Here is a 55,963-nt window from a genome sequence, read left to right as displayed (position 1 = left end):
CTGGCCGCTGCCCTCGCGCCGTGACGACGGAGTGCCCTGGAACGGCGGTTCCGGGGGCGGACGGGCAGCCCCCGTGGACGCCCACCGGTCGCGGCGCGTTCCGGGACGGCTCGGCTCAGCCCGGGTGGGTCATGCTGAGCACGTCGAGCGCCTTGTCGAGCTGCTCCTCGGTGACCTCGCCGCGTTCGACGAATCCGAGGTCGATGACGGCCTCGCGCACGGTCATCTTCGCGCTGACGGAGTGCTTGGCGATCTTCGCCGCCGCCTCGTAGCCGACGATGCGGTTGAGGGGCGTGACAATCGACGGAGAGGACTCGGCGAGGGCGCGGGCGTGCTCGACGTTGGCGATTAGCCCGTCGACAGCCTTGTCGGCGAGAGCGACGGTTGCGTTCGACAGCAGGCGGATCGATTCGAGCAGCGCGGTGCCCATGACGGGGATGGCGACGTTGAGCTCGAAGGCTCCTGAGGCGCCCGCCCAGGCGATGGTGGCGTCGTTGCCGATGACGCGGGCGCTCACCATGAGCACCGCCTCGGGGATGACGGGGTTGACCTTGCCGGGCATGATCGACGAGCCGGGCTGGAGGTCGGGGATGTGCAGCTCGCCGAGGCCGGTGTTGGGGCCGGAGCCCATCCAGCGGAGGTCGTTGTTGATCTTGGTCAGGCTGACGGCGAGCACGCGCAGGGCGCCGGACGCCTCGACGAGGCCGTCGCGGGCGCCCTGGGCCTCGAAGTGGTCGAGCGCCTCGGTGACGGGCAGGCCCGAGTCGGCCGCCAGGGCCGCGATGACGCGCTGCGGAAAGCCGATGGGCGTGTTGATGCCGGTGCCGGTGGCCGTGCCGCCGAGCGGCACCTCGGCGACGCGGGGGAGCGTCGCGGTGACGCGCTCGATGCCGAGGCGGATCTGGCGGGCGTAGCCGCCGAACTCCTGGCCGAGGGTGACAGGCGTGGCGTCCATCAGGTGGGTGCGACCCGACTTGACGACGCCCTTCCATTCGTCGGCCTTCTTCTCGAGGGCGAGGGCGAGGTGGTCGAGAGCGGGGACGAGGTCGTGCAGCAGGGCGCCCGTGACGGCCACGTGGACCGAGGTCGGGAAGACGTCGTTCGACGACTGCGACGCGTTGACGTGGTCGTTGGGATGAACCGGCGAGCCGAGGATTCCGGAGGCCAGCGTGGCGAGCACCTCGTTCATGTTCATGTTCGACGAGGTGCCGCTGCCGGTCTGATAGACGTCGACAGGGAACTGGTCGTGATGCGAGCCGCCGATGATGAGGTCGGCCGCCTCGGCGATCGCCGCTGAGATGGGGCCCTCGAGGATCCCCATCTCGCCGTTGACGATCGCGGCCGCGCGCTTGATGCGCGCGAGGGCGACGATCTGCGCCGGCTCGAGCCCCGCACCCGAGATCGGGAAGTTCTCGACGGCGCGCTGCGTCTGGGCACTGTAGAGGGCGCTGGCCGGGACCCTCACCTCGCCCATCGTGTCGTGCTCGATGCGGAACTCGCCGGCGGCGCCGCTCGAGGTCGAGTCGGGCGTTGCGGTGGTCTCGGTGGTGGTCACGTCGCTGTGGTCCTTCCGTCAGGGGGTGTGGTGTGCGGGCCGGGCCTCAGAGATCGCCGACGACCGTGTGGAAGTCGACTCGGCCGTTGGCAAGGTCGTAGTTGGCTCCGACGACTGCCAATCTACCGCTGGCGACTGCGTCCGAGATCACAATCGAGCGCTGGAGGAGAGCGCCCACGGACGCCTCGATGTGCAGTCGGCCGACCTCCCGCGGATCGAGAGCGCCCGCGGCATCCGCGAGCTCGCGGTGCGCCCGCTTGACCGAGGGCACGATCATGTCGACGAGGCGCTGCAGGTAGAACGACTGCGACTCGGAGTTGGCATCGATCGACGCGATGGCGGCGGCCACGGCACCGCAGCTGTCGTGCCCGAGCACGACGATCAGCGGCACCTTCAGAGCGGTCACAGCGAACTCGAGCGAGCCGATCTCGTTGTCGCCGACGACCTGACCGGCGTTCCTCACCACGAAGAGGTCGCCGAGACCGCTGTCGAAGATGATCTCGGCGCCGAGGCGGCTGTCAGCGCACCCGAACACGGCCGCGATCGGCTTCTGACCGGAGGCCACCAGGGAGCGACGGTCGGCGTCCTGGTGCGGGTGCTCGGGGCGGCCCTCGACGAACCGCACGTTGCCGGCGGACATGGCCTTCCAGGCGGTGCCGGGGGTCGGGGTGGCTGTGGTGTCGGTCACGAGGGCTCTCCAGGGGTCGGGATCGGGAGGGTCGGGGGGGGCTTGGCTCGTCGGCTGCTCAGTCGGCCAGCTGCGCGGCGACGCGGGTAGCGAGAAGGTCGAACTGGGTGTCGCTGGCGGTGCCGGCGAGGACGACGGTGGAGTCGCCCTCGGTCGCGACCATCGCGTACGCGTTGTTGCCGGTGTTGTTCTCGGCGCGCTGGTCGTACACGGTCCAGGTCACGCCGCCGACGGTCTTCTCGGAGGTCTTGCGTGCCTCGTCGAGTTTGTTGCTGACCCACGTCGCATTCGCTTTGAAGCCCTGCGTCAGGCCGATGAACTGCGTGTCGGGGGTGAGGAAGCCGACGTACCAGGTGGCTACGCCGTCGGCGCCCGCGGGCGCGATCTCGGCGCGGTTCGACGTCCACTTCGAGGGCATCGCGGGTGCGGCGAGCTTCTCGGTCTGCTGGGGCTGCGCCTCGGAGGCCACCTTCTGGTAGTCGACGACCTGCAGGTGCGAGCCGTCGTCACGAGGCACAGCCAGAACGAGCAGGACGACGATGGCCACCGAGACGATGATCGCGATGGCCAGGTTGAAGGCGGTCTGGTTCTCGCGATGCGCACGCGAGCTGGCGGCCTTGCGGGCTGCCGTCTCGCCGGGGGTCTCGGGGCGGCCGAGCTCGGCGACCACGCGGGGCGCGCGCTGCTTGCCGAGAGGAGGGGGCGGGATGTCGCTCATTCGGCGACCGCACTCGAGCGCGCCTTCTCGAGGCGCTCCTTGGCGCCCTGCAGCCACTCTTCGCACCGGGCGGCGAGGGCCTCGCCGCGCTCCCAGAGGGCGAGCGACCGCTCGAGCGTCGAAGCGCCCTGCTCGAGCTCGTTGACGACGGTCACGAGCTCGTCGCGAGCCTGCTCGTAGGTGTACGAGGAGACGGCGGGGAGATCGGCGACATCGGAGACAGGGGAGGTTGCCACGGTGAAATCCTATCGAGCGGGGGTGGGAGCGCCATCCGAGGCGCCGTCGGTGCGAGGCCCTCGGCTGACGGTGTCGAGCGAGCCGGAGGCGAGGGTCAGCAGCAGGGGAGTGTCGGGCGGCGCCTCGGACGAGTCGCGGAGCACCGCGCCCGAAGGGAGCTGGGCGATCGAGTAGCCGCGCCGGAGCGTGGACTCGGGCGAGAGGGCGCGGAGCTGGGCGGCGAGCTCCGAGACCCGGACGCCGGCGCGCTCGATGGCGCGTCGCAGGAGCTCTTCGCTCCGGGCGACGTACCGGAGCAGCTCGTCGGCGCGGATGTCGAGGAGAGTCTGCGGGCGGGCGAGCACGGGCCGGCTGCGGATCTGGCCGAGCCGGTCGATCTCTCCGTTGATCAGGTGCGTGAGGCGGCCGGCCATGCGCCCGCGGGCCTGCTGCACGCGCAGGAGCTCTTCTCCGACGTCCGGCACGACGCGCTTGGCCGCGTCGGTCGGCGTGGAGGCGCGGAGATCGGCGACCTCGTCGAGCAGCGGGCGGTCGGCCTCGTGGCCGATGGCGCTGACGATGGGCGTCGTCGCGGCGGCGGCCGCGCGAAGGAGCCCCTCGTCGCTGAAGCCGAGCAGGTTCTGGAAGTCGCCGCCGCCGCGGGCGACGATGATGACGTCGACCTCGGGGTCGGCGTCGAGCGCCTTCACCGCCGCGGTCACCTCGCTCGGCATGCGCTCGCCCTGGACGGCGGTGTGGATCGTCTTGAACCGCACCGAGGGCCAGCGCAGCTGGGCGTTGCGGAGCACGTCCTTCTCGGCGTCGCTGTCCTTGCCGGTGACGAGGCCGATGCACTGAGGGAGGAAGGGCAGTCGCCGCTTCCGAGCCGGATCGAACAGCCCCTCGGACGCGAGCTGCCGGCGCAGGCGCTCGAGCCGCTCGAGCAGGTCGCCGAGACCGACGTGCCGCATGTCGAACACCTGCATGGTGAGCGATCCGCCCTTGACCCAGTAGTTGGGCTTGATGGCGGCGATGACCCGGTCGCCCTGCTTGAGGTCGTCGGGGATCTTGCCCCGCACGCTCGACCAGATCGAGAACGAGACCGTGGCGTCCTGCTCGAGGTCTTTGAGCTTGCCGTAGACGTTGCCGCCGGAGCTGTTCCACTGCGTGATCTCGCCCTCGACCCAGGCCGTGCCGAGGCGGTCGATCCAGTCGCGGACCTTGGCCGCCAGCAGCCCGACGGGCCAGGGCGCGTCGGCTGTGGGAGGCGGGGTGACGATCGTCAAAGAAGCTCCTCCTGGGCGCCAGCGTCGAGAGACTCTCAGGCCGGTCGGACCAGGCCCGCCTAGAATCACTCCGTGAGCCGAATTACGAATGGCGCTCTCGCCATCGACCTTCCGACACCGCGTGTTCCCGCGGTGCGCAACAGGCTAAAGGATACCCCCGTCATCGGGCGCAAACGCGTGCTCCTGGCGGCCCCCCGCGGCTACTGCGCCGGTGTTGACCGCGCCGTGATCGCCGTCGAGAAGGCCCTCGAGCACTACGGCTCGCCGGTCTACGTCCGCAAGCAGATCGTGCACAACGTCCACGTCGTGGCCACGCTCGAGCAGCAGGGCGCCATCTTCGTCGACGAGGTCGACGAGGTACCCGAGGGCTCGCACATCGTCTTCAGCGCGCACGGCGTCTCGCCGGCCGTCGTGAAGGGCGCCGACGACCGCGGTCTGCTGTCCATCGACGCGACCTGCCCGCTGGTCACCAAGGTGCACCGCGAGGCCATCCGATTCGCGAAGCAAGACCAGCACATCATCCTCATCGGCCACGCCGGCCACGAGGAGGTCGAGGGCACCATGGGCCACGCTCCCGAGCGGACCACCCTCGTGCAGAACCCCGGCGAGGTCGACACGCTCGTCGTCGACGACCCCGACAACCTGGTCTGGCTGTCGCAGACGACCCTCAGCGTCGACGAGACGATGGAGACGGTCAACCGCCTCCGCCAGCGCTTCCCGAACATCCAGAACCCGCCGTCCGACGACATCTGCTATGCCACGCAGAACCGCCAGGTCGCGATCAAGAAGGTCGCGAAAGACGCCGATCTCGTGATCGTCGTCGGCAGCGCGAACAGCTCGAACAGCGTGCGCCTCGTCGAAGTCGCCCTCGAATACGGCGCCAAGGCCGCTTACCGCGTCGACTACTCCTCCGAGATCCAGCAGGAGTGGCTCGACGGCGTCGAGACCGTCGGCGTCACCTCCGGCGCCTCCGTGCCCGAGGTCCTGGTCGACGAGGTCCTGGCCGAGCTCTCCGACGCCGGCTATGCCGACGTGGGCGAGGTCAAGACCGCCGAAGAAGACCTGATGTTCTCGCTCCCGAAAGAGCTGCGCAAAGACTCCACCGGCGGGGTCGACTCCCGAGCCCTGGGCGGCCGCACCCGATGACCACGCCTCCCGAGCAGACCGCGCACGCCGAGACACCCCAGTCCGCGGCCGCCGAGCCCGTCCGGGTCGAGGGCCGTCCAGCCCCGGAATACGGCGAGTACGCCCCGCCGGGCTGGGTCAGCCCCGTCGCTCCGGCGCCTGAGCCGAGCACAGCCCAGACACCGGCGCAGCAAGTCAGGGCCTCCGCCGCACCGCAGCGTCCGGGTGCTCCGACCTTCGACGCGCCGCCGCCCACCGGCGCGCCCGTCCCCGGGGCTCCGCCCAAGGCACTTCGCAATGCGGCCTTCAACCGCTTCGCGACGCTCGGTCTCATCGTCTACGGGCTGTACGACGTGGTCCGCTCCGCCTTGGAGTCCGACACCTTCGTGACGACCTACGTCGCGGAGTTCCGCTCGCTCGGGTACCTCTCCGGCGCGTTCGAGAGCACGGCGGCGCTGCAGCTCGTCGGGGTCGTCAGCGCCGCCGCCTCGGTGCCGATCTTCCTGATCACGATGATCGTCGCGATCCGCCGGCTCCGGGCGGGCAAGCGCTCCTGGCTCGTGCTCCTGATCGTCGGACTCGCCGTCAACGTCGTGACCGTACTGGTCGTGGTGGGCGTCGTCATGGGCGACTCGTCGTTCGTCGGGGCCTGACGGCCCCCATCAGGACGCAGACGAGGCGGCCGCCGAGTGGCGACCGCCTCGAGATCCTGCGCAGGATCTGCTGACGAGCCCTGCGATCAGCTCTTGCTCTGGCCGTGCGAGCCCAGCTGCTTCGTCGCCTCCAGCACGCGGGCGGCCATGGCGGTCTCGGCGATCTTGCCCCAGGAGCGCGGGTCGTAGACCTTCTTGTTGCCGACCTCGCCGTCGACCTTGAGGAACCCGTCGTAGTTCTTGAGCACGGTGTCGGCGATCGAGCGCGAGAACGCGTACTGCGTGTCGGTGTCGATGTTCATCTTGACGACGCCGTTCGACACGGCCTCTGAGATCTCGGCGTCGGACGAACCCGATCCGCCGTGGAAGACCAGCTCGAGCGGCTTGGCCGCGGTGCCGAACCTCTCGGCGATGCCGGCCTGGATCTCGCCGAGGAGCTCGGGGCGCAGCTTGACGTTGCCGGGCTTGTAGACGCCGTGCACGTTGCCGAAGGTGAGAGCGGCGATGTAGCGGCCCTTGTCGCCCAGGCCGAGCGCCTCGACCACGCGGGTCACGTCGCCGACGGTCGTGTAGAGCGCGTCGTTCGTGCCCTCGTGCTCGACGCCGTCCTCCTCGCCGCCGACGACGCCGATCTCGACCTCGAGGATCGCGTTGATGGCCTTGGTGCGCTTGAGCATGTCTTCAGCGATCGAGATGTTCTCGTCGAGGGGCACCGCGCTGCCGTCCCACATGTGCGACTGGAAGAGGGGGTTGCGGCCCGCCTTGACCTCCTCCTCGGAGGCGGCGATGAGCGGCATGACGAAGCCGTCGAGGGCGTCCTTGGGGCAGTGGTCGGTGTGGAGGGCGACCGTGACGGGGTAGTTCTTGGCCACCTCGGTGGCGAACTTCGCGAATGCGATGGCGCCCGCGGCGCGGTTCTTGACCGTCTGGCCGGCGAAGTAGTCGGCGCCTCCGGTCGTGACCTGGATGATGCCATCCGACCCGGCCTCGGTGAGACCCTGCAGCACGGCGTTGATGGTCTGCGACGACGAGACGTTGATCGCGGGGTAGGCGAACCCCTGCGTCTTCGCTCGGTCGAGCATCTCGGCGTACTGCTCTGGGGTGGCGACGGGCATGACTTCTCCTTCGATGACGGGCGCGTTCTCGTTTCACTCTACCGAGGCGCGATGGGCGCTCGCCGGGTCGATCCGGCGCTGCACATGTGTGCACCTGCAATCGCGCGACGGCGTAATGGCTCGGACTTCCGACCCGGGTAAAGTTCGCCTCATGACCATCAGCGATCCTGGCACCCTGTTCACCCACCCCGACCGGAACCTCGGAATGGAGCTGGTGCGGGCGACGGAGGCCGCGGCCATCCGGGCGGCACCGTGGATCGGCCGCGGTGAGAAGAACCTCGCCGACGGCGCCGCTGTCGATGCGATGCGCAAGTTCCTCGGCACCGTCGACTTCGACGGCGTCGTGGTGATCGGCGAGGGCGAGAAGGACGACGCCCCGATGCTCTTTAACGGCGAGCACGTCGGCACCGGCAACGGCCCCTCGTTCGACATCGCGGTCGACCCGATCGACGGCACCTCGCTCACCGCGACCGGCCGCATGAACGCCGTCTCCGTGATCGCCGTCTCGGACCGCGGCACGATGTACGACCCCAGCGCCGTCTTCTACATGGACAAGATCGTGACAGGCCCCGAGGGCCTCGGCGTGATCGACCTCAGCCTCCCCATCGGCGACAACATCCGCGCCCTCGCCGCGGCCAAGGGCATGCCGGTCGAAGAGATGCAGATCGCGGTCCTCGACCGTCCGCGTCACAAGCAGCTCATCGCCGACATCCGAGCAGCGGGCGCAGGAACGCGGCTCCTCCTCGACGGCGACGTCGCGGGCGGAATCAACGCGGCCCGCCCCGAGTCCCGCATCGACATGTGCGTCGGCGTCGGCGGCACCCCCGAGGGCATCATCACCGCCTGCGCAGTCAAGGCGCTCGGCGGCGTCATCCAGGGCAAGCTGAAGCCGAAGGACGACGCGGAGCGCCAGCGCGCGATCGACGCCGGCCACGACCTCGACCGCATTCTCACGGGCGACGACCTGGTCACGGGCGACAACACCTACTTCGTCGCGACCGGCGTCACCGACGGCGCTCTCGTCGCCGGTGTCTCTCGCAAGAACGGCCTGATCCGCACCGAGTCGCTGGTGCTCCGCTCGCACTCGGGCACCCAGCGCCGCGTGATCGCCGATCACCTCGAGTCGAAGTGGCTCGGCGAGGCCTAGGTCTCTAGCTCTCGCGCACGCGGTCGAGCTCGGCAGTGAGCTCGACCGCCGCGAGGTCGCGCGGCAGGTCGTCGATCGGCGCGGCCGGTGCCAGCACAGTCGCCTCGTCGAGCATCGACAGCCGTCGGGCCGACGGAAGCACCTGCCTCTCCAGCGAGCCGACGAACCTGTTGTAGTCGGTCACCGTGCCGCGGATGGAGCGCCCGAGCTTGTCGACGTGCCCGGCCATCGTCGACAGGCGGCCGTACAGCTCGCGACTGAGGTCGAAGAGCTGCTTGGCCTCTTGCGTCACGACGTCCTGCTGCCAGCTGAACGCGATGGTCTTCAGCACCGACCACAGGGTGACCGGCGAGGCCAGGGCGACGCGCTTCTGGAACGCGTAGTCCATGATCGACGGGTCGGCCTCGAGCGCCGAAGACACGAGCGACTCGCTCGGGATGAACGCGATCGTGAGCTCGGGCGACGAGTCGAGACCCGACCAGTACGCCTTCGCGGCGAGGGCGTCGATGTGGGCCCGGACGGCCTTGACGTGCGCGCGGAGCAGGTCGTCGCGGCGTGCACGGTCGGCGCCGGTCGCCGTGGCCGGGATCGTCGATGCCTCGAGGTAGGCGGTGAACGGCACCTTGGCGTCGACGGCGATGTTCTTGCCGCCGGGCAGGTGGATGACCATGTCGGGGCGGCGTGCCCCGGAGTCGGCCGCGATCGACGACTGGACGTCGAAGTCGACGCGCTCGAGGAGCCCCGCGGCCTGCACGACGTTGCGGAGCTGCGTCTCGCCCCAGACGCCGCGCGTGCTGTTCGACTTGAGGGCCGCCGCCAGCGACTCGGCCGTCGAGCGCAGGCGCTCCTCCGACTCGGAGGCGGAGCGCAGCTGCTCGCTGAGCTCGCCGTGCTGCTGTTGGCGCTGCTGCTCGAGCTCGGCGACCTTGAGCTGCACGGCACGGAGGCTCTCGGCCACGGGGCTCAGGGCGGTGAGCACCCGGCCGTCGGCCGACGAACGCGCCGTCTCGGCCTCTGCCGAGGCGATCAGCCGGTCGTGCAGCTCGTCGACCCGTTGCTCCTGCAGTTCGAGCTGCCGGGCGTGCTGCGCCTCCTGCGCGTCGAGGCGCTCGCGCAGGGCGGCGGCCGTCGACGCGGAGCCGGCGACGCGGCCGCGCGCCAGCGCGAGGCCGATGAGGATGCCGAGCGCGGCGCCGGCGAGGAGCCCGAGGAAGAGAGCGGCGGTGGAGGACATGCTGGGAGTCTGGCAGTGCCCACCGACAAAGGTCTCGCAATCCGGAGGCTTAATGTCCTGACATTAAGGCAAGAGACGTGTACGCTCGACATCACAGCACGGTTCCGCCTTCACACAGGAAGTTGTACATCGGAGTATGACCCAGACAGCAGGTACCCCCTACGACGTCGTGACCATGGGCCGGGTCGGCGTCGACATCTATCCGCAGCAGGCCGGAGTGCCTCTCGAGGAGGTCGAGACGTTCTCCAAGTCGGTCGGCGGCAGTGCGACCAACGTCGCCATCGCGGCCACGCGCTACGGCAACCGGTCCGGCGTCATCACCCGCACCGGTGCCGACCCGTTCGGCCGCTACGTCGTGAAGGAGCTCGAGCGCCTCGGCGTCTCGACGGAGTTCATCTCGACCGTCGCCGGGCTCAACACCCCCGTCACGTTCTGCGAGATCTTCCCGCCCGACGACTTCCCGCTCTACTTCTACCGGGCGCCCAAGGCCCCCGACCTGATGATCACGGTGCAGTCGCTCGACCTCGCCGCCATCGAGCAGGCCCGGGTCTTCTGGACGACCGTCACAGGCCTCTCCGAGGAGCCCAGCCGACAGGCCCACCACGTCGCCTACCAGGCGCGCGGCCGACGCCCCCTGACGATCCTCGACCTCGACTACCGTCCGATGTTCTGGTCGTCGGCCGAGGTGGCCACCCGCGAGGTCGGGCGTGCCCTCGAGCACGTCACGGTCGCGGTGGGAAACAAGGAGGAGTGCGAGATCGCCGTCGGCGAGACGGAGCCCGAGCGCGCAGCCGACGCCCTCCTCGAGCGCGGCGTCGAGCTCGCGATCGTCAAGCAGGGCCCGCGCGGGGTCCTCGCCAAGACGCGCGACGAGTCGATCGAGGTACCCGCCCACCTGGTCAAGGTCATCAACGGCCTCGGCTCGGGCGACGGCTTCGGCGGCGCCCTCATCCACGGGCTCCTGCAGGGCTGGGAGCTCGAGCGCGTCCTGCGCTTCGCCAACGCCGCCGGCGGCATCGTCGCCACCCGCTTCGAATGCTCGACCGCGATGCCCACCGCGGCCGAGGTCGAGGCAGTCCTCGAGGAGGCCCTCCATGTCTGACGCATCCTCGTCGTTCGCCGACAGGGTCGCGCGTCTGCGCGACATCCGCGCCGCCGAGCCGGAGGCGATCGGCGCCGCTCTCGCGAGCCGCGTCCGGCGCCCGCTCCTGGAGGGCGACGGCCGCCTGTTCATCGTGGCCGCCGACCACACGGCCCGCGGCGCCCTTGGAGTCCGCGGAGACTCGCTGGCGATGTCCGACCGGGGCGAGCTGCTCCGCCGCCTCGTAGTCGCTCTCGAGCGACCAGGCGTCGACGGCGTGCTCGGCACCCCCGACATCCTCGAAGACCTGGCCCTGCTCGGCGCTCTCGACGGGAAGGTCGTCGTCGGCTCGATGAACCGCGGCGGCCTCCAGGGCGCCACGTTCGAGATGGACGACCGCTTCACCGCCTACTCGTCCCAGGGCATCGTCGACGCCGGGTTCGACTTCGCGAAGCTGCTCATGCGCATCAACCTCGAGGACGCCGGCACCGCGACGACCATCGAGGCGACCGCTCGGGCCGTCAGCGAGTCGGCCGCCCTCCACCTGCCGATCATGCTCGAGCCGTTCGTGTCGAACTGGGTCGACGGCCGCATCGTCAACGACCTCTCGACGCAGGCCGTCATCAAGTCGGTCGCCATCGCCTCGGGCCTCGGCGAGTCGACGGCCTACAGCTGGCTGAAGCTCCCGGTCGTCGACGACATGGAGCGCGTGATGGCCGCGACCACCCTGCCGACGCTCCTCCTGGGAGGCGACCCGGCCGAGAACCCCGACGAGACCTACGCGAAGTGGGGCGCCGCCCTGGCGCAGCCCGGCGTGCGCGGCCTCACCGTCGGCCGGACCCTGCTCTACCCGTCCGACGACGACGTCGTCGCAGCCGTCGACACGGCGGCCGGGCTCGTCCACTCCACTGTCCCGGCGCAGGCCCAGAACGCCTAGACCGAACGCTCCGCTCAGAAAGAAGAAGCAGATGACTACCACCGCTCCCACCGCCGGCGCGACCGCGACCGAGCTTCCCGAGATCACCCACTGGATCGACGGAGCGCGCGTCTCGGGCGCGTCGGGCCGCACGGCCCCGGTCTACGACCCCGCGCTCGGCGTCGCGACGAAGACCGTCGCCCTCGCCAGCCAGGAGGAGATCGACCGCGCCATCGCGAGCGCCAAGGCGGCGTTCCCGAAGTGGCGCGACCTGTCGATCACGAAGCGCCAGCAGATCATGTTCCGCTTCCGCGAGCTGGTCAACGAGCGCAAGGACGAGCTCGCCGAGATCCTCACCGCCGAGCACGGCAAGGTCATCTCCGACTCGCTGGGCGAGATCCAGCGCGGCCTCGAGGTCCTGGAGCTCGCGACCGGATTCCCGCACCTCATCAAGGGCGAGTTCAGCCAGCAGGTGTCCACCGGTGTCGACGTCTACTCGACCAAGTCGCCGCTCGGCGTCGTGGGCATCATCAGCCCGTTCAACTTCCCGGTCATGGTGCCGATGTGGTTCTTCCCGATCGCCATCGCGGTCGGCAACACGGTCGTCCTCAAGCCCAGCGAGAAGGACCCGTCGTCGAGCATCTTCCTGGCGGAGCTCTTCAAGGAGGCCGGTCTGCCCGACGGCGTCTTCACCGTCCTGCAGGGCGACAAGCTCGCCGTCGACGGCCTGCTGAACAGCCCCGACGTCGCCAGCATCTCGTTCGTCGGCTCGACGCCGATCGCGAAGTACATCTACGAGACCGCAGCCAAGAACGGCAAGCGCGTCCAGGCCCTCGGCGGCGCGAAGAACCACATGCTCGTGCTGCCCGACGCCGACCTCGACCTGGTGGCCGACTCGGCCATCAACGCGGGCTTCGGCTCGGCCGGCGAGCGCTGCATGGCGATCAGCGTTCTCGTCGCCGTCGGCGACGTAGCCGACAAGGTGGTGCCGATGATCAAGGAGCGCATGTCGAAGCTCGTGATCGGCGACGGTCGGCGATCCTGCGATATGGGCCCTCTGGTCACCGAGCAGCACCGTGACAAGGTCGCCTCGTACGTCGACATCGCGATCGCCGACGGAGCCGACGTCGTCGTCGACGGCCGCGGCATCGAGGTCGACGGCGACAAGGCCGGCTTCTGGTTCGGCCCCACCCTGATCGACAGGGTGCCGCTGACCAGCCGCGTGTACACGGAGGAGATCTTCGGACCGGTGCTCAGCGTGGTCCGCGTCGACACCTACGAGGAGGGCGTCGAGCTCATCAACTCGGGCGCCTTCGGCAACGGCACGGCGATCTTCACCAACGACGGGGGAGCTGCGCGTCGCTTCCAGAACGAGATCGAGGTCGGCATGATCGGCATCAACGTGCCGATCCCCGTCCCGGTCGCCTACTACTCGTTCGGCGGGTTCAAAGACTCGATCTTCGGCGACTCGAAGGCCTACGGCATGCAGGGGTTCCACTTCTTCACGCGCGAGAAGGCCATCACGTCGCGCTGGTCCGACCCGTCGCACGGCGGCATCAACCTCGGCTTCCCCCAGGCGTGACGCACCCATGACCACCTGGTTCCACCCCGCACAGAGCCTGGCCCGCGGTGGCTGGCAGTCGGTCGTCGACGACACCCTCGAAGGCTGGCAGCACACCGGCCTCCGGGTCGGCGAGCTGGCGGCCGGCGAGCTGACGCTGACCGCCGGCGATAGGGAGCGCATGATCGTGCCGCTGACCGGCGACGTCCGCATCGAGTGGGCGTCCGCCGGCGACCGCGGCACGATCGAACTCGAGGGCCGCGCCTCGGTCTTCGACGGTCCGCCCGATGTCGCCTACCTCGGCGTCGGCACCTCGGCGACCCTCTCCGGCTCCGGCCGGGTCGGCGTCGCCGAGGCGCCCGCGACCGAGGTGCTCTCGGTGCAGGTGCTCCGCAGGGCCGACATCCCGGTCGAGATCCGCGGGGCCGGCCGCTCGACCCGCCAGGTGCACAACTACGGCACGCCCGCGGGTCTGCACGCGCAGAAGCTCATCGTCTGCGAGGTCATCACACCCGCCGAGAACTGGTCGTCGTACCCGGCGCACAAGCACGACGAGGCCGTGCCCGGCGTCGAGTCGCGGCTGGAGGAGATCTACTACTTCGAGTCCGAGGTCACCCGCGGGGCAACCGCTCCGGCTGAGGCGCAGCCCTTCGGCATGTTCGCCACCTACTCGTCGCCCGCCGGTGCGATCGACATCAACGCCATGGTCCGCACCGGCGACATCGCGCTGGTGCCCTTCGGCTACCACGGCCCTGCCGTGGCCGCCCCGGGCTACGACCTGTACTACCTGAACGTGATGGCCGGGCCCGACCCGGAGCGCGTCTGGAACATCACCGACGATCCGGCGCACGGGTGGGTCCGCGCCGAATGGTCGGAGCAAGAGACCGACCCCCGCCTCCCGTACGCCGCCGCAGAGCCGCACACGCTCAACCAGAAAGCATCAGGTCGATGACGACTTCCCCAGCACAGACCATCCGGATGACCGTGGGCCAGGCCCTCGTCGAGTTCCTCGCCAACCAGTGGACGGTCGACGGCGATGTGCGCGAGCGCACGATCCCGGGCATCTTCGGCATCTTCGGCCACGGCAACGTGGCGGGCGTCGGCCAGGCGCTCAAGCAGCTGCACGAGACCAAGCCCGGTCTCATGCCGTACCTCCAGGCCCGCAACGAGCAGGCCATGGTGCACGAGGCCGTCGCGTACGCGCGCATGCACCGCCGCCGCGCGACCTATGCGTCGACCGCGTCGGTCGGCCCCGGCGCCGCCAACATGCTGACCGCCGCGGCCCTCGCGACGACGAACCGCCTGCCCGCGCTGCTCCTCGCCAGCGACACCTTCGCGACCCGGGTCTCCGACCCGGTGCTGCAGCAGATCGAGATGCCCCACGACACCTCGATCAGCGTGAACGACGCGTTCCGCCCGCTCTCGCGATTCTTCGACCGGGTGGTCCGCCCCGAGCAGCTGTTCTCGATAGCCCTGTCGGCCATGCGCGTTCTGACGGATCCGGTCGAGACGGGAGCGGTGACGATCGCGCTTCCCGAAGACGTGCAGGCCGAGGCGATCGACGTCCCCGTCGAGTTCCTGCGTCCCCGCGAATGGCACGTTCGCCGGCCCGTCCCCGAGAAGGGCCCGCTCGAGCGCGCGATCGCCGCGATCCGCGGCGCCGAGCGCCCGTTCATCGTCGCCGGCGGCGGAATTCTCTACTCGGGCGCCGAAGAGCAGCTCCGCGCCTTCGCGGCGGCGACCGGCATCCCGGTCGGCACGACGCAGGCCGGTGGCGGCGCCCTCGACTGGGACCACCCGCAGTACCTCGGCGGCGTAGGCGCCACCGGCTCACTCGCGGCGAACGACCTCGCGGCCGAGGCCGATGTCGTGATCGGCATCGGCACCCGCTACAGCGACTTCACGACGGCTTCGCGCACCGCGTTCCAGGACCCCGACGTGACCTTCGTCAACATCAACGTCGCGTCGTTCGACGCCTACAAGCACGGCTCGCAGCTGCCGATCATCGCCGACGCCCGCGAGAGCATCGACGCGCTGTCGCACGGCCTCTCGGAGTTCGCCGTCTCGAGCGACTACGCCGCGCGCATCGCGTCCGAGAAGGCCGCGTGGGACGACCTCGTCGACGAGGCCTTCCTCCCCAGCGGCCTCGCGCTGCCGGGCCAGCCCGAGATCATCGGAGCCGTCCAGGCGGCATCCGACCCGACCGACGTCGTGGTCCAGGCCGCGGGCTCGCTCCCGGGCGACCTGCACAAGCTCTGGCGCACCCGCGACGCCCTGGGCTACCACGTCGAGTACGCGTTCTCGTGCATGGGCTACGAGATCGCCGGCGGCATCGGCGTGAGGCGCGGCGCCCCCGACCGCGACGTCATCATCATGGTGGGCGACGGCTCGTACCTGATGCTGCACACCGAGCTGGTCACGGCGGTCGCCGAGGGCATCAAGGTGATCGTCGTCCTGATCCAGAACCACGGCTACGCGTCGATCGGCCACCTCTCCGAGACGGTCGGCTCGGAGCGCTTCGGCACCCTGTATCGCAAGCAGGACAAGGCGACGCTCGACTTCCAGGGCTCCGAGATCCTGCCGGTCGATCTCGCGATGAACGCGCGCAGCTACGGCGTCGACGTCATCGAGATCGAGCCGACGACGAACGCGATCGCCGACCTGTCGGCGGCGCTCGCCACGGCGAAGGCGTCCGAGACCTCGACCCTGATCCACATCAACAGCGACCCGCTCGTCTATGCGCCCGACGGCGCCGGCTGGTGGGACGTCCCGGTCGCTCAGGTCTCGACCCTCCCCTCGACGCAGAAGGCCTACGACGACTACCTCGTCGAGCAGGCGAAGCAGCGGCCCCTCCTCGGCTGAACCCCGACAACCTCCTACCACGAAAGAGACAGCGCAGTCATGACCGTCACCGACACCCAGGGCATCCGCATCGGCACCGCACCCGACTCGTGGGGCGTGTGGTTCCCGGAGCACCCCAGCCAGATCCCCTGGGACCGCTTCCTCGACGAGGTCCAGAAGGCCGGCTACGAGTGGATCGAGCTGGGGCCGTTCGGCTACCTGCCGACCGACCCGCACCAGCTGGAGGACGAGCTCGGCAAGCGCGACCTCAAGCTCTCGGCGGGCACCGTCTTCACGGGGTTCCACAAGGGCGACGAGCAGTGGAAGCGCGCGTGGGACCAAGCGCTCGACGTCGCCGGCCTCGCCTCCAAGCTCGGTGCCGAGCACCTCGTCGTCATCCCCGACCTCTGGCGGAGCGATGCCACCAACGAGGTGCTCGAGGCGCGCACCCTGACCGACGAGCAGTGGGCGAAGCTCGGCGCCGGCCACGACAAGCTCGGCAAGGCGCTGCTGGAGGAGTTCGGCATGCACCAGCAGTTCCACACGCACGCCGACAGCCACGTCGGCACCTACCAGGAGACCGAGCGCTTCCTGCAGGTCACCGATCAGCAGTTCACCAACCTGTGCCTCGACACCGGCCACTTCGCCTACTACGGCGGCGACAACGTGCGCCTCATCGAGCAGCACCCGGAGCGCATCGGCTACCTCCACCTCAAGCAGGTCGACTCCGACCTCCGCTTCACGGTGCTGAAGAACGACATCCCCTTCGGCGAGGCCGTCGGGATGGGCGTGATGGTGGAGCCCCCGAAGGGAGTTCCTGCGCTGGCCCCGATCATCGAGGCCGTGGCGAAGCTCGACTCGAACATCTTCGGGATCGTCGAGCAGGACATGTTCCCGGTGGCCTCGATCGACCTGCCGCTCGGCATCGCCACGCGCACCCGCGAGCACATCTTCGGGTGCACCCACCTCGCCCGAGTCAACTAGTCCCGCTGACATACAGAGCACCAGAGAGAGAAGAGAACCATGAGCACGCAGGAACTCCGCGTCGCCGTCGTCGGCGCCGGCATGATGGGCGCCGACCACGTCGCCCGCATCACCCAGCGCATCTCCGGCGCCCGCGTCACGGCCGTCGTCGACCCCGACGCCGCCCGCGCCACCGCCGCCGCGGCCCTCGCGCCCGGCGCCCAGACGTTCGCCGCCTTCGAGGACGCCCTCGCGGGCACCGAGATCGACGCCGTCATCATCGCGACCCCCGGGTTCCTGCACGAGCCGGTGATCCTGCCCGCGCTCGAGAAGGGCCTGGCGATCCTGAGTGAGAAGCCACTGAGCGACACAGTCGACTCGAGCCTCCGCATCATCGAGGCCGAGCAGAAGCTCGACCGACCGCACATCCAGGTGGGCTTCATGCGCCGCTTCGACGCCGGCTACCTCCAGCTCCGCGAGCTCGTGCGGTCGGGAGCCAACGGGTCGCTGCTCGCTCTCCATTGCGCTCACCGCAACGCGTCCACGCCTCCGAACTACTCGGAGTCGGCGCTCATCACCGACTCGGTGATCCACGAGATCGACATCGTGCCGTTCATCGCTGGCGAGCCGATCGTCTCGGTCGAGGTCAAGAAGCCGCGTCGCAACTCGCTCGCGCCCGACGGCCTGGTCGAGCCGCAGTTCGTCCTGCTCGAGACGCTGTCCGGCACCCTCGCGATCGTCGAGATCAGCGTCAACATCCAGTTCGGCTACCAGGTGACGACCGACGCGGTCTTCGAGTCGGGCGTGGCGTCGATCGGCCGCGCCGAGACCATCCAGATCGCCAGCGCGGGCCAGATCGGCCAGAGCGTCACCCCGTCGTTCAAGGAGCGCTTCGGCGCCGCCTACGACGTCGAGATCCAGCGCTGGGTCGACGCGGCGCACCGCGGCGAGATCGACGGACCGTCGGCCTGGGACGGCTACCTCGCCAGCGTCGTCGCCGACGCGGGTGTGCTCGCGCAGTCGTCGGGCGAGAAGGTCGTCGTCGAATACGCCCTCGAGAAGCCTGCCTTCTACGAGACGGGCGCCCGCGAGGCGGTCTCGGCCTGATGGTCAAGATCGCCCTCGATCCGACGCCGTTCCACCACGACTACTCGCTCCTCGAGCTGCCGCAGAAGGTCCGCGACCTCGGGTACGACCACCTCCAGCTGACACCGCACAGAGACTTCATCCCGTTCTTCCGGCACCCGAAGGCCGACGACGACCTCGTCGACGCCTTCGCCGCGGCCTGCCGCAATGCCGGGGTGACGGTGGCGTCCGTGCTGCCGGTGCTCCGCTGGTCGGGTCCGTCCGACGACGAGCGCCGTGCCGCCGTCAAGCAGTGGAAGCGCGTCATCGACATCACGGCCCGTCTCGGCGTCGACCTCATCAACACGGAGTTCTCCGGGCGGCCCGAGCTGCAGGAGGAGTCCGAGCGCCAGTTCTACTGGGCGATGGAGGAGCTCCTCCCGCTGTTCGAGCGCGAGGGCATCCGGGTGCTCATCGACCCGCACCCCGACGACTTCGTCGAGGACGGCTTGGAGGCCGTCCGTGTGATCCGCGGGCTGAACTCGAAGCAGGTGGGCATGGCGTTCGTCTCGTGCCACACCTTCCACTACGGCGACCAGACCCCGGCGATCTTCGAGGCGGCCGGCCAGTCCATCGGCCTCGTGCACATCGCCGACACGTTCGACCACCACCGGTCGCACGGGCTCCGCTACATCACCAACCCGCCCGGCAATGCCGTGCGAGTGCATCAGCACCTGCCGATCGGCCACGGCGACGTCGACTGGGCCGAGTTCTTCGGCGGTCTGGGCGGCCTCGGATTCTTCGACCGCGACGACACGGTGGCCGTGTCGAGCGTGTTCGCCGAAGACGAGAACGCCGACGAGGTCTCGAAGTTCCAGCGCAAGCAGATCGCAGCCCGGATCGCCGCCACCCGCACCCCGCAGTCCTCTCGCTCGACGCTGTCGTAACCGGCACGCGGTCGACTCACACGATCAAGGAGACATCTCATGACGACAGTTCTCGCCGATACCCGGCCGAGCACCCTCCGCGCCGCGCAGGACACCCCGACGAGCCTCTGGAACGACTCGGCCGACCCGCAGGAACTCGCGCGCTCCATCGCCGAGTTCGGCGCCGTCGGCGCCACCTGCAACCCCGTCATCGCCCTCACCTGCATCAAGAACGACCCCGGCACGTGGATCCCGCGCCTGCGCGAGCTCGCCGCCGAGAACCCGACGATGGGGGAGTCCGAGCTGGGCTGGAAGGCCGTCGAGGAGCTCTCGATCGGCGCGGCGAAGCTGCTCGAGCCGGCGTTCGAGGCGTCGGGCGGTCGCAACGGCCGTCTGTCGATGCAGACCGACCCGCGGTTCCACCGCGACAAGGACGCCCTCGTCGAGCAGGCCGTCTCCTTCTCGGGTCTCGCGAAGAACATCATCGTGAAGATCCCCGCCACGAAGCTCGGCATCGAGGCGATGGAGGAGGCCGTGTACCGCGGCGTCTCAATCAACGCGACCGTGTCGTTCACGGTGCCGCAGGCCGTCGCCGTCGGCGAGGCTCTCGAACGCGGCCTGGCCCGCCGGGCCGCCGACATGCTCCCCGCGGCCCTGCACCCGGAGAAGACGGAATTCGGCAACGTCGTCACCATCATGGGCGGTCGCCTCGACGACTGGCTGAAGGTCGTCGCCAAGCGCGACGGGATCCTCATCGATCCGGGCTACCTGGAGTGGGCCGGCGTCGCCGCTCTGAAGAAGGCGCACCACGTCTTCGTCGAGCGCGGCTTCTCGTCGCGCGTGCTCTCGGCCGGGTTCCGCAACTACATGCAGTGGTCGGAGCTCGTCGGAGGAGACCTCGTCGTGTCGCCGCCGTTCCAGTGGCAGGTCGACATCAACGCGAACGAGATCCCCGCCGAGAACCGCATCGACGTGCCGGTCGACCCGGAGATCATCGAGACGCTCCGTGCGAAGATCCCCGACTTCACCCGCGCCTACGACGTCGACGGCATGGAGCCGGCCGAGTTCGACCGGTTCGGCGCCACCGTCACGACGCTCCGTCAGTTCCTCGACGCCGACGCTCAGCTCGACGCGCTCGTGCGCGACGTGATCGTGCCGGGGGTCTGAGCGCGCATGCCCCTCGTCAGAATCGACGTCACCGCCGGCCGTCCCGACTCGGAGGTCACCGCGATCGCCGACGCCATCCACGAGGCGATCGTGGAGGTCTACGGCATCCCGGTGCGCGACCGCTTCCAGATCATCACCGAGCTCCCCGCCAGCCGCATCATCGCGCAGGACGCCGGGCTCGGCTTCGAGCGCACCGACGGCGTCGTCATGATCCAGATCGTCACCCAGCGCGGCCGCACCGACGAGACGAAGGCGGCGCTCTACGACCGCATCGCCACCGGCCTCGCCGGCGTCGGCGTCGCGGGCGAGGACGTCTTCATCGGCTACGTCGAGAACGGCCCGCAGGACTGGTCGTTCGGCCTCGGCGTCGCCCAGTACATGACCGGCGAGCTCTCCGTCCCGAAGGCGTAGCCGACTGCCATCAGCGGGAGTGCTCGGGTGCGTGAGATGCAAGGCGGAGCCCCGCCGGCAATAGCGAAGCTATGCCGGCGGGGCGACAACGCCGCAGATTGCGCGTCCGAGTGCTCCCCTACTTCTCGACGAGGGTGATCGAGAACGAGTACAGGTCGGGGCGGTAGCAGTGGTAGCCGACCTCGACGGCACGGCCCGACGCGTCGTAGGCCGTGCGGCTCATGGTCAGCACGGCCCCGTGCTCGTCGATCTCGAGCAGCGACGCCTCGTCGTCGACGGCGGCCCGAGCCCCGATGGTCTGCTTGGCGACGCGCATCGTCACGCCGCGGCCGCGCAGCACCTGGTAGAGGCCGAACTCCTCGAAGTCGATGGCCGACAGGTCGGCGACGACCGTCGGCAGGTAGTTCTCGAGAAGCGCGACCGGCACGTCGTCGGCCAGCCGGAGGCGTCGGATGTGCGTGACGGGATCGCCCACCGCGATGCCCAGGGCCTCGGCGATCTGCTCGTCGGCGGGGAGGACGCTGTGCGACAGCACGCGCGTCGTCGGGTGCTGGTCGCCCGAGCGGAGATCGTCGAACAGGCTCGTCAGCTCGACCTTGCGGCTCACGGGCCCGTGCACGACCTGCGTGCCGATGCCGCGCCGACGCACGAGCAGGCCCTTGTCGACGAGCTCCTGGATCGCACGGCGGATCGTGGGGCGCGACAGGCCGAGGCGCTCGCCGAGGGCGACCTCGTTCTCGAGGCGCGATCCTGCCGGAAGCACTCCCGTGGCGATCGCGTTCTCGATGCGGCTCGAGACCTGGAAGTAGAGCGGCATGGGCCCCGAGCGGTCGAGGTCCATGAAGAGGTCGGGCGGCAGCACGCCATCGTGTTCGGTCATCGAGTCTTCCCGGTACAGGCGGCGGCCCGAGGCCGTCGCGCGATTGTTCAGACATTATCATCGGCGATGCGCGGCTGGTGCGGTCCGCGCCTCTCAGACGCGCGGGGTTCTGTCGGTTCCCTCTTTGGGGGACTGACGGGGGAGGCGGCGGCACGTAGCGTGGTCGTCAACCGATCACTCTGGAGGCCCCATGCCCCGCCCTCTGCTTGCGCGTGCTATCGCGACGACCGCGGCCCTCGCACTCGGGACCGCCGCTCTCGTCGCCGCGCAGCCCGCCGCCGCTGCGACGACGGGCGTCCATGTCACCGGTACGACGGGCCACTGGTCGCTCACGGTCGACGGCCAGCCGTACGCGGTGAAGGGCGTCACCTACGATCCCAAGGTCAACGCCCCGGCGAAGTACCTGCCCGACGTGCACGCGATGGGCGCCAACACCGTGCGCGACTGGGGTACCGACATCTCGTCGACCACCCACGACCTCTTCACCGCCGCCGAAGACAACCACCTGCGCGTCATCGCCGGCTTCTGGATCGACTACGGCCAGGACTGGACCACGAACTCCGCCTACCAGTCGCAGATGATCAGCGAGATCACCAAGACCGTCACGTTCTACAAGAACAGCGACGCCGTGCTGATGTGGGACGTCGGCAACGAGGTCATGCAGAACCTCCCGTCGAGCGCCCAGCGGGCCGCCTACGCGAAGTTCATCGAGAAGGCCGCGAAGGCGATCCACAAGGCCGACCCCGACCACCCGGTCACGTCGACCGACTCGCAGACGTCGTTCTGGCCCGCGTACGAGAAGTACGCCCCGTCTCTCGACCTCTTCGCCCTGAACACGTACGGCGGCATCACGTCGGTGAAGAAGGCCTGGGGCGCAGGAACGTACACGAAGCCGTACATCCTCACCGAAGCGGGTACGGACGGCTACTGGGAGGTCCCCGCCGACCGCAACGGTCAGCCGACGCAGCCGAGCGATGCGGCCGCCGCCGCCGACTACACCGCCGCATGGAAGGCCATCGTCGGCGACCCGGGTGTCGCCCTGGGCGGCACCATGTTCCACTACTCGAACGAGACCGACCAGAACGCGATCTGGTTCGGCCTCCGCCCCGGTGATCTCAAGCGGGCGTCGTACTACGCGCTCGTCAAGGCGTGGGGTGGGAGCGTCGGGGCGAACCGGCCGCCGGTGGTGTCGCAGATGAAGTTCTCGACGTACGCGGTGAAGGCGGGCAAGACGTTCATCCTGGCGGCTCCCGCCACCGATCCCGACCGCGACGCCATCGCCTACGCGATCACGCGCACACCCCTGGCGATCGGCGCCAACGGGATCCCGCCGGCCGCGCATGCCACGAAGCTGACACCCGGGCGGTACACGGTCAAGGCGCCGGCGACACCTGGGGTGTACCGGTTCTACGCGCGCGTCAGCGACGGGCATGGGAACGCCGACTACGAGTCGAGGACGATCCGCGTCACGCGGTGACGACGGCGCTGCGAGCCCGAAGCGGTCTCGTTTGGACGTCGTCTCGTGTCGACGTCGTCTCGTCTCGACGCCGTCCTGTCTCGTCTACACGAAGCGGACGGTGCGCTTCGGCTCGAGCACGTTGACGCGGACGCCCGCGGCCGCGGCCAGCTCGTCGACGGTCGTCGCGCCGTGACGTTTCGCCGCGTGCACGATGATCGCCGCGCACGCCTCGGCGTCGGCCAGGGCGTCGTGGTGCGTGAACTCCTCGAAGCCCGCGGCCCTGGCGGCCACCGGCAGGCGGTACGACTCGAGGGCGTACGTCTTGCGCGCCACCTGGAGGCTGCAGAGGTAGCGGGACGCCGGCGGCTCCTGGCCGGTGGCCTCGCACGCGCCGCGGATCACGCCCATGTCGAAGCCCGCGTTGTGAGCCACGAGCACGTCGTCGCCGGCGAACTCGACGAGGTCGTTGAGCTGCTCGTGCCAGCCCAGCGCGTCGATGACGTCGGACTGCCGGATGCCGTGGATGCGGGTGTTCCACTCGCTGAACTCGTCGTGCCCGGGCGGCGGCTTGATCAGCCAGTACGCGCGATCGACGACCCGGCCGTCGCTGACCCGCACCATGCCCACCGAGCACGCGGAGGCACTGGACGAGTTAGCGGTCTCGAAGTCGATGGCAACGTAGTCGAGTGGCATGGCGACATCGTGTCACGGGGTGCCGACATTGCCGGAACCCACGCGGGCGGTCCCGCGGTCGGCCCTCCGTCTGTCCTGCGGGCCCTCCGTCCGTCCCGTCGGGCCCTCCGTCCGTCCCGTCGGGCCCTCCGTCCGTCCCGTCGGGCCGGCTCCGGTTAGGCTCTATGACCGTGGCTCTCACTATCGCGATCGTCGGACTCCCCAATGTGGGCAAGTCCACCCTCTTCAACGCCCTGACCAAGAACCAGGTGCTGGCGGCGAACTACCCGTTCGCGACCATCGAGCCGAACGTCGGCATCGTGAACCTGCCCGACCCGCGCCTGCAGGTGCTCGCCGACCTCTTCAGCAGCGAGAAGATCCTGCCCGCGCCGGTGTCGTTCGTCGACATCGCCGGCATCGTGAAGGGCGCGTCGGAGGGCGAGGGGCTCGGCAACAAGTTCCTGGCCAATATCCGCGAGGCCGACGCCATCGCCGAGGTGGTCCGCGGATTCGCCGACCCCGACGTGGTCCACGTCGACGGCGTCGTCGACCCGGCGGCCGACATGGGCACGATCAACACCGAGCTGATCCTCGCCGACCTCGAGACCGTCGAGAAGGCGCTCGTGCGGTACGAGAAGGAGCTCCGCCTCAAGCGCGTCGAGCCGATCGTGCACGACACTGCGGTCGCCGCCCGCGACGCGCTCCAGCGCGGCGAGGCCCTCTCATCTACCAAGCTCGACCTCGAGCCGATCCGCGAGCTCGGCCTGCTCACGGCCAAGCCCTTCATCTACGTGTTCAACGTCGACGAGGCCGTCATCGGCTCGCCCGAGCGCCAGGCTGAGCTCTCTGCCCTCGTGGCGCCGGCCGAGGCGATCTTCCTCGACGCGAAGATCGAGTCCGAGCTCATCGACCTCGATCCCGCGGACGCCGCCGAGCTGCTCGCGTCGACGGGTCAGGAGGAGTCGGGCCTCGACCAGCTCGCCCGCATCGGCTTCGACACGCTGGGCCTGCAGACCTACCTCACGGCCGGCCCGAAAGAGACCCGCGCCTGGACCATCGGCAAGGGCTGGAAGGCGCCGCAGGCCGCCGGCGTCATCCACACCGACTTCGAGAAGGGCTTCATCAAGGCCGAGGTCATCTCGTTCTCCGACCTCGTCGAGACCGGCTCCATCGCCGAGGCGCGCAGCCACGGCAAGGCCCGCATCGAGGGCAAGGAGTACGTCATGCAGGACGGCGACGTGGTGGAGTTCCGCTTCAACAACTAGGCGTTCTTCGCGGTGTGGACGAGCGCTCTCCGGGCACCTGTGAACTTGTTGTCCGCGGTGCTTCACTGGGTTATGGCCGTCTCACCGATGTTCCCGCTGGGATCAGTGCTGTTCCCATTCGTGCCCATCCAGCTGCGTATCTTCGAGCCTCGGTATCTCACGTTGGTCGGCCGCTTGCTCGACGAGGATGAACCCGAGTTCGGCGTCGTCCTCATCGAGCGCGGATCAGAAGCCGGGGGTGGCGACCAGCGCGCCTCGGTCGGGACGATGGCGCGTCTCGTGAGCGCCGCCGCGGGCGCCGACGACCTGTTCATCGTCGGCCTGGGGACCCGGCGGTTCACGGTCGAACGTTGGGTCGACGAGGATCCGTACCCGCGGGCCGAGCTCTCGATTCTGCCGGATCTCGAGTGGTCCGAGAAGCTCGCACCCCTGCGGGCCCAGGCCGAAGCAGCTGTCCGCCGCCTGATTGTTCGCGCCGCGGGGCCCCAGTCGGATGACGACATCGAGCTGTCGGACGATCCAGTCGCAGCCGTCTGGCAACTGGCGGCGATCGCCCCGCTGGGTGATTACGACAGCTACACCCTGTTGAGGTCGACGACCTTGGGGGGTCTCCTGCGTCAACTGATCGATCTGGTCCTCGAGGCCGAGGAGCTCTGGTCCGCCGAGTGAGGCTTCTCACCACCGTTCACTTCGGGCGTGAGGACTGTTTTGGAGAGAGACGCCCCTCGCCTCTGCAGCGAGACGACGTGCCAGGGTGGGGAAATGACGCAGGACGAGCCGACAACCGTGACCCTGTGGCGACCGACTGGTCCCGAGGAGCTCGAGCTGGTGCGCGAGTCAGGATGGTCAGCGTGGCCGCCGCGCCTCCCGGAGCAGCCGGACTTCTACCCGGTGCTGAACGAAGACTACGCGATCCGGATCGCGCCGGACTGGAACGTGCGGGCGTCGGGGGTGGGGCACGTGACGAAGTTCGAGGTCGACGGCGAGTTCCTGCGCCAGTTCGACGTGCAGCAGGTCGGCGGCGAGATCGTGGAGACCGTCGGCCAGCCCTAGGTGGTCCGGCGCGAAACGCGACGCGATTCGAGAACCGCGGCGACACGGAGGCGCGCTAGCGTTGCCCCACCGAGAACACCGAGGAGCCCCATGCCCTACACCGTCGACTTCGTGAACGTCTCCACGACCGGCCTCGAGACATCGCCGGTCGCCGACGCGCTCGCCGGCCTCCGCGCCAATGAGGCCCGCTACTTCAAGAACAAGTACGATCACGTCTTCGTCACATCGACGGTCGAGGAGGCTCCCGAGACGCTCGCCTGGATCACCGACATCCTGAAGACCGAGCGCGACATCGAGATCGCGTCGAAGCCGCTCGAGGTCACCGAGTTCGAGGTCGAGGGCATGCGCATGGCATACGTCTTCTTCGAGTCGGGGCTCTCGATCAACGTCATGTACACGGTGGCCGACGGCAGCAAGCGCGCCGTCGGCATCAAGCTCTCCGACGGCATGGAGGTGCCCGACGAGCTGGTCGAGCGCTTCAAGTTCGCGCGCCAGAAGTCAAAGCTCGCCGGAACGATCCGCGGCTCCTTCTTCGTCATCAAGGGCGAGCACTAGCGCGACTGCGACGACCGCCGGGTACATCCGGTGAGCCGCGCACATCTTCGGGGGAGTGTGCTGGGGTCAACTCCTTGCTCCATCTCAACCGAAAGGCTCCACCATGAACCCCGTCAAGTTCGTCCACGACCTCGGCTTCCGTAGCGAGCACATGTACCTCGGCGGCTTCGCCTCCATCATCATCGCCCTGCTCGCATGGCTGGTGTCGCGTGGCAAGAAGTCTGACGACAAGGCGCAGTCCGACCGCTGGGGCATCTTCGTCGGCCACTGGGCGCCGACGTTCTTCGCGCTCGGCCTCGCCCTGAAGAACGAGGAGTAGCCGCCTCCGGGTGGGCGCACCTCGTCGAGGCCGCCCACCCGTGCCACGGGCGCAGGAACTGCAGCTCCCCGGGCTCACCCGATCCGCCAGCGCACCCGATGCGCCCGCGCACCCGGTGCGCCAGTTCACCCGATGCGCCCGCTCACCCGATGCGATAGACCACGCCGTGGCCGGCCGCCGCGGTCCGCGCCGTGAACTCCTTCGCCTTCTCGAGGTAGTGCCCGACGTACGAGACGTCTTCGCGGAGCCGGTCGGCCGCCTCGTCGTCCATTCGCCCGCGCCAACGCTCGGAGGCGAGGAACATCGCGAGGACGTCGACCTTGTCGACGTGAGTGATCCAGAGCGCGATCTCGGCTATCTCGGAGGGCTCCAGCACGGCGTAGTGGCAGCGGTACCCCTCCGCATAGCCGTTGGGATACTGCACCTCGCCCTGCACGAGCTTCAGACACGGGTCGTCGGGGTAGCGGTGGGGCCAGACGAAGAGCCGCTGGAAGTACTGCCAGGACTTGTCGAGCTCCAGCACCAGACGGTCGTCGTCGGGATCGTCGTGATCGACGATCGGATTGTTGTTCATGTAGTCGAGTGGGTTCTGGCGAGCGAGCGCGATGTCGTCGGCGAGGACCGGATAGGCGTAGTAGCGGATTCCCATGCCGACGATCCTCGAGTCGGAGCGGCGGTGTCCGCTGGCGTTCTCCACAGGCCCAGCGGCAATCGTTCTGCCCTGGGCGGACTGGGGAGAATCCTCCACAGGTCGAGGCATAGGCTCCGACCATGCCGCACATCGTCTACGCCGGAGTCCGCACCGCCATCTCGTCGTCGCAGCTCGTCGACCTGAAAGACAAGCTCACCGCGGCCGCAGCCGCGGGCGAGCCGCTCGAGATCAGCCTGATCGACGCCGAGGGCAGCGCCTCGTGGCTGTTCTGGACGCCAGGTGCGCCCATCGTCCTCAACGACGCCGACGTGCCGCCGGTGCCGGAGTTCCCGTTCCCCGACCTCTCGTCGCTCGGGTTGCCCGGGTTCCCAGAGGCGCCGCCGCAGCAGCAGCGGCGCGTGGGGTTCTGAGGCGCGGGATCCTCAGCGGAGGACGCCCCGCGGGCGCACAGGGATGCGGCCGCGGATCTGCACGCCCCACAAGGAGAAGACGGTCGCGCCGCATGCCTCACAAGGATGGCCAGGGCCTGAATCCTTGTCAGTCACCCCGCGAGTCGCGCCGCCAGAGTCGCCTCGTCGCGCACGAACCACACCTGCGAACCGGTGTTCGACTCGCGGATCCAGTCGCGAAGGGCTGAGCTCGACGCCTCGAACGCCGAGACGTCGCCCAGCACGACCAGGCGGACGCGGTAGTTCACGAGCTTCTGCGCGAAGTGGCCGGCCAGCCGCGTCGACAGGTCGAAGAACGCCGGGTCGAAGCGCCCGACCGGAATGGCGATGACCTCGGCCTCCGCACCGAACGCCTCGCCCAGGAGGTCGACGGCGTCGCCTTCCGTCGAGAGCGGCGGGCCGTCGTCGTCGGCGAACAGCACGCGCCCACCCGGGAAGTCGTCGATGCGCATGCCGCCAGCCTAGGTCGCGGCTGCGTCCTCATCGAAGGACGCCCTGCGACCTCGCAAGGAGATCGCCCACGATCTGCACGCCCCACAAGGAGAACGGCCCTCGCCAGCATCGCTGACAAGGACCGCCCTCCCTTACTTCCTTACCTAAGGACGACGCCTCAGCTCACGACGCTCGCGTCCCGCGCCGGCAGCCGCCACCCCGGCCGCACGTAGTGGCACGTGTACCCGTACGGGTCCTTCTCGAGGTAGTCCTGGTGCTCCTCCTCGGCCTCCCAGAAGTCCGACGCCGGTGTCACCTCGGTGACGACCTTGCCCGGCCAGAGACCGGAGGCGTCGACGTCGGCGATGGTGTCGAGAGCCGTCTCGCGCTGCGCCTCGGACGTGAAGAAGATCGCCGAGCGGTAGCTCTCGCCGACATCGTTGCCCTGGCGGTTCTTCGTCGACGGGTCGTGGATCTGGAAGAAGAACTCCAGGATCTCGCGGTACGACGTCAACGCCGGGTCGAACACGATCTCGACTGCCTCGGCGTGACCGGCGTGGTGCCGGTAGGTGGCGTTGGCCTGCGTGCCGCCCGAGTACCCGACGCGCGTCGAGATGATGCCCGGTCGGCGGCGCAGCAGCTGCTGCGCGCCCCAGAAGCACCCTCCGGCCAGCACGGCCGTCTCACGCGCCGATGAGCCGATCGGTGTGGTCGGCGACTCGAACAGGTGCGAGTACTCGCCGTAGCCCTCCGACTCGAGCGACCCCGCCGGCACGAACCGGAGAGCCGCGGAGTTCATGCAGTAGCGCTCGCCGCCGGCGGCCGTCGGGCCGTCCGGGAAGACGTGGCCCAGGTGGCTGTCGCCCGTCGCCGAGCGGACCTCGGTGCGCTTCATGAACAGCTTGCGATCGGTCTTCGTGGTAACGCTCTCAGCCGCGATCGGCTTCGTGAAGCTCGGCCAGCCGGTGCCGCTGTCGTACTTGTCGGTCGACGAGAACAGCGGCTCGCCGGTCACGACGTCCACGTAGATGCCGGGCGCCTTCTGGTCCCAGAACTCGTTGTCGAACGCCGGCTCGGTTCCGCCCCGCTGCGTGACACGGAACTGCTCGGCGTTCAGGGCCTTCACGGCCTCGTCGGTCTTGCTGTATGAGTTCGACACTGTGCCTCCAATGGTCGGTATCTGGTCTCTACAACACGCACCGGGGCCGATACGTTCCCTGTCAGACTGAGTCCATGAGTCTGCTCCGCCTGAACGACGTCACCGTCCGATTCGAGAACCGTCCCGTGCTGCGCGAGGCCTTCCTGAAGCTCGAGCAGGGCGATCGAGTCGGCCTGATCGGCCGCAACGGATCGGGCAAGACGACGCTGCTCAAGCTGATTCTCGAGCAGGTGCAGCCCGACGAGGGCACGGTCGCGGTCGAGCAAGGTGTCACCGTCGGCTACTTCTCGCAGTTCTCCGAGCTCGACGGCGCCAACACCATCGTCGCGGAGCTCGAGGGTCTGTTCAGCCACGTCACCGACATCGAGCAGGAACTCGCGGCCATCGACGCCCGCATCGCCGTCGTCGCCGTCGATCCCGATGCCGGCGACGAGCTGACACGCCTCATCGACCGCCAGGCCGAGCTGTTCGCCGAGATGGACCGTCTCGACGGCTGGGAGTACGGACGCCACATCGACACGGCCCTCAGCGTGCTCGGCTTCAGCGATGCCCACCGCACGAGCCCGATCGACGACCTATCGGGCGGCTGGCGCAATCGCGCGGCCCTCGCGAAGCTCGTGCTGCAGAAGCCCGACGTGCTGCTGCTCGACGAGCCCACGAACTTCCTCGACGTCGCGGGCGTGGAGTGGCTCGAAGCGTGGTTCCGCGACTTCCGCGGCGGCGCGATCGTCGTCTCGCACGACCGGTCGTTCCTCGACGCCATCGCGACCCGCATCGTCGAGGTCGAGAACTTCCACCTCCACGAGTACGCGGGCAACTTCGCCGAGTACATCACGCAGAAGACCTTCCGCCTCAAGACCCTCGAGTCGCAGTACCAGCACGAGTCCGAGCTGCTCGCCTTCGAGTCCGAGGGGATCGCCGACCGCCGCGAGGCCGCGAAGGCGGCGAAGGCGGGCACGACCCTGTCGAAAGAGCTGGCGAAGATCAAGAAGTCGCGAACGCCGCGCCCCGTCGACCAGATCATCACCGAGATCTACGGCGGGCTGCACGTCAAAGACGTGCTCGGCCGCGTCGAGGGTCTTGCCAAGTCGTACGGCGACCGCACGCTCTTCCGCGACGTGTCGTTCGAGGTCCATCGACGCGAGCGCATCGTCGTGCTCGGCGCCAACGGCAGCGGCAAGAGCACCCTGCTGCGGGTGCTCACGGGCGAGGAGGCGCAGGAACGCGGGTCGGTCACCTGGTCGGCCGGCGCCAAGGTCGTGTCGTACAACCGCGTGCTCGACGAGCTGGACGGCGACGACACGGTCACCCACGCCGTCAACGCGATGCCCGACAGCCTGGCGCTGACGGCGACCCGCAAGTCGGTCGGCCGGTTCCTGGCGATGTTCCAGTTCTCGGAGGCCGATCTGCAGTCGCGGATCAAGAACCTCTCCGGCGGGCAGCGCGCCCGCGTGGCGATGGCGCAGTGCCTGCTCTCGGGAGCGTCGGTGCTGCTCCTCGACGAGCCGACCAACCACCTCGACCTCGCCAGCACCCAGGTGATGGAGCGGGCGCTGGAGCACTTCCCCGGCGCGGTCGTCGTCGTGTCGCACGACCGCTTCTTCGCCGAGAAGGTCGGCACCCGTCGGGTCGTCTTCGGCGCCGAGGGCGCCGAGGCCGGCGAGCTCGAGATCACCGCGGCCTAGGCGCCTCGACATGACGATCCTCATCGCCGGAGCCGGCGACCTCGGCACCGAGGTCGGCCTCCGCTTCGTCGCGCAGGGCGAGCACGTCGTCGCCGTGCGACGTCGGGCCGATCTCCTCCCCGCCGCCCTCGACTCCGTGTCGCTCGATCTCCGGAGCGATCGGCTCGTCGTCCCGCCGGACACCACCGTCATCGTCGTGGCTCTGACCGCGGGGGAGCGCTCGCCGGAAGCGTATCGAGCCACCTACGTCGACGGGCTCGCAGCGGTGCTCGACGCGGTGGACGCATCGGAGGCCGATCCACGGATCCTGCTGGTGTCGTCGACAGCCGTGTACGGCGTGGACGACGGATCGGAGGTGACGGAGGCGACGGAGGCCCTGCCATCGACGCCGACCGCCGAAGTGCTGCTGGAGGCCGAGGTTCTCCTGAACCGGCGGGCAGCGCACCCCGTCGTGGTGCGGGTGGGAGGCATCTACGGGCCCGGGCGCGAGTTTTTAATCGATCAGGTGCGCAGCGGTGCGTCGTCCGTGCCGGAGGCGTCGCCCTTCACGAACCGGATCCACCGCGACGACATCGCCGCGGCCCTCGTCCATCTCGCCGGGCTCGAGGCGGCGCCGCCTCTCGTGCTCGCGGTCGACGACGAGCCCGCACGCCTCGGCGACGTCTTCCGCTTCCTGGCCGCCGAGCTCCAGGTCGCCCCGCCCGACGAGACGCGGAAGGAACTGCGCGGGGCCGGCGACAAGCGGATCAGCAACGCGCTGCTCCGGTCGACGGGGTTCCGCTTCGTCTACCCGACGTTCCGCGAGGGCTACCGGGCCGTGCTCGCGGGCGAGGGGATCCGGCACCCGTAGGCTTCCGGCCCGGGATGGCGGAAGCTATCCGATGGGGCTCGCCGACGTCGTCGCTCAGCGGAGCTGCTCGACTACCGCCTTCGTCGCGTCAGCGAGCAGGTCGTCGTCGCTGGCCGCGCCCTCGACGCCGCGATCGCTGAGGAGGGCGAGCACGATCGGGTCGCCGGTCGACGGGTAGACCACCGCGATGTCGTTGCGGGTGCCGTAGGAGGCGTTCCCCGTCTTGTCGGCGACCCGCCACCCGGCGGGGACCCCGGCGCGGATCCAGGGCGCCCCGGTCGTGTTGCCGAGAAGGAGGTCGCGGAGTTCCTGCGCCCGGGTTCGCGAGAGGGTGCCGCCGAGGACGAAGCCGCGCAGGTCGCCGGCGATGGCGGCGGGCGTGGTCGTGTCGCGGGGGTCGCCCGGCGTCGCGGTGTTCACGTCGGGCTCGGTGCGGTCGACGTTCGTCACGTCGTCGCCGAGCGACCGGAGCGCACTGGTCAGGTCCGCCGGGCCGCCGAGCTGCTCGAGCAGGAGGTTCGCGGCGGTGTTGTCGCTGTACTGGAGGGCGGCGGCGATGATCGCGCGGACGGTCATTCCGCTGGCGACGTGCTTCTCGGTGACGGGGGAGTAGTCGACGAGGTCGCTCGCGGAGTACCGGACCACCGCGTCGAGCTCGGCATCGGTCTGCGTCTTCAGGAGGACGCCCGCGGCGAGGGCCTTGTACGTCGACGCGAAGGTGAAGCGCTCGCCGGAGCGGTACTCGACGGTGCGGCCGGTGCCCGTGTCGACGGCGTAGACGCCGAGCCGGGCGGAGTAGCGGGACTCGAGGGCGCGGAACGGGGCCGCGTCGGCGGTGGGGGATGCGGTCGGGGCGGCTGTCGTCGAGGCCGACGTCGTCTCGGTCGCCATTGTCTGGCCCGCGGTCGGCGGCGGGGCCGTGCAGCCGGCGAGGAGGAGGGCGGACGAGGCGAGGGCGATCAGCGGGAGGGCACGCACGGTGCCAGTGTGCGCGGGCCGACCTGGGTGTTCCGTGGTGGCTTGGCCGCTCGCGCGCGCGAGGTGGCCCTCGTCGTCGGGGGGCCCGGGCCGGGGCGACGCCGAGGGCCATCTCGCGGGCGGCCGGGCAGCCCGAAGCGACGCGGACGGCCACCTCGCGCAAGAGCGTCGGCCGCCCCGGCTAACCTGGGAGCATGAACCACGAGACCGAGCCCACCCCCGCCGACGTCGCCGGGATCGTCGACCACACCCTCCTCAAGCCCGAGGCCACGCGCGCCCACGTCGACGCCCTCATCGCCGAGGCGGCCGACCTGGGCACGTACTCGATCTGCGTCTCGCCGTCGATGCTCCCCGTCACCCTGCCGGAGGGCAGCGGGCTCAAGGTCGCCGTTGTCTGCGGCTTCCCGAGCGGCAAGCACACGTCGGCCGTGAAAGCGTTCGAGGCCGCCGAGTCGGTGCGTCTCGGCGCCGACGAGATCGACATGGTCATCGACGTCGGGGCCGCGAAGGCGGGCGAGTTCTCCGCCGTCGAGGCTGACATCGCCGCGGTGCGGGCGGCAGTTCCTGCGCCCACGGTTCTCAAGGTGATCATCGAGTCGGCCGTGCTCACCGACGACGAGATCGTCGCCGTCTCGAAGGCCGCCGAGGCGGCCGGGGCCGACTTCGTCAAGACCTCGACCGGTTTCCACCCCGCAGGCGGCGCCACCGAGCACGCCGTCGCGCTCATGGCTCAGACCGTCGGAGGCCGACTCGGCGTCAAGGCGTCGGGCGGGGTGCGGAGCCTCGCTGACGCACGCCGCTACATCGCCGCCGGTGCCACTCGCCTCGGTGTCTCGGGTACGCGTGCGCTGCTGGCCTCAGGTGACGATGCGGGCGCAGGAACGAGCGCTTCGTCGTCTTACTGAGCACCGCCCGCCGTCAGATGCGGCACGGTCTCCGCCACCCCCGACAGCATGAGCCCGTCGGCCCCGAGTGCCAGGGCGGCGCGCGCGGCCTCGAGGGAGGGCACGACGTGAGCGATCACGGGCTTGCCCATCGACCGCACCCCCGCCCACTGGCCGGAGGCGCCGCCGTAGTCGAGGCCGAGCACCGACCAGTAGTCCTGCGTGTCGGTGAGCAGAGACGGCTCGGCCGCGATCTCGTTCGCGTAGTAGAACCCCCAGCCGCGATAGCCGCGCGAGCGGGACTCCGTCGCCCAGGGGATGCTCGTGCAGTAGCCCTTGGCGATGATCGACTCGGTCGGCGCCGAGACGCGCTTCTCGATGATCGCGAACACCTCGCCGAAGCGTGACGGGTCGGCCGCCTTCGGGTCGACGAAGAGCGTGTGCGTCGAGGCATGCGCGTCGAGGATGCTCTCGAATCGCGCGTACGGGCGGGTCGCCTGGCCGGGAGTTCCCGTGCTCGGCGGCTTGATGCGGAGCGCGTTGATCTCGGCCCAGGTGTAGTCGGCCGCCTCGATGTGGAAGGTGCCCGACGTGCGGTCGAGGGTGGTGTCGTGGAGGCCGAACCAGACGCCGTCCGACGAGCGCGCGAGCGACACCTCGAGGGCGTTGATGCCGGCGGAGACCGATCGCTTGTAGGCGTACAGCGACTCCTCGGGCCAGTCGCGCGATCCGCCGTGGTGGGCGACCGTGAACCCCGGGGTGTCGAGGAGCCGAGTGGCCAGGCGCCCTGCCGTCTCGGCCGCTTCGGCGGGTTGCTCGGTGGCGGCCGGTGGACGCAGTGCGAACGCCGCGCCGGTGCCGGCCCCGGCCAGCGCGACCGCGCCCGCGCCGATCAGGACCGCCCGGCGAGACGGCCCGCGCTTCGGTTCGGGTCCGGCGCTGGACATATCGCAAGTATGAGCATTCGTCACGCCGATCGATAGGGGGTCGTCGAAGTTCGCTGGCCCATCGGCGTCGGCGTGTGCCGTGGCGTACCCTGCGGGCATGACGACACGACCTTCGATCCGCCTCGACCTGACGGTGCTGGACGCCGCCGACATCGCAGGCCTCGCCGACTTCTACCGGACGATCCTCGGCTGGGACTTCATTGACGCCGACGACGACTGGATCACCATCCGGCCCGCCGAGGGCGTCGCGCCGGGCATGGCCTTCCAGCTGGCGCCCGACCACGTCGCACCGACCTGGCCCGACGGGGCCGTGCCGCAGCAGAGCCATCTCGACCTCGACGTGGTCGATCTCGACGAGGCCGAGGCGTTCGTGCTCGAGGCGGGCGCGACCGCGACGGGGCTGCCCGAAGGAGAGGGGCACACGTTCCGGGTGTACCTCGACCCGGCGGGGCATCCGTTCTGCCTGTGCCGCGAGCCGGCCTGACGGCGGCGGGGCTCACCCACGTGGGCGGCAGATGATCGCCGCCGGGGCGGGGCTCCTGCGCCGCCGGCGGGGGTAGCCGCCGGGGCGGGGAGGCCACCCCTCAGCTCAGGATGTCCTTCGTCGAGAACCGGCCCCACGCCAGGAACCCGAACACGACGATGTAGCCCGCCTGCAGCAGCGCGTTGTCTCCGAACGACTCCCACGAGATCGGCGCGCGCAGCAGGTCGCCGAACTCCAGCCAGTGGTCGGTGAACAGCCACGGGTGCAAGAACTCCAGCTGGGGCAGCGACCCCAGGATCTGCGCCACCGTCGAGAGCACGATCGTCGCGGCCATCGCTCCGACCGGCACCGACGTCAGCGTCGAGATGAACAGGCCGATCGCCGACAGGCCGAGCATCGACACCGTCACGTAGAGAGCGAGCAGCAGCAGCCGGGCGAAGTAGGCGCCCAGGCCGACCGTCTGACCGGAGAGCAGCGTCACGGGCCCGATCGGAAACAGGATCGCCCCGATCGCCGCCCCGACGATCACGATCACGAGAGTCGACGCGAGGCAGAACACCGCCGTCGCGAGGTACTTCACGACGAGCAGCCGGACGCGGCCCGCGGGCGCCACCAGGAGGTACCGCAGCGTCCCGAGCCCGGCCTCGCCGGCCACCGTGTCGCCCGCGACCACGCCGACCGTGAGCGGCAGGAAGAGCGGGATCGCCACGACGAGCGAGGTCAGGGCGACGAACAGCCCGTTCTGCGTGATGTCGCCCAGGAACGCCGGCCCCCGACCGCTCTCACCGCCGGTCGTGATGCGGACGGCGACGGCGAGCAGCACCGGCACCGCCGCCAGGGCACCCAGCATGGCGATGGTCCGCGCGCGGCGGAACAGCGTCTTCATCTCGGACAGCAGGAACTCGAGGCCGAGCCGCCCGCCCCGAACCCGCGCCTCAGCCTGCGACATCGAACCCCTCCCCGGTCAGGTCGACGAACCGATCCTCGAGAGTGGCCCCGGTGACCTGGAGCCCGCGAACCCGCACACCCGCCGCCACCAGCGCGGCGGTGATGCGCTCGGGCTCGGTGTCGTCGACGGGGAGCTCGGCCGAGACTCCGGCGGGCGTCGTCGCGGCTTCGAGCCCTAGCCCCGCCAGGACTGCGGCGGCCTCGGCGCCGTCGGGCGTCGTGACGACGATGCGCTGGACACCGTGGCGCCGCACTTCGTCGAGAGTGCCCTGGGTGAGCAGGCGCCCGGCGCTCATGACGGCGACGTGCGAGCACATCTGCTCGATCTCGCTGAGCAGGTGGCTCGAGACGAACACGGTCGTGCCGTCGTCGGCGAGGGAGCCGATCAGCGACCGGACCTCGCGCGTGCCCTGGGGGTCGAGCCCGTTGCTGGGCTCGTCGAGGATGAGCAGCTCTCGCGGCATCAGCAGGGCGCCGGCGATACCGAGGCGCTGCTTCATGCCGAGCGAGTACGCGTGCGCCTTCTTGTCGGCGGCGTGTCCGAGACCGACCCGGTCGAGGGCCGCGTCGACGCGGTCGCGGCGGCTGGCCGACGGGGCGTCGCGGTCGGCGGTGTCGAGGCGGTGCAGATTGGCGCGTCCCGAAAGGAACGGCGCGAACGCCGGACCCTCGACGAGAGCACCCACCCGCGGGAGGACCCGGCGCAGGTCGCCGGGCATCGGCGCACCCAGCAGGCGGATATCGCCGCTCGTCGCCTGCGTCAGGCCGAGCAGCATGCGGATCGTCGAGGTCTTACCCGACCCGTTGGGCCCCAGGAAACCGAAGACGCTGCCCCGAGGAACCCGCAGGTCGACGCCGTCGACGGCGCGCTGCCGACCGAACGTCTTGGTGAGAGCCGTCGTCTCGATGGCGGCCTCTGTGCTCGCCGAGCTCTTCGGCGCTGTGCTGTCGGGCACCCCTGTCGCAGTTACTCGCCGGCGGCGGCTTCGAGGGCGGACGGCTTGACGGCTCCGACGTAGACGTGGCCGTCGTCGGTCAGGAGCACCGACACGAGCGAGGTCTGGAGCAGGCGGCCACCCGCGACGGCCGTCGTGACCTGATCGAGCATCCCGGCCTGAGAACCGCTCAGCGCCGAGGTGTCGCCGGCTGGCAGCGTGAGCCCCACGACGGTCGACCAGCCGGTGCCGGTCACCGTCGGCTCGGCCTCGGACTTCGCGACTCCGTCTTCGCGGGAGACCGCGCCCGGGTGGACGAAGCGCTTCGACGACGAGGCCGACGTCGGGGCCGTGATCGTCTTGACGGCGGTGCCCTTCGGCGGCGTGAACGCGAAGGTCGACGCCGAGGGCGTCGAGTAGTCGATCGACGTGAAGGCGACGGAGTAGGCGGGGTCGGTCTGGCCCGCGGCTGTGATGGCTGCGCGGAGCGGGATGCCGGTCGAGGCGTCCACGGCTAGTGTCACGTCGCCCACGAGCGTGGTGGTGTCGTTCTTCGGCGTGAGCGTGATCTGGTACGCCTTCTGGCCGGCGACGCGGACGTTGCTGCTGGTGGTCACGGTCGTGTAGTCGTCGATCTGCGCGAGGACCTGGTCGGCGATGTCGGTGGGCGAGGAGGGGACGGCGCTCGGCAGCGAGCGGCCGCCCGAGGACGGGATCGTCGCGTGGACGGCCTTCTTCGACGACGAGTCGTAGGCCCAGACGGAGTCCCCGTTGCGGATCACGTCTCGCTCGGACAGCTGGTCGAGGGTCTGGATGCGCGACTTGGTCGAGCCCGAGGCGAACACGCGGGCCTTGTGGGTGCCCGACAGCTGGCTGACGATGTCGCTCACGCTGCCGGAGTCGCCGCTGCCGCCCTGGAGGGACGACAGGTCGGGAAGGCCGAGGTTCGCGGTCTGCTCGACCGTGCCCGAGAAGGACGACCCGCCGCTCTTCTGCGCCAGGGCGACGATCTGCGCCGCCGACTTGTGCGGGAGGTTGACCGACGCAGTGGCCATGGCAGGGACCGCTATGGCGCCGGCGACCACGAGGGCGGGCACGGCGATCGCGGGGATCCAACGGAGCTGCTTGTTCATCTCAGGACCTTCTTACGCTGTTCGAACTTCTGAGAAGGCTACGTCTGCAGACTGCGAGCCCGCCGGGGAGATCCTGCTCAGGCCGTCTTCATGATGTCGGCGGTGAAGTTCTGCACCCGCGCGAGGAGCCCGGCGGCGCGCTCGGCGATGCGCTCGGGAGGGTTCAGGTGCGGGGGAGCGACGCGGATCAGCAGTGAGCACGCGAGGTCTTCGCAGATGTAGGTGCCGACGGTGTTGCCGTTGAGGCCGGCCTCGCCCGCGCGCGGCGCCGTGAATAGGCGCACCTGAGTGGCCGGCTGCGGCGAGTGGCAGAGCGAGCACATCGCGGCGATGCCCGGGCGCAGCGAGGTGGACGAGGTGCGGACCACGAGACCCGTCGGCTTGTCGTCCATCCAGACGACGATGTAGCCGCGCAGGTGGGCCTGGCTGTCGCGCCAGCCGAGGAACTCGCGCTCTTCCCACAGCATCTCGTGGAGACCCGGGATCGGGAGCCGCTCGAGGTCGCCCGGCATGGCGTTCACGAACGACGAGCGGATGTCGTCTTCGGTCAGGGGCTTCACGCTTCCAGCCTACCCACGCGCCCGGCTTGCGCGGCGAGCTCAGCCGGATCGGTAGGGTCGGGGCATGAGCACCGAGCGCGCCATCGACGGCAGCGCGGGCGACGCCGACTACGGGCGCATCGGCCGCGGGTACACCGACTACCGGCAACCCGATCCGCAGATCGAGAGAGCCATCGCGCAGGAACTCGGCGATGCCGCCACGATCCTCAACGTCGGGGCCGGCGCGGGCTCGTACGAGCCCCGCCGCCCGGGCGTGACCGCCGTCGAGCCCAGCGCGGCGATGCGCGCCAACCGACCGCCCGACCTCACGCCCGCCGTCGACGCGACCTCCGAGAGCCTGCCGTTCGCCGACGAGTCCTTCGACGCGTCGATGTCGACGTTCTCGATCCACCAGTGGGGCGACCTGGGCGCTGGCCTCGCCGAGATGCGGCGCGTCACCCGCGGGCCCGTGGTGCTGCTGTCGTGCGACCCCGCCGCGCTCGACCGGTTCTGGCTCGTCGAGTACGCGCCGGAGGTGATCGCGGTCGAGGGGTCGCGGTATCCCGCACCGGCGGCGGTCGCCGAGCTGCTCGGCGGAGACGTGTCGGTCACGAGCCTGCCGATCCCGCTCGACTGCACCGACGGGTTCGGCGAGGCGTACTACGGGCGTCCCGAGCGGCTACTCGAGCCGGGAGCGCGTCTCGCGAACTCGGCGTGGAGTTTCGTCGAGCCCGGCGTCGAGGAGCGCTTCGTCGAACGGCTGTCGGCCGACCTCGAGTCCGGCGCCTGGGACGCCCGCTTCGGACACCTGCGCACGCAGCCGTCCTTCGACGGCTCGCTGCGGCTCATCGTCGGTCGCCCCTGACCGGTGCGGGAGGGTCAGGCGGGGGAGACGGCGCGGGCCCCGCGGCGCCGACGCGGGAGCGACGACAGCAGCGCCGCCCCGATGATGAGGCTCCCGAACCAGCCGGCGACGGCCGCCGGGATCGGCACGGCGAGGCTCGCCCACAGCAGCACAGACAGCACACCCAGCACGTAGGCCGCACCGGCCTTGAGGTAGCGCAGCCGCGTGAGCCCCTGGTGGGAGTCGACCGTGGCCGTCAAACGGGCGAGGAAGACCGCGCCGACCCCGACTCCACCCGCGGCGACGAGCGCCTGGTCGACCTGGCTGAGGCCCGACTCCGGCGACGGCGACGACAGCGTGTAGGCCCCGTCGAGGATCTCGAACAGCATGAACACGGTGAGGCCGCGCTCGAAGACGACGGTGGCGGCGTGCACGTGCAGGCGCCACGGCGGTGCGGCGTCGCGCTTCGCCCAGGCCTGAGCGAGCTTGACGCCGAGGTACGACGCCAGGCCGGTCGCGCCCCCGACGGCGATGGCGGCGCGCTCGCCGGGGGTGCCGAGGAGGGCGGCGGCAGTTCCTGCGCCCGCAGCGATCGTGAGGGCGGCGATCCGGGGGAACCTCACGTCGGCCAGCACCGCCTCGAACCTCCCGAGCCAGGCGCGGCGCGGGGCGCGGTCGACGTTGAAGAGGTACTCCGAGAAGACCAGCCAGATGAAGACGGCGCCGAAGGCCGCGATCCCGGGGCGCGCCATGGCGAGGTGCTCCGCGAACAGGCTGGGCTGCAGCACGGCTTCGGCGGCCGCGTCGGCGGGCGACTCGGCGAGCGACACCGCGACGGCGGCGGGCGGCAGGATCAGGCGCATCGCCAGCACTCCGGCGACCAGCCCCACCGACAGGAAGATGCGTCTCGCCGGGTGATGGATCCGCGACGCGATCCCCGCCATCGGCACCGACGAGTCGGCCGCCATCGCGATCTCGAGCACGGCGAGCGCGATCAGGGCCAGCGCGGCGGCGGGCGAGATGAGCAGCCACGCGGCGACCACGGCCCCGGCGAGCAGAGCGAGCGGCAGGGTGAGGCTTCGACGGACGAGCGGGCGCATCGAGGGCTCCTCGGGTTCGCAAGGCGGCGGCGCGTCGTCGGGCCCGGGCGTCCAGTCACCCACCCGACCCTGGGCGGGGCCTCCGTTGTTGCACGCGGCGCAGGAACTCCGGACCGCCGTACCACCTGAGCGCCCGACGCGAAATTGTGCGATCCGCCCCCATCCCGGGCAGAGTGGTGCGATGACTTCCTCTGAAGACACCCCCACGACTCCTGATCTCGCGGCCGATGAGACCGTTGCCGACGAGACGAGCACCGACGAGACCGGCACCGACGCGCCCGAGCGCGAGGCCACGCCCCTCGAGGCGTCCATCCTGAAGGGGCAGACCGGCGAGGGCGACATGAACGAGGTCATCGGCCAGTTCGTCAACGCGCTGATCGTCGTCCCGACGGCCACCGAGGTGACCGACGACCTGAACGCGCTCGAGCCCGTGCTGTTCGACCGCGAGGGCATGCCCATGCTCGCCGTGTTCTCGCACATCGACCGCGTGCCCGAGCAGGTCGCGCAGGTCGCGGGGTATGCCGTGCAGATGCCCGCCGCCGAGCTCGTCCAGGCGATCCCCGAGGGGACCGGCCTCGTCGTCAACCCCGGCCACACCGCCGGCTTCGAGATGCTCGCCGAGGGCGTGCAGCAGCTCGCCCACGACGTGCGCGGCATGCTCGAGGCGATGGAGCAGGGTCAGGCGGCGGCCGGCGCCGGAGGCTCGGGCGAGCCGGCCGCGCCGAAGAAGGTCGACCCGTCGGGCATCCCGAACTTCTGAGCCGCGGCGCCGGCACCTCCGGGTGTCGGCGCCTCTTGCTAGGCTTCACGCACAATCGAACATCGGGCCATTTCCACTGCGCGGGAGAGTGCCCGGCCATCCGGCCGGCCACCGAAGGAGCAAGCTTCCCCGCCAATCTCTCAGGTAGACGTACCGCGCGGTGTGGGCCACTCTGAAAAGCAGGAGCGCGCTGTCGCACGCTCCTCGCCCACGGTGAAAGTCGCGACCACGGACGCGGTGAAGCTCTCAGGCCTATGACAGAGGGGGAGCACGACTGCGAGTCCGCGGTCGTCTGCCCTCGATCATGCGGAGCCCTGATATGTCCGACGCACCCGAACTGCCTTCCGAATCCGAACCGCGCGACGACGACCTGCTGGCCGAGGTCGCAGCCACGGACGCGCCGGAGGTCCGATTCAGTCCCCTCCACGACGTCCACGTCGCGGCGGGCGCCAGCTTCACCGACTTCGCCGGCTGGCAGATGCCGGTCCGGTACAGCTCCGACCTCCAGGAGCACCATGCCGTGCGCCAGGCCGCGGGGCTGTTCGACCTCTCGCACATGGCCGAGATCGCCGTCGTCGGGCCGGAGGCGGGCGCGTTCCTCGACCACGCCCTCGCCGGCACTCTGTCGTCGATCGCGATCGGCCGGGCGAAGTACTCGCTCCTGCTCGCCGAGGCGGGCGGCATCGTCGACGACCTCGTCGTCTACCGGCTCGACGAGCACGACTTCCTGGTGGTCGCCAACGCCGGCAACCGCGAGGCGGCCTTCGCCGCGCTCGCGCAGCGCGCCCACGGCTTCGACGTGACGGTCGACGACGAGAGCGACGACACCGCGCTGATCGCCATCCAGGGTCCCGAGTCGGCCGGGGTGCTCGACGAGCTGATCACCTCCGACCGCCTCGCCCCCGACGAGCCGCTCTCCGAGCTGCGCTACTACCGCGCCCTGCAGGGCACGTTCGACGACGTGCCCGTGCTCCTGGCCCGCACCGGCTACACCGGCGAAGACGGCTTCGAGCTCTATATCGACGTCGACGACGCCCCCGCGCTCTGGCAGGCGCTCGCCGAGGCGGGTGCTCCGCGCGGGGTCGTCCCGGCCGGTCTCGCCAGCCGCGACACCCTCCGCCTCGAGGCCGGCATGCCGCTCTACGGCCACGAGCTCGGGCTCGACACGAAGCCGGCCCAGGCGGGTCTCGGCCGCGTCGTCGACCTCGGCAAAGACGTCTTCGTCGGCCGCGATGCCGTCGAGCCGGCCGAGGGCGCCCGCGTCCTCGTCGGCCTCGCCCTCGAGGGCCGCCGTGCCGCGCGCGCCGAGTACCCCGTGCTCGACGACTCGGGCGCCGAGGTCGGCGTCGTGACCAGCGGCGCCCTCTCGCCGACCCTCGGCCATCCCGTGGCTATGGCCTACGTCGACCCGTCCGCCTCTGCCGTCGGAACGACGCTCGGCGTCGACGTCCGCGGCACCACGATCCCCGCGACCGTCGTCGCGCTCCCCTTCTACAAGCGCTCCTGAAAGGTGCCGACCGTGTCAGACCTCACCACCCTCCAGTACACCGCCGAGCACGAGTGGCTCCTGATCGACGGCGACACCGCGACCGTCGGGATCACCGACTACGCCGCCGACAAGCTCGGCGACGTCGTCTACGTCGACCTCCCCGCCGTGGGCACCGCCGTCGAGGCAGGCAAGGTCGTCGGCGAGATCGAGTCGACGAAGTCGGTCGGCGAGCTCTTCGCGCCGGTGCTCGGCACCGTGACCGAGATCAACGACGCCGTCGTCGACAGCCCCGACCTGGTCAACTCGGCGCCGTTCGGCGACGGCTGGCTCGTGAAGATCACGCTCTCCGGCGACCTCCCGGCCCTCCTCTCGCGCGACGAGTACGTCGCCCTGACCGCCGAATGAGCGGCCTGATCCCCGGCACCGCGGCGAGCGGGTTCGTCGACCGCCACATCGGCACCACGCCCGAGGCGCAGGCGCAGATGCTGGCCGTCACCGGCCACGCGAGCGTCGACGAGCTCGTCCGCACAGCCGTGCCCGACAGCATCCGCGCGGCGGCCCTCGAGGCGACGTCGCTGCCCGAGCCCGCCTCCGAAGAGGAGACCCTCGCCGAGCTCCGCCAGATCGCACGGCGCAACACGGTCAGCCGCTCCTTCCTGGGCCTCGGCTACTACGGCACCATCACGCCCGCCGTCATCCAGCGGAACGTGCTCGAGAACCCCAGCTGGTACACCGCGTACACGCCCTACCAGCCCGAGATCTCGCAGGGCCGCCTCGAGGCGCTCATCAACTTCCAGACGATGGTCTCCGAGCTGACCGGCCTGACGACGGCGAACGCCTCCATGCTCGACGAGGGCACGGCCGTCGTCGAGGGCATGCTGCTGGCGCGCCGCGCCTCGAAGGCGTCCTCCGACGTGTTCGTCGTCGACTCCGACGCCCTCCCGCAGACGAAGGCGCTCCTCGCCGGCCGCGCGGCCGCCGTCGGCATCCGCCTCGTCGAGCTGCCGCTCGCGTCCGTCGACCCGGCCGACGTGCCCGAGGCCTTCGGCGGCTTCGTGCAGTATCCCGGTGCCTCCGGCCGCGTGTGGAGCCCCGCCGCGATCGTCGACCGGCTGCACGAGAGCGGCGGACTCGCCGTCGTCGCCGCCGACCTCCTCGCCCTCACGCTGCTCGTCGCCCCCGGCGAGTTCGGCGCCGACGTCGCCGTCGGCACCTCTCAGCGCTTCGGCGTGCCGATGGGCTTCGGCGGCCCGCACGCCGGCTACATGGCCGTCCGCACCGGCCTCGAGCGGCAGCTGCCGGGGCGCCTCGTCGGCGTCTCGCAGGACGCCGTCGGCAACCCCGCGTACCGCCTCAGCCTGCAGACGCGCGAGCAGCACATCCGCCGCGAGAAGGCCACCTCGAACATCTGCACCGCGCAGGTGCTGCTCGCCGTCATGGCCTCGATGTACGCGGTCTACCACGGGCCGTGGGGGCTGAAGCACATCGCCGGTCGGACGCACCAGCACGCCGCCGACCTGAGCGCGGCGGCGAAAGCCGCAGGGCTCGCCACCGGTTCCGACGTGTTCTTCGACACGGTGACCCTGACGGTGCCGGGTCGCGCGCACGACATCGTCGCCGCGGCCCACGACGCGGGCTACCTGCTGCTCGAGGTCGACGCCGACACGGTGGCGATCTCGACCGATGAGACGACGACGGCGGACGACCTCGCCGCCCTGGGCGAGGTGCTCGGGTTCGAGGTGCCCGCGGGGGCGGAGTCGCCGCTGGCGGGCGAGTTCCTGCGCACCAGCGACTACCTGACTCACCCCGTCTTCAGGACGCATCGCAGCGAGACCAGCATGATGCGGTACCTCAAGCACCTCGCCGACAAGGACTACGCGCTCGACCGCGGCATGATCCCGCTCGGCTCCTGCACCATGAAGCTCAACGCGGCGACCGAGATGGCGGCCGTGACCTGGCCGGAGTTCGCGAACATCCACCCGTTCACGCCGGCCTCCGATGTCGAGGGCTACCTCGGCCTCATCGGGCAGCTCGAGGGCTGGCTCGCCGAGGTCACCGGCTACGACACCGTCTCGCTGCAGCCCAACGCCGGCAGCCAGGGCGAGCTCGCCGGCCTGCTCGCGATCCGCGGCTACCACCTCTCGCGCGGTGACGACGCGCGCACCGTCTGCCTGATCCCGCAGTCGGCGCACGGCACCAACGCCGCCAGCGCTGTGCTCGCGGGGCTCCGTGTCGTGGTGGTCGCGTGCGACGAGCTCGGCAACGTCGACCTGCCCGACCTCCGGGCCAGGGTGTCGGAGCACGCGCAGGAGCTGGCCGCCCTCATGATCACGTACCCGTCCACGCACGGCGTCTACGAGCACGACATCCGCGAGATCACCGACGCGGTGCACGCGGCCGGCGGCCAGGTCTACGTCGACGGCGCGAACCTCAACGCGCTGCTCGGCTACGCGCGCTTCGGCGAGTTCGGCGGCGACGTGTCGCACCTGAACCTCCACAAGACGTTCTGCATCCCGCACGGCGGGGGCGGCCCCGGCGTCGGCCCGGTCGCGGCCAAGGCGCACCTCGCGCCGTTCCTGCCGGGGCACCCGCTGGCGCAGCAGGCCGACCGGCGGCCGGGGAGCGTCTCCGCGGAGCGGCTCGCCCACGCCGGTGTTCCGGTCTCGGCGGCGCCGTACGGCTCGCCCAGCATCCTGCCGATCTCGTGGGCTTACGTGCGCATGATGGGCACCCGGGGCCTCACCGAGGCCACCGGAGCCGCCGTGCTCGCCGCGAACTACGTGGCTGCGCGCCTCCGCGACCACTACCCGGTGCTCTACTCGGGCGAGGGCGGGCTCGTCGCGCACGAGTGCATCCTCGACCTGCGGCCCCTCCGCGACGCCACCGGCGTGACCGTCGACGACGTCGCAAAGCGCCTGATCGACTACGGGTTCCACGCGCCGACGATGTCGTTCCCGGTCGCGGGCACGCTGATGGTCGAGCCGACCGAGAGCGAGGACCTCGCCGAGATCGACCGATTCGTCGACGCGATGATCGCCATCAGGGAGGAGGCCGACCGGGTCGGCGCGGGGGAGTGGGCGGCCGACGCCTCACCGCTGCGCGGTGCCCCGCACACGGCCGAGTCGGTCATCCTCGGCGAGTGGTCGGAGGCCTACAGTCGCGAGGAGGCCGTCTACCCCGTGCGCTCGCTCGTGCGCTCGAAGTACTGGCCGCCCGTGCGCCGTATCGACCAGGCCTACGGCGACCGCAACCTGTTCTGCGCGTGCCCTCCGGTCGAGGCCTTCGCCTGACGCCGCGCGACGCTCGGGGCGGCAATCTGCCACGTTGTCGCCCCGGGGGCATAGCTCCGCTATAGCCCCCGGGGCTCCGCCTTGCATCTCACCGCTCCGAGCGACGCGCCCCGGACTCGATAGGCGACACCGCTTTCGCCGCGCGACACCGGCGATAACCGGCGTCACGAGGCGAAAGCGGTGTCAGCTGCCGAAGAGGGCCGGGAACGCGGCTGCCGCCCAGGGGTAGCCGACGAACACCGCCGCATCCATCAGGAAGTGCGCGATGACGAGGGGCAGGATCCTGCCGAAGCGCATGTAGAGCCAGCCGAAGACGAGGCCCATCACCGCGTTGCCGATGAACGCGCCGAAGCCCTGGTACAGGTGGTAAGTGCCGCGGAGCAGAGCGGCGGCGAGCAGGATCCAGAGCGGCCGCCACGACAGGTCTTTGAGCCGAGCGAAGAGGTAGGCCACGACGATGACCTCCTCGGTGATGCCCGAGCGGAGAGCCGAGAAGAGCAGCACGGGCACTGTCCACCAGTGGGCGGCGAGGTTCGTGGGAACGACGTCGACGGTGATCCCGATGGCGCGGCCGGCGAAGTACAGCGCCAGCCCCGGGATGCCGATCGAGAGGGCGAGGGCCGCGCCGAGAAGGGCGTCTCTGCCGAAGCGCGAGAAGTCGACGCCGAGACGCCCGAGGTGGGGCCTGGCGGTCTTCCAGAGAAGGAAGCCGACCAGCACGACGGGCACGAGGTCGAAGCCGTTGCCGAGCACCTGGTAGACGAAGTCGAAGATCTCGCGGCTGTCGAGCGAGGTGTTCAGCTGCGCGGTCTGGTTCGACAGGGGAGCCGACCGGGTCAGGAGGTCGAGGATCTGAACGACGGAGTACACCGCGCTGGCCCCGAGCGACAGGGCGAGGACGATGAGGATCTCGGCTCGGACCCGCCCGCGCGTGTTTCCGGAGCCCAGCGGTTCGGCCACAGGGAACGGCAGCGGTCGGCGGAATGGCAGCGGCTGGCGGATCGGCACCGGCCCATGATGTCAGACGATGACGGGGAAGTTGCGAAGCTTGGGCGCACCTGCATACTCCCTGAAATGACGGATTGTTGCGCGTAAATGCGAATCCACGCAAGGAACTGACCGACTTCGCAACAAATGCGCTCCGCGTGTTTCCAAGTCGTAACGCTTTGGTTCGCGGTTTGGCGTTTCGCAACCGTTTACTTATGGTCTTCTTATCCAGAGCCGTTCGGCGTGCCCCTTGCGCGTTGGCTCGTGTGCGTCACATTCCATCAGGAGGAACATTCAGTGAAAATCACTGGTAAGCGTCTGCGCCCGCTCTTCGGCGCCATTGCGATCGTGGGTGCGGCCAGCATGGTCCTCGCCGGTTGCAGCTCGTCCGGCGGCGACTCGGCGACGAAGTCGGCCGCGGCCGGCGACGCGACCGCGATCATCTCGGCCAACGGAACCGAGCCGCAGAAGCCGCTCATCCCGTCCGACACCACCGAGACCGGCGGCGGCAGGATCGTCACGCAGCTCTTCGACGGACTGGTCAGCTACGACGCCAAGGGCGCGATCGTCAACGAGGTCGCCAAGAGCATCACCTCCGACGACCAGCAGAACTGGGACATCAAGCTCAACGACGACTGGACCTTCACCGACGGCACGAAGGTCACCGCCGAGTCGTTCACGAAGGCGTGGGCCTGGGCGGCCGACCTCAAGAACGCTCAGACCGCGTCGTCCTTCTTCGCGAACTTCAAGGGCTATGACGGCGCGAAGAGCTCGCAGCTCGACCTCACCGTCGTGAGCCCGACCGAGTTCAAGGTCGCTCTCCTCGCGCCGCAGGCGGACTTCCCCCTCAGCCTCGGCTACTCGGCCTTCTACCCGCTGCCTTCCTCCTTCTACAAGGACACCAAGGCCTTCGGTCAGGACCCGATCGGCAACGGCCCCTACAAGCTCAAGTCGGCCACCGCGTGGAAGCACAACGTGGGCATCGACCTCGTGACCAACAAGGACTACGCCGGCTCGCGCAAGCCCGTCAACGGCGGACTGAACTTCTCCTTCTACACCGGTCTCGACTCCGCCTACGCTGACGCGCAGGCCGGCAACCTCGACATCGACGACACCGTGCCGGACGCCAACTTCGCCACGTACCAGTCCGACTTCCCGGACCACTTCTCCAACTCGCCTGCCGCGATCTTCCAGTCCTTCACGATTCCGAGCAACCTCGCTCACTTCAAGGAAGACAAAGAAGGCAAGCTGCGTCGCGAGGCGATCTCCCTCGCAATCGACCGCTCGCAGATCACCAAGGTGATCTTCCAGGGCACCCGCACGCCCGCCAAGGACTTCACCACCCCGGTGATCGACGGCTACTCGGCTGACGTCGAGGGCAACGACGTCCTGAACTACAACAAGTCGAAGGCTGTGGAGCTGTGGAAGGAAGCTGACGCGATCTCGCCGTTCACCGGCACCTTCACCATCGCGTACAACGCCGACGGCGGCCACAAGGGCTGGGTCGACGCAGTCACCAACGGCATCACCAACGTGCTCGGCATCAAGGCCGCTGGCCAGTCGTACCCGACGTTCGGCGGATTCCGCGATGACGTCGCGGGTGGCAAGACCAGCGGTGCCTTCCGCTCCGGCTGGCAGGCCGACTACCCGTCGCTGAACGACTTCCTCGCCCCGCTGTACGTCACGGGTGCATCGTCGAACGACGGCAAGTACTCGAGCTCCGAGTTCGACGCCCTCGTCAAGAAGGGCAGCTCGCAGGCCACGGTCGCGGACGCCAACAAGATCTACCAGCAGGCGCAGACCGTCCTCTTCCAGGACCTCCCCGCCATCCCGCTGTGGTACTCGAACGAGGTCGGCGTCTGGAGCACCAAGGTGTCCAACGTCAAGTTCGGCTGGGACTCCACGCCGCTGTACTACGCGGTCACCAAGAACTAGCCAGTTCGCGTAACCTCACTACAAACAACTGAAGGGTCCGGGGTGGGTTTCTCACCCCGGACCTTTTGGTGAGTTCCCTCCATTCCCCATGATTGCGACACGAATGACTTCGCAGATAGACCTCTTGCTTTCGCAGACCGGGGAGGACGACTGATGCTCTGGTACATCGGCAAGCGCCTCCTCCAACTGATCCCCGTCTTCTTCGGGGCGACGTTCCTCATCTACTTCATGGTCTTCGCCTTGCCAGGCGATCCGGTCGCAGCACTGTACGGCGACAAGCAGCCCAGCCCTCAGGTCATCGCCGAGATCCGTGCTCAGTTCAACCTGGACAAGCCGTTCATCGTCCAGTACCTGATCTACATCGGGCACCTCTTCCAGGGCAACCTCGGCACCACCTTCTCGGGCATCCCGGTCATCGACCAGCTCAAGCAGGCCTTCCCCATCACCTTCCGACTCTCGATGCTGGCCCTCCTCTTCGAGGCCGTCGCCGGCATCCTGGTCGGTCTGATCTCGGGTCTGCGCAAAGGCAAGATCTTCGACAACTCGGCGCTCGTCGTCAGCCTGCTGCTGATCTCGGTCCCGACCTTCGTCGTCGGCTTCCTGCTCCAGTTCTTCCTCGGCATCAAGTGGGGCCTCTTCGCGGTCACGGTGAGTCCCGAAGCGCCCTGGGGCGACCTCGTCCTGCCGGCGATCGTGCTGGCCACGGTCTCGTTCGCCTACATCGTCCGCCTCACTCGGGCCTCGGTCTCCGAGAACATGAGCGCCGACTTCGTGCGAACCGCCACAGCGAAGGGCCTTCCGCGCCGTCGCGTGATCTCGGTCCACATCCTGCGCAACTCCCTGGTCCCCGTCGTCACCTACCTGGGCGTCGACATCGGATCGCTCATGGTCGGCGCCATCGTCACCGAGGGAATCTTCAACATCCAGGGCGTCGGAGGAACCGTCTACAAGGCGATCCAGCTCCAGCAGGGGCCGACAGTCGTCTCGTTCGTCGCCGTGATGGTCATCATCTTCATGCTGGCGAACCTGCTCGTCGACCTCCTCTACGCTCTCCTCGACCCCAGGATCCGTTATGCCAAGTAGCACGACTCCGGGCCAGCTGTCGCCCGACCACTACGTCGCCGACCTCGAGGAGACGCCGCTCAAGGCCGTCGACGCGGTCGACGAGTCCGAGAAGCCCCGCTCCAGCGCGCGCGACGCCTGGGACTCCATGCGCACCCGCCCGCTGTTCTGGATCTCGGGGGTCCTCATCGTCCTCGTGATCGTGATCGCTCTGTTCCCCGGACTCTTCACGCACGTGAGCCCTCAGACGAACAGCCTGTCCAACAGCAACGCCGGGGCCCGGTCCGGTCACCCGCTGGGCTTCACGTTCCAGGGCTACGACGTCTTCTCCCGAGTGATCTACGGCACCCGTGCCTCGCTCCTCGTCGGCATCCTCGCAACGGTCCTCGTGACCGTCGTCGGCGTGGTCATCGGCTCGCTCGCCGGCTACTACGGAGGCTGGCTCGACGCGGTCGTCTCGCGCATCGGCGACATCTTCTTCTCGATCCCCACCGTCCTCGGTGCGATCGTCGTCATGTCGACGATCACCGATCGCAATCCGCTCACCGTCGCGCTGATCCTCGCCCTGTTCGCCTGGCCGCAGATCGCGCGCATCATGCGCGGCTCGGTCATCAGCGCGACAGCGACGGACTACGTCATGGCCTCGACCGCTCTGGGCGTCTCCCGGTTCCGGATCCTCCTGCGGCATGTGGTGCCGAACGCCATCGCGCCGGTCATCGTCGTCGCCACCGTCTCGCTCGGCACGTTCATCGTCGCCGAGTCGACCCTGTCGTTCCTCGGCATCGGCCTGCCGGGCACGACCGTCTCGTGGGGTGGCGACATCGACAACGCTCGCACGACGCTCCGCACGGCACCGCTGCCGCTGTTCTGGCCGGCCGCCGCGCTGAGCATCACCGTTCTCTCGTTCCTGATGATGGGCGACGTCGTGCGCGACGCCCTCGACCCGAAGGCGAGGGCCCGCCGATGACCACCACGACCGACACTCAGACCCAGGCTGCGAACGGCGTGGTGAAGGGCGCTCCGCTGCTCGAGATCAAAGGCCTGAACATCGGGTTCAAGACCCAGTCGGGCTACGTCGAGGCCGTCCGCGGCGTCGACCTGACCCTCGGTCAGGGCGAGACCCTCGCGATCGTTGGCGAGTCCGGCTCGGGCAAGTCGACGACCGCGACGAGCATCATCGACCTGCTTCCCGGGACCGGCAAGGTCACGGCCGGCGAGATCTTCTTCGAGGGCCGCGACCTCGTGAAGCTGCCGAAGCCCGAGATCTCGGACATCCGCGGTCGTCTGATCGGCTACGTGCCGCAAGACCCGATGTCGAACCTCAACCCGGTCTGGTCGATCGGCTTCCAGGTCGAAGAAGCCATCCGCGCCAACCGCGTGGCCTCCGGCAAGGACGTCCGCAAGCGCGCCATCCAGGTCCTCGAAGAAGCCGGTCTCCCTGACGCAGGAACCCGCCTGAAGCAGTTCCCCCACCAGTTCTCGGGCGGTATGCGCCAGCGCGTCCTCATCGGCATCGGCCTCTCGGCCCGGCCGAAGCTCCTGATCGCCGACGAGCCCACCTCGGCTCTCGACGTGACGGTGCAGCGCCGGATCCTGGACCACCTCGGGACCCTGACCCGCGACTACGGCACCTCGGTGCTCTTCATCACGCACGACCTCGGCCTCGCCGCCGAGCGTGCCGAGAAGCTCGTCGTCATGTACAAGGGCCGCGTCGTCGAGTCCGGCCCGTCGCAGGAGATCCTCGCGAACCCGCAGCACCCGTACACGCAGCGCCTGGTGGCTGCGGCTCCGAGCCTCGCGAGCCGCCGCATCCAGTCGCAGATCGCTCCGTCGGCCGTCCACGGCGACGCCGTCGCCGAAGCGGGCTCGGACGACGCGCGCCGTCTCCAGGCCGCGCACGAGCGCGAGCAGATCGCCAAGCACGAGGCGCCCGACTTCATCAAGGTCGAGAACCTGACCAAGGTCTACAAGATCCGTCAGGGCGGCTTCAAGTCGACCGAGCTGAAGGCCGTCGACGACGTGTCCTTCGAGATCCCGCGCGGCACGACGATGGCGCTGGTGGGGGAGTCCGGCTCGGGCAAGTCGACCGTCGCGAAGCTGGTGCTGCAGCTGGAGTCGATCACATCCGGCACGGTCACGGTCGGCGGCAGCTCCGTCGGCGCTCTGACCGGCAAGGACCTGTTCAACTTCCGCCGCCGCGTCCAGCCGGTCTTCCAGGACCCGTACGGATCCCTCGACCCCGTCTACAGCGTCGGCAACACGATCGCGGAGCCGCTCATCACGCACGGCGTCGGCGACAGCGCGAGCCGTCAGGCTCGCGTCCGCGAGCTCCTCGAGCAGGTGTCGCTTCCGATCTCGATGATCAACCGCTACCCGAACGAGCTCTCCGGCGGTCAGCGCCAGCGGATCGCGGTCGCGCGCGCTCTGGCGCTCAAGCCCGACGTGATCGTGCTCGACGAGGCCGTGTCCGCCCTCGACGTGCTGGTGCAGGGCCAGATCCTGAACCTGCTAACCGACCTCCAGTCCGAGCTCGGCCTGACCTACCTCTTCATCACGCACGACCTCGCGGTCGTGCGCCTGGTGGCCGACAAGGTCGCAGTGATGCAGAAGGGCCGGATCGTCGAGAGCGCATCGACCGACGAGGTCTTCAGCAATCCGTCGAAGGAGTACACCCGCGATCTCCTCGAGGCGATCCCGGGTGCGAACTTCGCGTTCGGCAAGTAGGCGCAGCCCCGTCCGGCACCCCGCGAACCCCGGTTCGCGGGGTGCCGCCCGTTAAGCCCTCGGAGGACGAAATCTGCTGTTCACCCGTTGGCAGGTAGACTCTTGAGGTCGGGGCCATGATCGCCCCTCTCGACTTTCTCCCAAATCCCTCTTCCAAAGGACGTACAACTATGGCGACTGCCATCCGCAGTGACCTGCGCAACGTGGCAATCGTTGCCCACGTCGACCACGGCAAGACCACTCTCGTCGACGCGATGCTCAAGCAGACGAACTCGTTCGACGCGCACTTCGACACCGAAGACCGAATGATGGACGGCAACGAGCTCGAGCGCGAGAAGGGCATCACGATCCTCGCCAAGAACACCTCGGTGCTCTACAACGGCAAGCACGCGACCGACGGTGCCATCACGATCAACGTGATCGACACACCGGGCCACGCCGACTTCGGCGGCGAGGTCGAGCGCGGCCTCTCCATGGTCGACGGCGTCGTGCTGCTGGTCGACGCGTCCGAGGGCCCGCTGCCCCAGACGCGCTTCGTGCTCCGCAAGGCCCTGGCCGCGAAGCTTCCCGTGATCCTCCTGGTCAACAAGACCGACCGCCCCGACGCGCGCATCGACGACGTCGTCGCCGAGTCGCAGGACCTCCTGCTCGGTCTCGCCTCCGACCTGGCGGAAGAAGTCGAAGACCTCGACCTCGACGCGATCCTCGACGTTCCCGTCGTCTACGCCTCCGGTCGCGCCGGTGCCGCGTCGACGAACAAGCCCGAGAACGGCTCGCTGCCCGACAACGACGACCTCGAGCCGCTCTTCGAGGCGATCCTCCAGCACGTCCCGGCTCCGACCTACGACGACGAGCACCCCCTTCAGGCGCACGTCACCAACCTCGACGCGTCGCCGTTCCTCGGCCGCCTCGCCCTCCTGCGCGTCTTCCACGGCACGCTGAAGAAGGGGCAGACGGTCGCCTGGGTGAAGTCCGACGGCACCGTCCAGAACGCCCGCATCACCGAGCTGCTCATCACCAAGGCCCTCTCGCGCTACCCCGCCGAGAGCGCGGGCCCCGGTGACATCGTCGCCGTCGCCGGGTTCGACACCATCACGATCGGCGAGACCCTCTCCGACCCCGACGACGTGCGCCCGCTGCCGACCATCACGGTCGACGACCCGGCCATCTCGATGACCATCGGCACGAACACCTCGCCCATCATCGGCAAGGTCAAGGGCCACAAGCTCACCGCCCGCATGGTCAAGGACCGCCTCGACCGCGAGCTCGTGGGCAACGTCTCGCTCAAGGTCGTCGACATCGGACGCCCCGACGCGTGGGAGGTCCAGGGCCGCGGCGAGCTCGCGCTGGCCATCCTCGTCGAGCAGATGCGCCGCGAGGGCTTCGAGCTCACTGTCGGCAAGCCGCAGGTCGTGACGCGTCGCGTCGACGGCAAGCTGCAGGAGCCGTTCGAGCACATGACCATCGACGTCCCCGACGAGTACCTGGGCGCGATCACGCAGCTCATGGCGTCACGCAAGGGCCGCATGGAGAACATGGCGAACCACGGCTCGGGCTGGGTCCGCATGGAGTTCATCATCCCGGCGCGCGGCCTCATCGGCTTCCGCACGCAGTTCCTCACCGACACGCGCGGCACCGGCATCGCCAACGGCATCTCGCACGGCTACGACGCCTGGGCCGGCGAGATCCAGACCCGCACGAACGGCTCGATCATCGCCGACCGCTCGGGAGTCGTCACCCCCTTCGCGATCATCAACCTGCAGGAGCGCATGTCGTTCTTCGTGCAGCCGACTGAAGAGGTCTACGAGGGCATGGTCGTGGGCGAGAACTCGCGCGCCGACGACATGGACGTCAACATCACCAAAGAGAAGAAGCTGACCAACATGCGTCAGTCGACCGCCGACAACTTCGAGTCGATGACGCCCTCCAAGGTGCTCTCGCTCGAGGAGGCGCTCGAGTTCGCCGGTGACGACGAATGCGTCGAGGTCACCCCCGACGCGATCCGCATCCGCAAGGTCGAGCTCGACGCGTCCGCGCGCCAGCGTTCGACCGCTCGCCTCAAGAAGCAGAACGCCTAGGCGCACCCCGCCGGCGCAACGCGACGCCCCGCAGTTCCTGCGCAGATCTTCTGACGCAGGAACGGCGGGGCGTTCGTCGTACGCGGCGTCTGTGGCGCGGCACCCGCACGCGAAACGCCCCCGCCTCAGGAAGAGAGCGGGGGCGTTCCGGCTCGTGCCGGCCGGTCGGCTACTTCTCGAAGCCGATCTTGGTCCAGTCGAGGTCGGTCGCACCGGGGCGGGCGCCGTAGTTGGCGAGCTTCGGGCTGGACGCGATCACGCGAGGCTGCTGCGTGATGGGGAGCGAGTGGCCCTCTTCCCAGATCAGCTTGTCGGCGTCGTTGTAGTCCTGGTTCGACTTCGTCGTGTCGGGCTCGGTGATGGCCGAGGCGAGCAGCTTGTCGACGGCCGAGTCGCTGACGCGGCCGTAGTTCTGTCCCTGCTTGGCGGAGGTGTAGATGCTGACGCCGGCGGCGTGGTAGCCGGTGCCGCCCCACGAGAACATCGTCAGGTCGTACTTGCCGGGCGTGATGTAGTCGGAGAAGAACGTGTCGACGGGAACCGTGTTGATCGTCAGCTTGATGCCCACGTCGGCGAGCTCGCTCTGCACGATCTGCGCGATCTGCGACGACGTTGGGACGCCGGCGGGGATGGTGACGGCCATGGTCAGCTGCTTGCCGCCCTTCTCGCGGACGGACCCGGAGCCGGTCTTCCACCCGTCGGCGTCGAGGATCTTCTTCGCCGAGTCGGGGTCGGACTTCCCGTAGTC

The 55,963-nt window shown here is 69.5% G+C and carries 56 protein-coding genes and 1 riboswitch (2 of these 57 running past the window's edge); of the genes, 35 read left to right on the top strand and 21 right to left on the bottom strand.

Annotated features, from left to right (window positions below; all coding sequences use genetic code 11):
• Nucleotides 1-24, top strand: the final stretch of a protein-coding gene (locus EDF46_RS10660) for a prepilin peptidase (protein WP_123506250.1). The gene continues 489 nt to the left of window position 1, outside the view; 24 of the gene's 513 nt are visible here — the last part of the coding sequence; its start codon lies off the left edge, out of view; it ends in the stop codon at nt 22-24.
• A 91-nt stretch (nt 25-115) separates the two neighbouring features.
• Here EDF46_RS10660 and EDF46_RS10655 read toward each other — a convergent pair whose 3' ends face one another.
• The 5 genes from EDF46_RS10655 to xseA form a co-directional block, all read right to left on the bottom strand.
• Nucleotides 116-1,555, bottom strand: a complete 1,440-nt coding sequence (locus EDF46_RS10655; protein WP_255410950.1) for an aspartate ammonia-lyase — start codon at nt 1,553-1,555, stop codon at nt 116-118.
• 46 nt (nt 1,556-1,601) lie between these two features.
• Nucleotides 1,602-2,195 (bottom strand): carbonic anhydrase, encoded by a 594-nt coding sequence (locus EDF46_RS10650; protein WP_123506539.1) that lies wholly within the window; start codon nt 2,193-2,195, stop codon nt 1,602-1,604.
• A gap of 106 nt (nt 2,196-2,301) precedes the next feature.
• Nucleotides 2,302-2,961 carry a DUF4245 domain-containing protein gene (locus EDF46_RS10645; RefSeq protein ID WP_123506249.1) on the bottom strand — a complete coding sequence of 220 codons (660 nt, stop codon included), beginning with the start codon at nt 2,959-2,961 and terminating at the stop codon, nt 2,302-2,304.
• Entirely contained in the window at nt 2,958-3,197 is a 240-nt protein-coding gene (locus EDF46_RS10640; RefSeq protein ID WP_123506248.1) for an exodeoxyribonuclease VII small subunit, read from the bottom strand. Before EDF46_RS10640 ends, EDF46_RS10645 begins: the two co-directional genes overlap by 4 nt.
• 9 nt (nt 3,198-3,206) lie before the next feature.
• Complete coding sequence (gene xseA / locus EDF46_RS10635; RefSeq protein ID WP_123506247.1) at nt 3,207-4,463, bottom strand: exodeoxyribonuclease VII large subunit; 1,257 nt, start codon at nt 4,461-4,463, stop codon at nt 3,207-3,209.
• Between the two features lie 72 nt (nt 4,464-4,535).
• On the opposite strand from xseA, the gene EDF46_RS10630 reads away from it, so the two are divergent.
• Together EDF46_RS10630 and EDF46_RS10625 are read left to right on the top strand one after the other, a co-directional pair.
• Nucleotides 4,536-5,609, top strand: coding sequence for a 4-hydroxy-3-methylbut-2-enyl diphosphate reductase (locus tag EDF46_RS10630; RefSeq protein WP_233579993.1), 1,074 nt, complete (start codon nt 4,536-4,538; stop codon nt 5,607-5,609).
• A complete protein-coding gene (locus EDF46_RS10625; RefSeq protein WP_123506246.1) occupies nt 5,606-6,241 on the top strand; it encodes a DUF6264 family protein in 636 nt (211 codons plus the stop codon). Before EDF46_RS10630 ends, EDF46_RS10625 begins: the two co-directional genes overlap by 4 nt.
• 86 nt (nt 6,242-6,327) lie before the next feature.
• Here EDF46_RS10625 and fbaA read toward each other — a convergent pair whose 3' ends face one another.
• Nucleotides 6,328-7,356, bottom strand: a complete 1,029-nt coding sequence (gene fbaA, locus EDF46_RS10620; protein ID WP_123506245.1) for a class II fructose-bisphosphate aldolase — start codon at nt 7,354-7,356, stop codon at nt 6,328-6,330.
• A gap of 151 nt (nt 7,357-7,507) precedes the next feature.
• Between fbaA and glpX the strand changes: the two genes are divergently transcribed.
• The gene (gene glpX / locus EDF46_RS10615) at nt 7,508-8,503 is read left to right on the top strand and encodes a class II fructose-bisphosphatase (protein WP_123506244.1); all 996 of its coding nucleotides are present in this window, start codon (nt 7,508-7,510) and stop codon (nt 8,501-8,503) included.
• A 4-nt stretch (nt 8,504-8,507) separates the two neighbouring features.
• Here glpX and rmuC read toward each other — a convergent pair whose 3' ends face one another.
• A complete protein-coding gene (rmuC, locus tag EDF46_RS10610; RefSeq protein ID WP_123506243.1) occupies nt 8,508-9,737 on the bottom strand; it encodes a DNA recombination protein RmuC in 1,230 nt (409 codons plus the stop codon).
• Nucleotides 9,738-9,873: 136 nt separating this feature from the next.
• Between rmuC and iolC the strand changes: the two genes are divergently transcribed.
• The 10 genes from iolC to EDF46_RS10560 are packed head-to-tail and all read left to right on the top strand — an operon-like array spanning nt 9,874 to nt 20,668.
• Nucleotides 9,874-10,839 (top strand): 5-dehydro-2-deoxygluconokinase, encoded by a 966-nt coding sequence (iolC, locus tag EDF46_RS10605; protein ID WP_123506242.1) that lies wholly within the window; start codon nt 9,874-9,876, stop codon nt 10,837-10,839.
• Nucleotides 10,832-11,755, top strand: a complete 924-nt coding sequence (locus EDF46_RS10600) for a class I fructose-bisphosphate aldolase (protein ID WP_123506241.1) — start codon at nt 10,832-10,834, stop codon at nt 11,753-11,755. The genes iolC and EDF46_RS10600 overlap by 8 nt, the downstream gene beginning before the upstream one ends.
• 31 nt (nt 11,756-11,786) lie before the next feature.
• Nucleotides 11,787-13,316 carry a CoA-acylating methylmalonate-semialdehyde dehydrogenase gene (locus tag EDF46_RS10595; RefSeq protein WP_123506240.1) on the top strand — a complete coding sequence of 510 codons (1,530 nt, stop codon included), beginning with the start codon at nt 11,787-11,789 and terminating at the stop codon, nt 13,314-13,316.
• 7 nt (nt 13,317-13,323) lie between these two features.
• Nucleotides 13,324-14,247, top strand: a complete 924-nt coding sequence (gene iolB, locus EDF46_RS10590; protein ID WP_123506239.1) for a 5-deoxy-glucuronate isomerase — start codon at nt 13,324-13,326, stop codon at nt 14,245-14,247.
• Complete coding sequence (iolD, locus tag EDF46_RS10585) at nt 14,244-16,157, top strand: 3D-(3,5/4)-trihydroxycyclohexane-1,2-dione acylhydrolase (decyclizing) (RefSeq protein ID WP_123506238.1); 1,914 nt, start codon at nt 14,244-14,246, stop codon at nt 16,155-16,157. Before iolB ends, iolD begins: the two co-directional genes overlap by 4 nt.
• Nucleotides 16,158-16,196: 39 nt before the next feature.
• The gene (locus tag EDF46_RS10580; protein ID WP_123506237.1) at nt 16,197-17,120 is read left to right on the top strand and encodes a sugar phosphate isomerase/epimerase; all 924 of its coding nucleotides are present in this window, start codon (nt 16,197-16,199) and stop codon (nt 17,118-17,120) included.
• A 39-nt stretch (nt 17,121-17,159) separates the two neighbouring features.
• On the top strand, nt 17,160-18,206 hold the full coding sequence (locus EDF46_RS10575) for a Gfo/Idh/MocA family protein (RefSeq protein WP_123506236.1): 1,047 nt from the start codon (nt 17,160-17,162) through the stop codon (nt 18,204-18,206).
• Nucleotides 18,206-19,111 carry a sugar phosphate isomerase/epimerase family protein gene (locus EDF46_RS10570; protein WP_123506235.1) on the top strand — a complete coding sequence of 302 codons (906 nt, stop codon included), beginning with the start codon at nt 18,206-18,208 and terminating at the stop codon, nt 19,109-19,111. The genes EDF46_RS10575 and EDF46_RS10570 overlap by 1 nt, the downstream gene beginning before the upstream one ends.
• 39 nt (nt 19,112-19,150) lie before the next feature.
• Nucleotides 19,151-20,257: a transaldolase family protein gene (locus EDF46_RS10565; protein ID WP_123506234.1), complete on the top strand. Its 1,107-nt coding sequence runs from the start codon at nt 19,151-19,153 to the stop codon at nt 20,255-20,257.
• A 6-nt stretch (nt 20,258-20,263) separates the two neighbouring features.
• The gene (locus tag EDF46_RS10560) at nt 20,264-20,668 is read left to right on the top strand and encodes a tautomerase family protein (protein WP_123506233.1); all 405 of its coding nucleotides are present in this window, start codon (nt 20,264-20,266) and stop codon (nt 20,666-20,668) included.
• Nucleotides 20,669-20,786: 118 nt separating this feature from the next.
• Here EDF46_RS10560 and EDF46_RS10555 read toward each other — a convergent pair whose 3' ends face one another.
• Entirely contained in the window at nt 20,787-21,548 is a 762-nt protein-coding gene (locus tag EDF46_RS10555) for a GntR family transcriptional regulator (RefSeq protein WP_123506232.1), read from the bottom strand.
• Between the two features lie 190 nt (nt 21,549-21,738).
• Between EDF46_RS10555 and EDF46_RS10550 the strand changes: the two genes are divergently transcribed.
• Nucleotides 21,739-23,025: a glycoside hydrolase family 2 TIM barrel-domain containing protein gene (locus tag EDF46_RS10550; protein WP_123506231.1), complete on the top strand. Its 1,287-nt coding sequence runs from the start codon at nt 21,739-21,741 to the stop codon at nt 23,023-23,025.
• A gap of 84 nt (nt 23,026-23,109) precedes the next feature.
• Here the strand turns inward: EDF46_RS10550 and EDF46_RS10545 are convergent, their stop codons facing one another.
• Nucleotides 23,110-23,700, bottom strand: coding sequence for an exonuclease domain-containing protein (locus EDF46_RS10545; RefSeq protein WP_123506230.1), 591 nt, complete (start codon nt 23,698-23,700; stop codon nt 23,110-23,112).
• Between the two features lie 170 nt (nt 23,701-23,870).
• On the opposite strand from EDF46_RS10545, the gene ychF reads away from it, so the two are divergent.
• The 5 genes from ychF (at nt 23,871) to EDF46_RS10520 (ending at nt 26,871) form a co-directional block, all read left to right on the top strand.
• Entirely contained in the window at nt 23,871-24,944 is a 1,074-nt protein-coding gene (gene ychF, locus EDF46_RS10540) for a redox-regulated ATPase YchF (RefSeq protein ID WP_123506537.1), read from the top strand.
• Between the two features lie 72 nt (nt 24,945-25,016).
• A complete protein-coding gene (locus tag EDF46_RS10535; RefSeq protein ID WP_123506536.1) occupies nt 25,017-25,613 on the top strand; it encodes an LON peptidase substrate-binding domain-containing protein in 597 nt (198 codons plus the stop codon).
• Nucleotides 25,614-25,706: 93 nt separating this feature from the next.
• On the top strand, nt 25,707-25,997 hold the full coding sequence (locus EDF46_RS10530) for a hypothetical protein (protein WP_233579992.1): 291 nt from the start codon (nt 25,707-25,709) through the stop codon (nt 25,995-25,997).
• Between the two features lie 90 nt (nt 25,998-26,087).
• Complete coding sequence (locus EDF46_RS10525) at nt 26,088-26,552, top strand: phage tail protein (RefSeq protein ID WP_123506229.1); 465 nt, start codon at nt 26,088-26,090, stop codon at nt 26,550-26,552.
• Nucleotides 26,553-26,655: 103 nt separating this feature from the next.
• Complete coding sequence (locus EDF46_RS10520) at nt 26,656-26,871, top strand: hypothetical protein (RefSeq protein ID WP_123506228.1); 216 nt, start codon at nt 26,656-26,658, stop codon at nt 26,869-26,871.
• A gap of 142 nt (nt 26,872-27,013) precedes the next feature.
• On the opposite strand, the gene EDF46_RS10515 is transcribed toward EDF46_RS10520, so the two are convergent.
• On the bottom strand, nt 27,014-27,520 hold the full coding sequence (locus EDF46_RS10515) for a DUF1877 family protein (RefSeq protein ID WP_158614216.1): 507 nt from the start codon (nt 27,518-27,520) through the stop codon (nt 27,014-27,016).
• A gap of 122 nt (nt 27,521-27,642) precedes the next feature.
• Here EDF46_RS10515 and EDF46_RS10510 point away from each other — a divergent pair, with 122 nt between their 5' ends.
• Nucleotides 27,643-27,933 (top strand): hypothetical protein, encoded by a 291-nt coding sequence (locus EDF46_RS10510; RefSeq protein ID WP_123506226.1) that lies wholly within the window; start codon nt 27,643-27,645, stop codon nt 27,931-27,933.
• Nucleotides 27,934-28,064: 131 nt separating this feature from the next.
• On the opposite strand, the gene EDF46_RS10505 is transcribed toward EDF46_RS10510, so the two are convergent.
• Complete coding sequence (locus EDF46_RS10505; protein WP_123506225.1) at nt 28,065-28,424, bottom strand: DUF4180 domain-containing protein; 360 nt, start codon at nt 28,422-28,424, stop codon at nt 28,065-28,067.
• Between the two features lie 158 nt (nt 28,425-28,582).
• Entirely contained in the window at nt 28,583-29,530 is a 948-nt protein-coding gene (locus EDF46_RS10500; RefSeq protein ID WP_233580014.1) for a bifunctional methionine sulfoxide reductase B/A protein, read from the bottom strand.
• Nucleotides 29,531-29,637: 107 nt separating this feature from the next.
• On the opposite strand from EDF46_RS10500, the gene EDF46_RS10495 reads away from it, so the two are divergent.
• Entirely contained in the window at nt 29,638-31,248 is a 1,611-nt protein-coding gene (locus tag EDF46_RS10495; protein ID WP_123506223.1) for an ABC-F family ATP-binding cassette domain-containing protein, read from the top strand.
• Nucleotides 31,249-31,258: 10 nt separating this feature from the next.
• Nucleotides 31,259-32,098 carry an NAD-dependent epimerase/dehydratase family protein gene (locus tag EDF46_RS10490; protein ID WP_123506222.1) on the top strand — a complete coding sequence of 280 codons (840 nt, stop codon included), beginning with the start codon at nt 31,259-31,261 and terminating at the stop codon, nt 32,096-32,098.
• A gap of 54 nt (nt 32,099-32,152) precedes the next feature.
• Here EDF46_RS10490 and bla read toward each other — a convergent pair whose 3' ends face one another.
• Nucleotides 32,153-33,076 (bottom strand): class A beta-lactamase, encoded by a 924-nt coding sequence (bla, locus tag EDF46_RS10485; RefSeq protein WP_233579991.1) that lies wholly within the window; start codon nt 33,074-33,076, stop codon nt 32,153-32,155.
• A gap of 194 nt (nt 33,077-33,270) precedes the next feature.
• Between bla and deoC the strand changes: the two genes are divergently transcribed.
• A complete protein-coding gene (deoC, locus tag EDF46_RS10480) occupies nt 33,271-33,981 on the top strand; it encodes a deoxyribose-phosphate aldolase (protein WP_123506221.1) in 711 nt (236 codons plus the stop codon).
• On the opposite strand, the gene EDF46_RS10475 is transcribed toward deoC, so the two are convergent.
• Nucleotides 33,975-34,907 (bottom strand): glycerophosphodiester phosphodiesterase family protein, encoded by a 933-nt coding sequence (locus tag EDF46_RS10475; RefSeq protein WP_158614215.1) that lies wholly within the window; start codon nt 34,905-34,907, stop codon nt 33,975-33,977. The two genes, deoC and EDF46_RS10475, sit on opposite strands and share 7 nt — an antisense overlap.
• Before the next feature lie 97 nt (nt 34,908-35,004).
• Here EDF46_RS10475 and EDF46_RS10470 point away from each other — a divergent pair, with 97 nt between their 5' ends.
• On the top strand, nt 35,005-35,391 hold the full coding sequence (locus EDF46_RS10470) for a VOC family protein (protein WP_123506219.1): 387 nt from the start codon (nt 35,005-35,007) through the stop codon (nt 35,389-35,391).
• Between the two features lie 100 nt (nt 35,392-35,491).
• Here EDF46_RS10470 and EDF46_RS10465 read toward each other — a convergent pair whose 3' ends face one another.
• The 4 genes from EDF46_RS10465 to EDF46_RS10450 form a co-directional block, all read right to left on the bottom strand.
• Nucleotides 35,492-36,340, bottom strand: a complete 849-nt coding sequence (locus EDF46_RS10465; RefSeq protein ID WP_123506218.1) for an ABC transporter permease — start codon at nt 36,338-36,340, stop codon at nt 35,492-35,494.
• Complete coding sequence (locus tag EDF46_RS10460; protein WP_123506217.1) at nt 36,327-37,295, bottom strand: ATP-binding cassette domain-containing protein; 969 nt, start codon at nt 37,293-37,295, stop codon at nt 36,327-36,329. Before EDF46_RS10460 ends, EDF46_RS10465 begins: the two co-directional genes overlap by 14 nt.
• 11 nt (nt 37,296-37,306) lie before the next feature.
• The gene (locus EDF46_RS10455) at nt 37,307-38,407 is read right to left on the bottom strand and encodes a sigma-E factor regulatory protein RseB domain-containing protein (protein WP_123506216.1); all 1,101 of its coding nucleotides are present in this window, start codon (nt 38,405-38,407) and stop codon (nt 37,307-37,309) included.
• Between the two features lie 77 nt (nt 38,408-38,484).
• On the bottom strand, nt 38,485-38,967 hold the full coding sequence (locus EDF46_RS10450) for an FBP domain-containing protein (RefSeq protein ID WP_123506215.1): 483 nt from the start codon (nt 38,965-38,967) through the stop codon (nt 38,485-38,487).
• Nucleotides 38,968-39,031: 64 nt separating this feature from the next.
• On the opposite strand from EDF46_RS10450, the gene EDF46_RS10445 reads away from it, so the two are divergent.
• Entirely contained in the window at nt 39,032-39,811 is a 780-nt protein-coding gene (locus EDF46_RS10445; protein WP_123506214.1) for a class I SAM-dependent methyltransferase, read from the top strand.
• A 14-nt stretch (nt 39,812-39,825) separates the two neighbouring features.
• Here the strand turns inward: EDF46_RS10445 and EDF46_RS10440 are convergent, their stop codons facing one another.
• Entirely contained in the window at nt 39,826-40,890 is a 1,065-nt protein-coding gene (locus EDF46_RS10440) for a DUF475 domain-containing protein (protein WP_158614214.1), read from the bottom strand.
• 181 nt (nt 40,891-41,071) lie between these two features.
• Between EDF46_RS10440 and EDF46_RS10435 the strand changes: the two genes are divergently transcribed.
• From EDF46_RS10435 to gcvP, 4 genes are all read left to right on the top strand, one after another.
• A complete protein-coding gene (locus EDF46_RS10435; RefSeq protein WP_123506212.1) occupies nt 41,072-41,650 on the top strand; it encodes an SseB family protein in 579 nt (192 codons plus the stop codon).
• 71 nt (nt 41,651-41,721) lie between these two features.
• Nucleotides 41,722-41,816: riboswitch (glycine riboswitch) on the top strand.
• Between the two features lie 153 nt (nt 41,817-41,969).
• Nucleotides 41,970-43,157 (top strand): glycine cleavage system aminomethyltransferase GcvT, encoded by a 1,188-nt coding sequence (gcvT, locus tag EDF46_RS10430; protein ID WP_123506211.1) that lies wholly within the window; start codon nt 41,970-41,972, stop codon nt 43,155-43,157.
• Nucleotides 43,158-43,169: 12 nt separating this feature from the next.
• Nucleotides 43,170-43,544: a glycine cleavage system protein GcvH gene (gcvH, locus tag EDF46_RS10425; protein WP_123506534.1), complete on the top strand. Its 375-nt coding sequence runs from the start codon at nt 43,170-43,172 to the stop codon at nt 43,542-43,544.
• The gene (gcvP, locus tag EDF46_RS10420; RefSeq protein WP_123506210.1) at nt 43,541-46,429 is read left to right on the top strand and encodes an aminomethyl-transferring glycine dehydrogenase; all 2,889 of its coding nucleotides are present in this window, start codon (nt 43,541-43,543) and stop codon (nt 46,427-46,429) included. The genes gcvH and gcvP overlap by 4 nt, the downstream gene beginning before the upstream one ends.
• Nucleotides 46,430-46,612: 183 nt before the next feature.
• Here the strand turns inward: gcvP and EDF46_RS10415 are convergent, their stop codons facing one another.
• The gene (locus EDF46_RS10415; protein WP_123506533.1) at nt 46,613-47,401 is read right to left on the bottom strand and encodes a CPBP family intramembrane glutamic endopeptidase; all 789 of its coding nucleotides are present in this window, start codon (nt 47,399-47,401) and stop codon (nt 46,613-46,615) included.
• Nucleotides 47,402-47,713: 312 nt separating this feature from the next.
• On the opposite strand from EDF46_RS10415, the gene EDF46_RS10410 reads away from it, so the two are divergent.
• From EDF46_RS10410 to typA, 5 genes are all read left to right on the top strand, one after another.
• Nucleotides 47,714-49,351 carry an ABC transporter substrate-binding protein gene (locus EDF46_RS10410; protein WP_370454090.1) on the top strand — a complete coding sequence of 546 codons (1,638 nt, stop codon included), beginning with the start codon at nt 47,714-47,716 and terminating at the stop codon, nt 49,349-49,351.
• A gap of 153 nt (nt 49,352-49,504) precedes the next feature.
• Nucleotides 49,505-50,434 (top strand): ABC transporter permease, encoded by a 930-nt coding sequence (locus tag EDF46_RS10405; RefSeq protein WP_123506208.1) that lies wholly within the window; start codon nt 49,505-49,507, stop codon nt 50,432-50,434.
• Complete coding sequence (locus EDF46_RS10400; RefSeq protein WP_123506207.1) at nt 50,424-51,380, top strand: ABC transporter permease; 957 nt, start codon at nt 50,424-50,426, stop codon at nt 51,378-51,380. Before EDF46_RS10405 ends, EDF46_RS10400 begins: the two co-directional genes overlap by 11 nt.
• On the top strand, nt 51,377-53,137 hold the full coding sequence (locus tag EDF46_RS10395; protein ID WP_123506206.1) for an ABC transporter ATP-binding protein: 1,761 nt from the start codon (nt 51,377-51,379) through the stop codon (nt 53,135-53,137). Before EDF46_RS10400 ends, EDF46_RS10395 begins: the two co-directional genes overlap by 4 nt.
• A 170-nt stretch (nt 53,138-53,307) precedes the next feature.
• Complete coding sequence (gene typA, locus EDF46_RS10390) at nt 53,308-55,215, top strand: translational GTPase TypA (RefSeq protein ID WP_123506205.1); 1,908 nt, start codon at nt 53,308-53,310, stop codon at nt 55,213-55,215.
• A gap of 169 nt (nt 55,216-55,384) precedes the next feature.
• Here the strand turns inward: typA and EDF46_RS10385 are convergent, their stop codons facing one another.
• Nucleotides 55,385-55,963 carry the 3' end of an ABC transporter family substrate-binding protein gene (locus EDF46_RS10385; RefSeq protein WP_123506204.1) on the bottom strand. Its footprint extends 1,095 nt past the window's final position, so 579 of the gene's 1,674 nt are visible here — the last part of the coding sequence; its start codon lies beyond the right edge, outside the window; the stop codon is at nt 55,385-55,387.

The sequence above is a fragment of the Frondihabitans sp. PhB188 genome, from assembly GCF_003752365.1.
GTDB lineage: Bacteria > Actinomycetota > Actinomycetes > Actinomycetales > Microbacteriaceae > Frondihabitans.
This window is presented reverse-complemented; position numbering and strand designations above follow the sequence as displayed.

Coding starts and splice junctions, on each gene's coding strand:
- EDF46_RS10580 (WP_123506237.1), top strand. CDS start 16,197: ATGACCGTCACCGACACCCAGGGCATCCGCATCGGCACCGCACCCGAC.
- EDF46_RS10510 (WP_123506226.1), top strand. CDS start 27,643: ATGCCGCACATCGTCTACGCCGGAGTCCGCACCGCCATCTCGTCGTCG.
- gcvT (WP_123506211.1), top strand. CDS start 41,970: ATGTCCGACGCACCCGAACTGCCTTCCGAATCCGAACCGCGCGACGAC.
- typA (WP_123506205.1), top strand. CDS start 53,308: ATGGCGACTGCCATCCGCAGTGACCTGCGCAACGTGGCAATCGTTGCC.
- EDF46_RS10650 (WP_123506539.1), bottom strand. CDS start 2,195: ATGTCCGCCGGCAACGTGCGGTTCGTCGAGGGCCGCCCCGAGCACCCG.
- EDF46_RS10405 (WP_123506208.1), top strand. CDS start 49,505: ATGCTCTGGTACATCGGCAAGCGCCTCCTCCAACTGATCCCCGTCTTC.
- rmuC (WP_123506243.1), bottom strand. CDS start 9,737: ATGTCCTCCACCGCCGCTCTCTTCCTCGGGCTCCTCGCCGGCGCCGCG.
- EDF46_RS10515 (WP_158614216.1), bottom strand. CDS start 27,520: ATGGGAATCCGCTACTACGCCTATCCGGTCCTCGCCGACGACATCGCG.
- EDF46_RS10565 (WP_123506234.1), top strand. CDS start 19,151: ATGACGACAGTTCTCGCCGATACCCGGCCGAGCACCCTCCGCGCCGCG.
- EDF46_RS10490 (WP_123506222.1), top strand. CDS start 31,259: ATGACGATCCTCATCGCCGGAGCCGGCGACCTCGGCACCGAGGTCGGC.
- EDF46_RS10445 (WP_123506214.1), top strand. CDS start 39,032: ATGAGCACCGAGCGCGCCATCGACGGCAGCGCGGGCGACGCCGACTAC.
- deoC (WP_123506221.1), top strand. CDS start 33,271: ATGAACCACGAGACCGAGCCCACCCCCGCCGACGTCGCCGGGATCGTC.
- EDF46_RS10455 (WP_123506216.1), bottom strand. CDS start 38,407: ATGAACAAGCAGCTCCGTTGGATCCCCGCGATCGCCGTGCCCGCCCTC.
- EDF46_RS10470 (WP_123506219.1), top strand. CDS start 35,005: ATGACGACACGACCTTCGATCCGCCTCGACCTGACGGTGCTGGACGCC.
- EDF46_RS10440 (WP_158614214.1), bottom strand. CDS start 40,890: ATGCGCCCGCTCGTCCGTCGAAGCCTCACCCTGCCGCTCGCTCTGCTC.
- EDF46_RS10570 (WP_123506235.1), top strand. CDS start 18,206: ATGGTCAAGATCGCCCTCGATCCGACGCCGTTCCACCACGACTACTCG.
- fbaA (WP_123506245.1), bottom strand. CDS start 7,356: ATGCCCGTCGCCACCCCAGAGCAGTACGCCGAGATGCTCGACCGAGCG.
- EDF46_RS10505 (WP_123506225.1), bottom strand. CDS start 28,424: ATGCGCATCGACGACTTCCCGGGTGGGCGCGTGCTGTTCGCCGACGAC.
- EDF46_RS10555 (WP_123506232.1), bottom strand. CDS start 21,548: ATGACCGAACACGATGGCGTGCTGCCGCCCGACCTCTTCATGGACCTC.
- EDF46_RS10595 (WP_123506240.1), top strand. CDS start 11,787: ATGACTACCACCGCTCCCACCGCCGGCGCGACCGCGACCGAGCTTCCC.
- EDF46_RS10465 (WP_123506218.1), bottom strand. CDS start 36,340: ATGTCGCAGGCTGAGGCGCGGGTTCGGGGCGGGCGGCTCGGCCTCGAG.
- EDF46_RS10530 (WP_233579992.1), top strand. CDS start 25,707: ATGACGCAGGACGAGCCGACAACCGTGACCCTGTGGCGACCGACTGGT.
- EDF46_RS10535 (WP_123506536.1), top strand. CDS start 25,017: ATGGCCGTCTCACCGATGTTCCCGCTGGGATCAGTGCTGTTCCCATTC.
- EDF46_RS10575 (WP_123506236.1), top strand. CDS start 17,160: ATGAGCACGCAGGAACTCCGCGTCGCCGTCGTCGGCGCCGGCATGATG.
- EDF46_RS10600 (WP_123506241.1), top strand. CDS start 10,832: ATGTCTGACGCATCCTCGTCGTTCGCCGACAGGGTCGCGCGTCTGCGC.
- EDF46_RS10475 (WP_158614215.1), bottom strand. CDS start 34,907: ATGTCCAGCGCCGGACCCGAACCGAAGCGCGGGCCGTCTCGCCGGGCG.
- gcvP (WP_123506210.1), top strand. CDS start 43,541: ATGAGCGGCCTGATCCCCGGCACCGCGGCGAGCGGGTTCGTCGACCGC.
- EDF46_RS10395 (WP_123506206.1), top strand. CDS start 51,377: ATGACCACCACGACCGACACTCAGACCCAGGCTGCGAACGGCGTGGTG.
- EDF46_RS10550 (WP_123506231.1), top strand. CDS start 21,739: ATGCCCCGCCCTCTGCTTGCGCGTGCTATCGCGACGACCGCGGCCCTC.
- EDF46_RS10495 (WP_123506223.1), top strand. CDS start 29,638: ATGAGTCTGCTCCGCCTGAACGACGTCACCGTCCGATTCGAGAACCGT.
- iolD (WP_123506238.1), top strand. CDS start 14,244: ATGACGACTTCCCCAGCACAGACCATCCGGATGACCGTGGGCCAGGCC.
- EDF46_RS10520 (WP_123506228.1), top strand. CDS start 26,656: ATGAACCCCGTCAAGTTCGTCCACGACCTCGGCTTCCGTAGCGAGCAC.
- EDF46_RS10435 (WP_123506212.1), top strand. CDS start 41,072: ATGACTTCCTCTGAAGACACCCCCACGACTCCTGATCTCGCGGCCGAT.
- EDF46_RS10645 (WP_123506249.1), bottom strand. CDS start 2,961: ATGAGCGACATCCCGCCCCCTCCTCTCGGCAAGCAGCGCGCGCCCCGC.
- EDF46_RS10625 (WP_123506246.1), top strand. CDS start 5,606: ATGACCACGCCTCCCGAGCAGACCGCGCACGCCGAGACACCCCAGTCC.
- EDF46_RS10545 (WP_123506230.1), bottom strand. CDS start 23,700: ATGCCACTCGACTACGTTGCCATCGACTTCGAGACCGCTAACTCGTCC.
- iolB (WP_123506239.1), top strand. CDS start 13,324: ATGACCACCTGGTTCCACCCCGCACAGAGCCTGGCCCGCGGTGGCTGG.
- EDF46_RS10400 (WP_123506207.1), top strand. CDS start 50,424: ATGCCAAGTAGCACGACTCCGGGCCAGCTGTCGCCCGACCACTACGTC.
- EDF46_RS10560 (WP_123506233.1), top strand. CDS start 20,264: ATGCCCCTCGTCAGAATCGACGTCACCGCCGGCCGTCCCGACTCGGAG.
- iolC (WP_123506242.1), top strand. CDS start 9,874: ATGACCCAGACAGCAGGTACCCCCTACGACGTCGTGACCATGGGCCGG.
- EDF46_RS10525 (WP_123506229.1), top strand. CDS start 26,088: ATGCCCTACACCGTCGACTTCGTGAACGTCTCCACGACCGGCCTCGAG.
- glpX (WP_123506244.1), top strand. CDS start 7,508: ATGACCATCAGCGATCCTGGCACCCTGTTCACCCACCCCGACCGGAAC.